Origin of the sequence: Nonomuraea sp. NPDC026600, assembly GCF_040638335.1 — a bacterium.
Classification (GTDB): domain Bacteria; phylum Actinomycetota; class Actinomycetes; order Streptosporangiales; family Streptosporangiaceae; genus Nonomuraea.
In genome coordinates this window covers 169,757-225,068 of record NZ_JBEZYD010000007.1, presented here as the reverse complement: position 1 = coordinate 225,068, position 55,312 = coordinate 169,757, and the positions used below count along the sequence as shown (strand labels likewise).

General features: G+C 71.9%; 57 protein-coding genes (1 of these 57 only partly in view). 36 read left to right on the top strand and 21 right to left on the bottom strand.

The window, feature by feature from the left end:
• Positions 1-116: 116 nt before the first annotated feature.
• Genes AB0F17_RS19330 through AB0F17_RS19315 form a run of 4 tightly spaced genes read right to left on the bottom strand, consistent with a single transcriptional unit; the run spans position 117 to position 2,800 of the window.
• Positions 117-599, bottom strand: a complete 483-nt coding sequence (locus tag AB0F17_RS19330) for a Clp protease N-terminal domain-containing protein (protein ID WP_358024481.1) — start codon at positions 597-599, stop codon at positions 117-119.
• 2 nt (positions 600-601) lie between these two features.
• Complete coding sequence (locus AB0F17_RS19325; protein ID WP_358024478.1) at positions 602-832, bottom strand: hypothetical protein; 231 nt, start codon at positions 830-832, stop codon at positions 602-604.
• A gap of 39 nt (positions 833-871) precedes the next feature.
• Positions 872-1,999, bottom strand: coding sequence for a winged helix DNA-binding domain-containing protein (locus tag AB0F17_RS19320; protein ID WP_358024475.1), 1,128 nt, complete (start codon positions 1,997-1,999; stop codon positions 872-874).
• Between the two features lie 42 nt (positions 2,000-2,041).
• Complete coding sequence (locus tag AB0F17_RS19315) at positions 2,042-2,800, bottom strand: TetR/AcrR family transcriptional regulator (protein ID WP_358024472.1); 759 nt, start codon at positions 2,798-2,800, stop codon at positions 2,042-2,044.
• A gap of 72 nt (positions 2,801-2,872) precedes the next feature.
• Here AB0F17_RS19315 and AB0F17_RS19310 point away from each other — a divergent pair, with 72 nt between their 5' ends.
• From AB0F17_RS19310 to AB0F17_RS19290, 5 genes are all read left to right on the top strand, one after another.
• A complete protein-coding gene (locus AB0F17_RS19310; protein WP_358024469.1) occupies positions 2,873-4,357 on the top strand; it encodes an FAD-dependent monooxygenase in 1,485 nt (494 codons plus the stop codon).
• A gap of 58 nt (positions 4,358-4,415) precedes the next feature.
• The gene (locus AB0F17_RS19305) at positions 4,416-5,330 is read left to right on the top strand and encodes a LysR family transcriptional regulator (protein WP_358024466.1); all 915 of its coding nucleotides are present in this window, start codon (positions 4,416-4,418) and stop codon (positions 5,328-5,330) included.
• A 113-nt stretch (positions 5,331-5,443) separates the two neighbouring features.
• Positions 5,444-6,559, top strand: coding sequence for an alpha/beta fold hydrolase (locus AB0F17_RS19300; protein WP_358024463.1), 1,116 nt, complete (start codon positions 5,444-5,446; stop codon positions 6,557-6,559).
• 121 nt (positions 6,560-6,680) lie between these two features.
• Positions 6,681-7,265: a helix-turn-helix domain-containing protein gene (locus AB0F17_RS19295; RefSeq protein WP_358024460.1), complete on the top strand. Its 585-nt coding sequence runs from the start codon at positions 6,681-6,683 to the stop codon at positions 7,263-7,265.
• Between the two features lies 1 nt (position 7,266).
• Positions 7,267-7,998 (top strand): SRPBCC domain-containing protein, encoded by a 732-nt coding sequence (locus AB0F17_RS19290; RefSeq protein ID WP_358024457.1) that lies wholly within the window; start codon positions 7,267-7,269, stop codon positions 7,996-7,998.
• A 311-nt stretch (positions 7,999-8,309) separates the two neighbouring features.
• Here the strand turns inward: AB0F17_RS19290 and AB0F17_RS19285 are convergent, their stop codons facing one another.
• Complete coding sequence (locus AB0F17_RS19285) at positions 8,310-9,791, bottom strand: FAD-dependent monooxygenase (protein ID WP_358024454.1); 1,482 nt, start codon at positions 9,789-9,791, stop codon at positions 8,310-8,312.
• Between the two features lie 87 nt (positions 9,792-9,878).
• Between AB0F17_RS19285 and AB0F17_RS19280 the strand changes: the two genes are divergently transcribed.
• Positions 9,879-10,526, top strand: coding sequence for a TetR family transcriptional regulator (locus AB0F17_RS19280; protein ID WP_358024451.1), 648 nt, complete (start codon positions 9,879-9,881; stop codon positions 10,524-10,526).
• Positions 10,527-10,530: 4 nt separating this feature from the next.
• Here AB0F17_RS19280 and AB0F17_RS19275 read toward each other — a convergent pair whose 3' ends face one another.
• Positions 10,531-11,700 (bottom strand): ROK family transcriptional regulator, encoded by a 1,170-nt coding sequence (locus tag AB0F17_RS19275; RefSeq protein ID WP_358024448.1) that lies wholly within the window; start codon positions 11,698-11,700, stop codon positions 10,531-10,533.
• A gap of 44 nt (positions 11,701-11,744) precedes the next feature.
• Here AB0F17_RS19275 and AB0F17_RS19270 point away from each other — a divergent pair, with 44 nt between their 5' ends.
• Positions 11,745-12,911 (top strand): MFS transporter, encoded by a 1,167-nt coding sequence (locus AB0F17_RS19270; RefSeq protein WP_358024445.1) that lies wholly within the window; start codon positions 11,745-11,747, stop codon positions 12,909-12,911.
• Positions 12,912-13,211: 300 nt separating this feature from the next.
• Here the strand turns inward: AB0F17_RS19270 and AB0F17_RS19265 are convergent, their stop codons facing one another.
• Genes AB0F17_RS19265 through AB0F17_RS19255 form a run of 3 tightly spaced genes read right to left on the bottom strand, consistent with a single transcriptional unit; the run spans position 13,212 to position 14,575 of the window.
• Entirely contained in the window at positions 13,212-14,021 is an 810-nt protein-coding gene (locus AB0F17_RS19265) for a TetR/AcrR family transcriptional regulator (RefSeq protein WP_358024960.1), read from the bottom strand.
• A gap of 57 nt (positions 14,022-14,078) precedes the next feature.
• Positions 14,079-14,294 carry a hypothetical protein gene (locus AB0F17_RS19260; protein WP_358024442.1) on the bottom strand — a complete coding sequence of 72 codons (216 nt, stop codon included), beginning with the start codon at positions 14,292-14,294 and terminating at the stop codon, positions 14,079-14,081.
• A 20-nt stretch (positions 14,295-14,314) separates the two neighbouring features.
• Entirely contained in the window at positions 14,315-14,575 is a 261-nt protein-coding gene (locus AB0F17_RS19255) for a hypothetical protein (RefSeq protein ID WP_358024440.1), read from the bottom strand.
• 405 nt (positions 14,576-14,980) lie between these two features.
• On the opposite strand from AB0F17_RS19255, the gene AB0F17_RS19250 reads away from it, so the two are divergent.
• Complete coding sequence (locus tag AB0F17_RS19250) at positions 14,981-15,682, top strand: ANTAR domain-containing protein (RefSeq protein WP_358024438.1); 702 nt, start codon at positions 14,981-14,983, stop codon at positions 15,680-15,682.
• A 40-nt stretch (positions 15,683-15,722) separates the two neighbouring features.
• Positions 15,723-16,244, top strand: coding sequence for a MarR family transcriptional regulator (locus AB0F17_RS19245; protein WP_358024436.1), 522 nt, complete (start codon positions 15,723-15,725; stop codon positions 16,242-16,244).
• Between the two features lie 100 nt (positions 16,245-16,344).
• On the opposite strand, the gene AB0F17_RS19240 is transcribed toward AB0F17_RS19245, so the two are convergent.
• Entirely contained in the window at positions 16,345-16,959 is a 615-nt protein-coding gene (locus tag AB0F17_RS19240; protein WP_358024433.1) for a TetR/AcrR family transcriptional regulator, read from the bottom strand.
• A 57-nt stretch (positions 16,960-17,016) separates the two neighbouring features.
• On the opposite strand from AB0F17_RS19240, the gene AB0F17_RS19235 reads away from it, so the two are divergent.
• From AB0F17_RS19235 to AB0F17_RS19185, 11 genes are all read left to right on the top strand, one after another.
• Positions 17,017-17,640 (top strand): DUF4386 family protein, encoded by a 624-nt coding sequence (locus AB0F17_RS19235; RefSeq protein WP_358024430.1) that lies wholly within the window; start codon positions 17,017-17,019, stop codon positions 17,638-17,640.
• Positions 17,641-17,734: 94 nt separating this feature from the next.
• The gene (locus tag AB0F17_RS19230) at positions 17,735-19,054 is read left to right on the top strand and encodes an NtaA/DmoA family FMN-dependent monooxygenase (protein ID WP_358024427.1); all 1,320 of its coding nucleotides are present in this window, start codon (positions 17,735-17,737) and stop codon (positions 19,052-19,054) included.
• Positions 19,051-20,313 carry an LLM class flavin-dependent oxidoreductase gene (locus AB0F17_RS19225; protein WP_358024424.1) on the top strand — a complete coding sequence of 421 codons (1,263 nt, stop codon included), beginning with the start codon at positions 19,051-19,053 and terminating at the stop codon, positions 20,311-20,313. The genes AB0F17_RS19230 and AB0F17_RS19225 overlap by 4 nt, the downstream gene beginning before the upstream one ends.
• On the top strand, positions 20,310-21,344 hold the full coding sequence (locus tag AB0F17_RS19220) for an LLM class flavin-dependent oxidoreductase (RefSeq protein ID WP_358024422.1): 1,035 nt from the start codon (positions 20,310-20,312) through the stop codon (positions 21,342-21,344). The genes AB0F17_RS19225 and AB0F17_RS19220 overlap by 4 nt, the downstream gene beginning before the upstream one ends.
• Entirely contained in the window at positions 21,341-22,504 is a 1,164-nt protein-coding gene (locus AB0F17_RS19215; protein WP_358024420.1) for an MsnO8 family LLM class oxidoreductase, read from the top strand. Before AB0F17_RS19220 ends, AB0F17_RS19215 begins: the two co-directional genes overlap by 4 nt.
• The gene (locus AB0F17_RS19210) at positions 22,501-24,093 is read left to right on the top strand and encodes an ABC transporter substrate-binding protein (protein WP_358024417.1); all 1,593 of its coding nucleotides are present in this window, start codon (positions 22,501-22,503) and stop codon (positions 24,091-24,093) included. Before AB0F17_RS19215 ends, AB0F17_RS19210 begins: the two co-directional genes overlap by 4 nt.
• Complete coding sequence (locus tag AB0F17_RS19205; RefSeq protein WP_358024414.1) at positions 24,090-24,995, top strand: ABC transporter permease; 906 nt, start codon at positions 24,090-24,092, stop codon at positions 24,993-24,995. The genes AB0F17_RS19210 and AB0F17_RS19205 overlap by 4 nt, the downstream gene beginning before the upstream one ends.
• Positions 24,996-24,997: 2 nt before the next feature.
• Entirely contained in the window at positions 24,998-25,798 is an 801-nt protein-coding gene (locus tag AB0F17_RS19200) for an ABC transporter permease (RefSeq protein ID WP_358024411.1), read from the top strand.
• Positions 25,795-27,459: an ABC transporter ATP-binding protein gene (locus AB0F17_RS19195; protein WP_358024408.1), complete on the top strand. Its 1,665-nt coding sequence runs from the start codon at positions 25,795-25,797 to the stop codon at positions 27,457-27,459. Before AB0F17_RS19200 ends, AB0F17_RS19195 begins: the two co-directional genes overlap by 4 nt.
• A 299-nt stretch (positions 27,460-27,758) precedes the next feature.
• Positions 27,759-29,066, top strand: coding sequence for a sensor histidine kinase (locus tag AB0F17_RS19190; protein ID WP_358024405.1), 1,308 nt, complete (start codon positions 27,759-27,761; stop codon positions 29,064-29,066).
• Positions 29,054-29,689, top strand: a complete 636-nt coding sequence (locus AB0F17_RS19185) for a response regulator transcription factor (RefSeq protein WP_358024402.1) — start codon at positions 29,054-29,056, stop codon at positions 29,687-29,689. The genes AB0F17_RS19190 and AB0F17_RS19185 overlap by 13 nt, the downstream gene beginning before the upstream one ends.
• Before the next feature lie 2 nt (positions 29,690-29,691).
• Here the strand turns inward: AB0F17_RS19185 and AB0F17_RS19180 are convergent, their stop codons facing one another.
• Positions 29,692-30,057, bottom strand: coding sequence for a VOC family protein (locus AB0F17_RS19180; protein ID WP_358024399.1), 366 nt, complete (start codon positions 30,055-30,057; stop codon positions 29,692-29,694).
• A 68-nt stretch (positions 30,058-30,125) separates the two neighbouring features.
• Here AB0F17_RS19180 and AB0F17_RS19175 point away from each other — a divergent pair, with 68 nt between their 5' ends.
• Complete coding sequence (locus AB0F17_RS19175; RefSeq protein ID WP_358024958.1) at positions 30,126-31,328, top strand: DUF6596 domain-containing protein; 1,203 nt, start codon at positions 30,126-30,128, stop codon at positions 31,326-31,328.
• Between the two features lie 6 nt (positions 31,329-31,334).
• Here the strand turns inward: AB0F17_RS19175 and AB0F17_RS19170 are convergent, their stop codons facing one another.
• Genes AB0F17_RS19170 through AB0F17_RS19160 form a run of 3 tightly spaced genes read right to left on the bottom strand, consistent with a single transcriptional unit; the run spans position 31,335 to position 34,164 of the window.
• A complete protein-coding gene (locus tag AB0F17_RS19170) occupies positions 31,335-31,979 on the bottom strand; it encodes a response regulator transcription factor (protein WP_358024396.1) in 645 nt (214 codons plus the stop codon).
• Positions 31,980-32,016: 37 nt separating this feature from the next.
• Positions 32,017-33,129, bottom strand: a complete 1,113-nt coding sequence (locus AB0F17_RS19165; RefSeq protein ID WP_358024393.1) for a sensor histidine kinase — start codon at positions 33,127-33,129, stop codon at positions 32,017-32,019.
• A gap of 48 nt (positions 33,130-33,177) precedes the next feature.
• Positions 33,178-34,164, bottom strand: a complete 987-nt coding sequence (locus tag AB0F17_RS19160) for an aldo/keto reductase (RefSeq protein ID WP_358024390.1) — start codon at positions 34,162-34,164, stop codon at positions 33,178-33,180.
• Positions 34,165-34,233: 69 nt separating this feature from the next.
• On the opposite strand from AB0F17_RS19160, the gene AB0F17_RS19155 reads away from it, so the two are divergent.
• Positions 34,234-35,058 (top strand): helix-turn-helix transcriptional regulator, encoded by an 825-nt coding sequence (locus AB0F17_RS19155; protein WP_358024387.1) that lies wholly within the window; start codon positions 34,234-34,236, stop codon positions 35,056-35,058.
• A 13-nt stretch (positions 35,059-35,071) separates the two neighbouring features.
• Here the strand turns inward: AB0F17_RS19155 and AB0F17_RS19150 are convergent, their stop codons facing one another.
• Both AB0F17_RS19150 and AB0F17_RS19145 read right to left on the bottom strand, forming a co-directional pair.
• The gene (locus AB0F17_RS19150) at positions 35,072-35,581 is read right to left on the bottom strand and encodes a cupin domain-containing protein (RefSeq protein WP_358024384.1); all 510 of its coding nucleotides are present in this window, start codon (positions 35,579-35,581) and stop codon (positions 35,072-35,074) included.
• Positions 35,578-36,462: an NmrA/HSCARG family protein gene (locus tag AB0F17_RS19145; RefSeq protein WP_358024381.1), complete on the bottom strand. Its 885-nt coding sequence runs from the start codon at positions 36,460-36,462 to the stop codon at positions 35,578-35,580. Before AB0F17_RS19145 ends, AB0F17_RS19150 begins: the two co-directional genes overlap by 4 nt.
• Before the next feature lie 111 nt (positions 36,463-36,573).
• On the opposite strand from AB0F17_RS19145, the gene AB0F17_RS19140 reads away from it, so the two are divergent.
• From AB0F17_RS19140 to AB0F17_RS19130, 3 genes are all read left to right on the top strand, one after another.
• On the top strand, positions 36,574-37,437 hold the full coding sequence (locus AB0F17_RS19140) for a helix-turn-helix transcriptional regulator (RefSeq protein ID WP_358024378.1): 864 nt from the start codon (positions 36,574-36,576) through the stop codon (positions 37,435-37,437).
• A gap of 5 nt (positions 37,438-37,442) precedes the next feature.
• Complete coding sequence (locus AB0F17_RS19135) at positions 37,443-38,168, top strand: amino acid racemase (protein ID WP_358024374.1); 726 nt, start codon at positions 37,443-37,445, stop codon at positions 38,166-38,168.
• A gap of 72 nt (positions 38,169-38,240) precedes the next feature.
• Positions 38,241-38,762 carry a hypothetical protein gene (locus AB0F17_RS19130; protein WP_358024372.1) on the top strand — a complete coding sequence of 174 codons (522 nt, stop codon included), beginning with the start codon at positions 38,241-38,243 and terminating at the stop codon, positions 38,760-38,762.
• On the opposite strand, the gene AB0F17_RS19125 is transcribed toward AB0F17_RS19130, so the two are convergent.
• Complete coding sequence (locus AB0F17_RS19125) at positions 38,759-39,196, bottom strand: 1,4-alpha-glucan branching protein (protein ID WP_358024369.1); 438 nt, start codon at positions 39,194-39,196, stop codon at positions 38,759-38,761. The two genes, AB0F17_RS19130 and AB0F17_RS19125, sit on opposite strands and share 4 nt — an antisense overlap.
• Positions 39,197-39,653: 457 nt before the next feature.
• Between AB0F17_RS19125 and AB0F17_RS19120 the strand changes: the two genes are divergently transcribed.
• The 5 genes from AB0F17_RS19120 (at position 39,654) to AB0F17_RS19100 (ending at position 44,366) form a co-directional block, all read left to right on the top strand.
• Positions 39,654-40,262: a biotin transporter BioY gene (locus tag AB0F17_RS19120; RefSeq protein WP_358024366.1), complete on the top strand. Its 609-nt coding sequence runs from the start codon at positions 39,654-39,656 to the stop codon at positions 40,260-40,262.
• 7 nt (positions 40,263-40,269) lie between these two features.
• Positions 40,270-41,832 carry a class I adenylate-forming enzyme family protein gene (locus tag AB0F17_RS19115; RefSeq protein ID WP_358024363.1) on the top strand — a complete coding sequence of 521 codons (1,563 nt, stop codon included), beginning with the start codon at positions 40,270-40,272 and terminating at the stop codon, positions 41,830-41,832.
• The gene (locus AB0F17_RS19110) at positions 41,832-42,992 is read left to right on the top strand and encodes a thiolase family protein (protein WP_358024360.1); all 1,161 of its coding nucleotides are present in this window, start codon (positions 41,832-41,834) and stop codon (positions 42,990-42,992) included. The genes AB0F17_RS19115 and AB0F17_RS19110 overlap by 1 nt, the downstream gene beginning before the upstream one ends.
• Before the next feature lie 97 nt (positions 42,993-43,089).
• Positions 43,090-43,764, top strand: coding sequence for an ABC transporter ATP-binding protein (locus AB0F17_RS19105; protein ID WP_358024357.1), 675 nt, complete (start codon positions 43,090-43,092; stop codon positions 43,762-43,764).
• On the top strand, positions 43,761-44,366 hold the full coding sequence (locus AB0F17_RS19100) for an energy-coupling factor transporter transmembrane protein EcfT (protein ID WP_358024353.1): 606 nt from the start codon (positions 43,761-43,763) through the stop codon (positions 44,364-44,366). Before AB0F17_RS19105 ends, AB0F17_RS19100 begins: the two co-directional genes overlap by 4 nt.
• Positions 44,367-44,434: 68 nt before the next feature.
• Here AB0F17_RS19100 and AB0F17_RS19095 read toward each other — a convergent pair whose 3' ends face one another.
• On the bottom strand, positions 44,435-45,550 hold the full coding sequence (locus AB0F17_RS19095) for an MFS transporter (RefSeq protein WP_358024350.1): 1,116 nt from the start codon (positions 45,548-45,550) through the stop codon (positions 44,435-44,437).
• Between the two features lie 46 nt (positions 45,551-45,596).
• Positions 45,597-46,331, bottom strand: a complete 735-nt coding sequence (locus tag AB0F17_RS19090) for a GntR family transcriptional regulator (RefSeq protein ID WP_358024348.1) — start codon at positions 46,329-46,331, stop codon at positions 45,597-45,599.
• A 115-nt stretch (positions 46,332-46,446) separates the two neighbouring features.
• Here AB0F17_RS19090 and AB0F17_RS19085 point away from each other — a divergent pair, with 115 nt between their 5' ends.
• Positions 46,447-46,974, top strand: a complete 528-nt coding sequence (locus AB0F17_RS19085) for an MFS transporter (RefSeq protein WP_358024345.1) — start codon at positions 46,447-46,449, stop codon at positions 46,972-46,974.
• Positions 46,975-47,061: 87 nt separating this feature from the next.
• On the top strand, positions 47,062-48,930 hold the full coding sequence (locus AB0F17_RS19080; protein WP_358024342.1) for a cytochrome c oxidase assembly protein: 1,869 nt from the start codon (positions 47,062-47,064) through the stop codon (positions 48,928-48,930).
• A 15-nt stretch (positions 48,931-48,945) separates the two neighbouring features.
• On the opposite strand, the gene AB0F17_RS19075 is transcribed toward AB0F17_RS19080, so the two are convergent.
• Positions 48,946-51,249, bottom strand: coding sequence for a glycoside hydrolase family 3 N-terminal domain-containing protein (locus tag AB0F17_RS19075; RefSeq protein ID WP_358024339.1), 2,304 nt, complete (start codon positions 51,247-51,249; stop codon positions 48,946-48,948).
• 216 nt (positions 51,250-51,465) lie between these two features.
• Between AB0F17_RS19075 and AB0F17_RS19070 the strand changes: the two genes are divergently transcribed.
• A complete protein-coding gene (locus AB0F17_RS19070; protein ID WP_358024336.1) occupies positions 51,466-52,476 on the top strand; it encodes a substrate-binding domain-containing protein in 1,011 nt (336 codons plus the stop codon).
• 23 nt (positions 52,477-52,499) lie between these two features.
• On the top strand, positions 52,500-53,252 hold the full coding sequence (locus AB0F17_RS19065) for a cupin (RefSeq protein ID WP_358024333.1): 753 nt from the start codon (positions 52,500-52,502) through the stop codon (positions 53,250-53,252).
• A 320-nt stretch (positions 53,253-53,572) separates the two neighbouring features.
• On the opposite strand, the gene AB0F17_RS19060 is transcribed toward AB0F17_RS19065, so the two are convergent.
• A complete protein-coding gene (locus AB0F17_RS19060) occupies positions 53,573-53,917 on the bottom strand; it encodes a hypothetical protein (RefSeq protein ID WP_358024330.1) in 345 nt (114 codons plus the stop codon).
• Between the two features lie 324 nt (positions 53,918-54,241).
• Here AB0F17_RS19060 and AB0F17_RS19055 point away from each other — a divergent pair, with 324 nt between their 5' ends.
• A complete protein-coding gene (locus AB0F17_RS19055; RefSeq protein ID WP_358024327.1) occupies positions 54,242-55,018 on the top strand; it encodes a hypothetical protein in 777 nt (258 codons plus the stop codon).
• Between the two features lie 286 nt (positions 55,019-55,304).
• Positions 55,305-55,312, top strand: partial view of a hypothetical protein gene (locus tag AB0F17_RS19050; RefSeq protein ID WP_358024324.1) — the 5' portion only. 322 nt of this gene lie beyond the right edge of the window; the window shows 8 of its 330 coding nt (coding positions 1-8); its start codon is at positions 55,305-55,307; its stop codon lies beyond the right edge, outside the window.

The window sequence follows — 55,312 nt, the reverse complement described above, 5'->3', positions numbered from 1 at the left end:
CTGGCGCGGCGGTGATGTCGTCGGCGCGGCCTCGGGCCCAAGCGCGGTCCGGTGCCGCCGCCCTGGGCGACGCGGTCACGCGCTCTCCAGCGGGGCCGGCCAGCGGTGGCCGTGCGTCACTCGCCGTCGTCCGGGAGCGTATCCAGGATGCGTACCACCAGGTCCGCCTGGTCGACGCCGGCCAGGGCGAGCGCGCGCGGCACGGTGCCGACCTGAGCCCGCACGATCCCGAGCAGCAGGTGCGCCGGCCGCAGATCCTTCTTGCGGGGGACGGACGCGAAGCCCCGTTCGAGGGCGAGCTTGGCCGATGCCCCCATCTGGGTGGGCCGTTCGGCGGCACTGCTCGGCCGCGGCAGGGCGAAGGTGGCGAGAGACACTCCCGCCGCGCCCAGGCTGTGCTCGAACTCCTTGTCCAGCGCGTCGCGGATCGCCTGGTGATCGAGCCCGACCGAGGCCAGGACCTGATGGGTGCCGGTCTCCTGCTCGGCGGCGATCGCCAGCAGGAGGTGGTGCGCCTCGACGCTCGCCGAGCCGTCCTGCTGGGCTTCGTGTCCGCCCTGGTCGATGATCGTGTTGATGTAGTGGTCGATGGCGGCCATCGTCAGCGCCTCCTCAGCGTGACGCCGGCGGCGATGAGCCGCTTGGCGTGCTTCTTGTGAACGGCCTGGCGCGTCACGCCGAGCGCCTCGGCGACCTGCGGCCAGCTCCAGCCCGCGCGCATCGCCTGCTCGACGGCGTCGTCCTCCAACTGGTCGGCCAGGCGCCGCAACGCCGCCACGGCCGCCAGCCGATCGGCGGGTTCTTGGGAAACGGGGATCTCAGCAGCGGGCACGCTAGCAACCTTAGTTGACTAATCCCGCAGGGGTCAACGTCAGGCGTGGCCGCCCACGGTGATCGGGCCGAGTGTCAGGCGCGGCTCGCCCTCCAGGATCTGTCCGGCGAGGGCCACCTGCTCGTCGAGTTCGCGTAGCTGGGCGGGGGTGAGCTCGCGCAACGTCTCCACCGTGACGGCCAGCCGGCGGCCGGACCGCCGCTGGTGCCAGACCCCCGCCACCTGACCGTCCACGAGCAGCACCGGGAAGTTGCCCGCCTGGCCGCCGGCCAGTGCCCGCGCGGCGGCCGCGCCCGGATACAGCAGTTCGCGCGGCCGCCCGGCCACCACATAGGCATCGAAGTACGGCAGCAGCCGCACGCCCCTCGGCGGCTCGTCCGGCGCCTCGGTGTCGCCGGCCGCGACCCAGGCCGGGCTGCCGTCGAACAGCACCTGCTCCGTCTCGGCCGCCGCGAAGGCCGCGCTCGCCCACTTCACCGGCGCGCCGATCCACTTGGCGAACTGCTCAGGCGTAGCGGGACCGTACGCCCGCAGATAGGCGTCCACCAGCTCGGCGCATCCGTCAGCCGGGCGGAAACCCGCTGGTGGGGCGGTGTAGGTGACCTTGCGCCCCCTCGCCGGGCCGAACACGAACGCGCCCCGATGCGCCGCCGTCGCCATGGCCTGCCGCCAGCGCGGCCACATCGTCTGGAAGGCCGGCATGACGAGGTCTCCCGCCCACGGTCCCGTGGTGGCGACGACCGCGTCGCTCAGCTCGTCGATCGTCAGGGCGGCTCCGGTCAGCACCTCGCGGATCGCCTCCACGACCTGGTCGGTCTGGGCGGGGGTCAGGCGTATGCCCGGGGCGTGCGCGGCGTACGAGGACGGCACCGACGACAGGGCGCCGATCCACATCGGCAGGTCGCGGGCGGGCAGCAGGTGGACGGTACCGCGCGGGCCGTGCGTCTTGACCAGGCTGCGCTCACCCCACAGCGCCTCGCGCACGCCGGTACGGGTGAGGCCGTCGAGGCGGAGGCCGACCGACAGCTCGGCCGCCGACATCACCTGAGCGTGGGCGCCGCACATGGCGGCGACGACGTCCGCCGGGGTGGCGTCCTTGGCGGGGGCGGTCAGGCCGTGCCGCTCCAAACGCCTGGCGCTGACCTGGGACCACGACATTTCCATCATGAGACTTACCGTAGGCGGCAATGCGGAAGGATTCGTTCCGCATTAGACGTGGTGGGCGCGGACGATGAGATCGGCGGCGTCGGCGGCGATGGCGTGCCGCCGTTCGGGTGGCAGGGGCAGCATGCCGTACGCCGTGTCGACGCGCGCCTCGCTGACCACCAGGTGCGAGAACTGGCGGGCCGCCCTGTCCGGGTCCGGCACCCGCAGCCTGCCGTCGCTGTCGCACGCGCGCAGATAGTCCGCCACGCCGCCGCCCAGCGACGAGGAGCTCGCCCGCCAGGTGCGCTGGAGCTCCGGATGGTGGCCCACCTCCGCGATGGTCAGCCGGTGCAGCGCCGCCACCCGCGGAGACAGCGCGATGTCCAGCGTCCACTCGCCGAGCGCGGTCAGGTCCTCGCGTGGATCACCCGTGAAAACGACGCCCGCCCTCGCCATCCCCCCGCGCCCCACCGGACCGCCCCCCGCCGACGCGTCACGGCCGGTCTGACCGCCGCCCGCCGCCGTGCCCCGACCCGCCGGACCGCCGCCCGCCGACGTGCCGCGGCCCGCCGGGCCTCCTGTCGCCGGCGCGTTCCGGCCCGGCGCGCCTGCGACTGCCGATCTGGCCTCCTGGATCGCGGCGAGGAAGAGCTGTTCCTTGTCGCCGAAGTGGCCGTAGACGGTCTGTTTGCCGACTCCCGCCTGCGCGGCGATCGCGTCGACGCTCGCGCGGGCGTAGCCCAGGTCGGTGAAGACCTGGATGGCGGCGTCGAGGATGGCCCGGCGCTTGGCCGGTGAGCGTCGCGGGCCGTGGTCGGCCATGGTCTGTACCCACTCTCTCCGAATAGGGTCTAGTGTACGAGACTAGACCGTCTAGTCTAGTTTGGAGGGCGTATGAACGCCGATGTCGTGGTGGTCGGGGCCGGACCTGTGGGTCTGCTGCTCGCCGCCGAATTGCGGCTGGCCGGGGCCACGCCGCTGGTCCTGGACCGGCTCGCCGAGCCGACGAGCGAGCCGAAGGCGCGCGGGATCGGGCCGCTGGCCGCGGAGGCGCTGCGCCGCCGCGGGCTGGGGGAGGCCGTGGCGAAGTTCCACGAACAGGGGCTCGCCGACAAAGCACGCGACCACGGAAGCGAGAAGGGGCACTTCGCCCAGATCAACAAGATCGACCCCGACCTTCAGGAGGAACCCGAGCGGACCGGCGCGCTGATCTGGCAGCCGGACCTGGAACGGATCCTCGCCGAGCACCTGGCCTCGCTCGGCGTCCCGATCCGGCGCGAACACGAGGTGACGGCCCTGACCCAGGACGACTCCGGCGTCACCGTGACCGTGCGAACCCCGGCGGGGGAGCGGCACATCTCCGCCGCGTACGTCGTCGGCTGCGACGGCGGCCGATCGACGGTGCGGAAGCTGGCCCGGTTCGACTTTCCCGGCACCGCCCCCACGAGTGTCGTCCGGCGGCTGAGGGGCGACATCTCCGGGACGGAGCGGCTGCCCGAGTCCGGCTGGCAGCCGACGGGGATGCTGATGTGCGCTCCCGGCATGGTGGCGACGGTCGAGTTCGACGGCTTCCCCGAGGACCGCGACGCGCCGCTGACCGGGCAGGAGATGCGGGACAGCCTGCTCAGGGTGACGGGCGTCGAGGTCGAAGTGGCGGCGGTTCACGACACGCTGAGCTTCACCGACGTCGCCCGCCAGGCGGCCACCTACCGGCTCGGCCGGGTCCTGCTCGCGGGCGACGCCGCTCACGTCCACTCTCCCAACGGCGGCCAGGGGCTGAACCTGGGGCTGATGGACGCGGTCAACCTGGGCTGGAAGCTCGCGGCCACGGTCGCCGGGCGCGCGCCGGACGGCCTGCTCGACACCTACACCGCCGAACGCCACCCCGTGGGCGCCGCCGTCCTGCACAACACCCGCGCCCAGTCGGCGCTGCTGCGGCCCGGCGCGCACGCGGCCGCCATGCGCGACATCGTGTCGGACCTGCTCGACCTGCCGGAGGTCAACCGCTACTTCGGGCGGCTGCTGAACGGGCTCGGCACCCGCTACGATCTCCCCTACCCCGCCACCCACCCCCTGGCCGGCCGCCCCTGCCCCGACCTGCGGCTCACGCTGCCGTCCGGCGCCACGCGGACCCTCGCGGACCTCGCCGCGTCCGGCCGGCCGCTGCTCGTCCACGCCCCCTCACAGCCCGAGGTGGCGGAGGCGGCGGCGGCCTGGCGGGGCTCGCTGGAGGTCGCCGAGGCGACCGTCGAGGACCATGACGGCCTGTCGGCCGCCTTCGTCCGCCCCGACGGCACGGTCGCCTGGGCATCCGCCCCGGGCTCGGCCGACACCACCACCCTGACGGCGGCCCTCCACGCGTGGCTGCCACCCGCCTGACGCCCAAAGGGCGCACGGCGTCCCGCACGAGCCGTGGGCGCGCTGGGACAATCGAGCGATGATCAGCTCTCGTCAGCTCGAATATTTCCAGGCCGTGGCCCGGGAGCTCCATTTCACCCGGGCCGCGGAGACGTTGCGCATCGCGCAGCCGGCGTTGTCCCAGCAGATACGTAAGCTCGAACGCCAACTCGGCCTGACCCTGTTCGAGCGGAACCGGCACCGCGTACGGATCACCCCGGCCGGTCACGCGCTGCTGGAGCACGCCGACCGCGTCCTGTCGGACCTGGCGGCGGTGGAGGAGGAGATGCTCGGCTGGGCCGAGGGGACCCGCGGCCGGATCCGGCTGGGCACCGCCCGAGGGCTGGCCACCCAGGTCGCGCGGGTGCTGGCGGCCTTCTCCGCCGCCTACCCGGCGGTCACGGTGGAGCTGAAGGAGCAGACCACCCAGGACATGCTCGACGACCTGGACGCGGGCCGGCTCGACGCCGCGACCCTGGCCACCCGGCCCGGCTCCGGTGACACGCGGTTGGCCTGGCATCCGCTCGGCGCCGAGCCGCTGGTGCTCATCACCGGCGAAGGTACGCCCTTCGCCGGGCGGGAACGCCTGCCGGTGGCGGAGCTGGACGGGGCCGACCTGGTGCTGTACCCGCCGGGGTCGACGGTGCGCGAGATCGTCCTGTCCGCGCTGGTGGCGGCGGGCGCCAAGGCGAGGGTCAGGTTCGAGACCCGCGACTATCGCACGGCCCGCGCGCTGGCGAGTGTCGGGCTCGCCGCCGCCGTCCTGCCGCGTTCGGTGGCCGAGGAGCCCGGGATGCCGGTGGTCATCGTCCGGCTCGACCCCGAACCGTCCTGGACGCCGTCCCTGGCCTGGTCGACGGCCCGCGCTCCGGCCGCGGCGCTGGCGGCGTTCATCGCCTTCGTGGCCGAGCACCCCGAGCTAGCCGCGCTCGGTGGTGATATATCCGATATATAACCACGAGGCGGAACATGTCTTGGACATATCACTGCAGCTCCCGCAGGCTTTGATCACAAGAAGCTACGGAGAAGGGGTGTGGCATGAGGGGTCGCAGGGAGTTCCAAGGTTTGATGGGGGCCGATCCTGAGGAGACGCTGCGTGAGGTACGGCTGATGTCGCCGCACATGTACGACGCCCTGGTCGAGGGGGCGTTCGGCGGGACGCTCGCCCGCCCCGAGCTGGGCCGTGCCGCCAGGGAGACGGCGACCGTCGCGATCCTGGCCGCCATCGGCGGGGCGGAGGCGCAGCTCGCCACACACGCGCGCGCCGCCTTGCACAACGGCATCGCGCCCGAGGAACTGCGGGCCCTGGCCCAGCACGTGTCCCTGTACTCGGGCTTCCCCCGGGCGCTGAACGCCCTCACCGTCATCGACGAGGTCTTGGCCGAAGCCGGAATCCCGCGCCCGGCCGTGTTGCACAAGGTGCGGCTGGCCGATCATGACACGGTGGTCGCCCAGCGCGGCGAGAGCGGGCCGCCCGTGGTCCTGCTCCACGGGCTCGGCCTGGACCGGCGGATGTGGGAGCCCGTCATGACCCGGCTGTCGGCGGGACGCCGCGTGTACGCGTACGACATCAGGGGCCATGGGGCCGCGGCCGGGTCGCCGTCCCCGTTCACGATGGCCGACACGGTCCGGGATCTCGTCGGCGTGCTCGACGCCCTCGGGCTCGACCGCGCGCACGTCGTCGGCTTGTCCTACGGCGGCGGGATCGCGCAGGCCGCCGCGATCGCCGATCCGGAGCGGTTCGCCTCGTTGTCGCTGCTGGCCACCACGGACTTCCCGTTCGGGGCGTTCGAGGACAGAGCGCGGTCGGCCGAAGCCGACGGCATGCGGGCTCAGATCGTGCCGTCGCTCACCCGCTGGTTCACCCCCGCCGCGCTCGCCACCGACGAGTGGGGAGTCCGGTACGCCCGGGAGTGCGTGCTGCGCGGCGACCCGGCCGACTGGGCCGCCGCGTGGCGCTCCTTCAAGGGGCTGGACGTGCAGGGCGGGCTCGCGGGGTTCGAGGCGCCCGTCCTGGTGCTCGCGGGGGAGCTCGACGCCTCCACGACGCCGGAGATCATGGCCGCCCTCGCCGGGCGCATCCCAAGCGCCATCTACCAGGAACTGCCCGGAACCCCCCACATGCAGACTCTGGAGCGGCCGGAACTGGTCGCCGACGCTCTGGACACTTTCCTGCCGGCGTGAACCGGAGCAGGACGTCGGCGCACGACCCCGGATGCCTGGCCGCCGACGAGCCGACTGGGGTCGATACCCGAGCAGCTCGCATTTCTTGACAACAACTTTTTTCGGTGCGATCGTTTTATCCATGTACGAAGTGGCGGTGATCGAAGACCCGGCGGCGGCCGAGGCGTCGCTCGACCCGATGCGGTCGAAGCTGCTGGCCGAGCTGGTCGAGCCAGGCTCGGCCACGTCGCTGGCGGCCAGGGTCGGCCTGGCCCGGCAGAAGGTCAACTACCATCTGCGCACGCTGGAGCGGCACGGGCTGGTCGAGCTCGTGGAGGAGCGCAAGAAGGGCAACGTCACCGAGCGGGTGATGCAGGCCACGGCCGCGTCCTTCGTGATCTCCCCGATCGCGCTGGCCGCGGTGCAGCCCGACCCGGGCAAGTCACCCGACCGGCTGTCGGCCCGCTGGCTGCTCGCCGTCGCCGCCCAGCTCGTCCGCGACGTCGGGGCGCTGATCACCGGCGCCACCGAGGCCCGCAAGCGGGTGGCGACGTTCGCGATCGACGGCGAGGTGCGGTTCGCCTCGGCGGCCGACCGCGCGGCCTTCGCCGAGGAGCTGGCCGACGCCGTGACCGCGCTGGTGAGCAAGTACCACGACGAGAGGGCGGAGGGCGGTCGCGACCACCGGCTGGTCGTCGCGCTGCACCCCTCGCTGAAGGAGCGCTGAGGTGGGACAGTCCTTCGAGCTCCCCCAGGAGGCCACGGTCGGGGCGAGTCCCGAGGAGGTGTGGGCGGCCATCGCGACCGGGCCGGGCATCGACTCGTGGTTCATGGGCCGCAACGAGGTGGCCGACGGCGTGGTACGCACCGCCTTCGGCCAGTACACCCCCGAATCCACCGTGACCACCTCGGAGCCGCCCGCCCGGTTCGCGCACACCAGCCCGACGGCCGAGGACGGCCGGTTCGTCGCCTTCGAGTTCCTCGTCGAGGGCCGCGACCAGGGCAGCACCACGCTGCGCATGGTCGCCAGCGGCTTCCTGCCCGGTGACGACTGGGAGACCGAGTTCGAGGCCATGTCCATGGGCCTGGAGATGTTCTTCGCCACGCTGGTCGCCTACCTGACGCACTTCGGCGGCCGGACCGCGACGCCCGTCACGGAGTTCGGGCCGCACGTCGCCGACTGGCCGCGCGCCTGGGCGGTCCTTTACGGCGAGCTCGGCATCCCGGACCATCCCAAACCGGGCGATCCCGTACGGTTCACGCCCGCCGGGCTCGCCCCGATCGAAGGCGTCGTCTACTTCGCCAACGCCCAGACGCTCGGCGTGCGGACCCCGGACGCGATCTACCGCTTCCTCCAGGGCATCGGCGGCTCGATGGTCGCCGCGCACCACCTCTTCACCGGCACCGGCGACCAGGGACCGGTCTGGCACACCTGGCTGGACCGCCTCTTCTCGGCGTGATGACCACGGACAACTGCCCGGTGCTCGGTCGAGGGTGCTGCCGGGGCAGAGCCACAACACCGCGGGAGTTCTTCGCGGCCAGGTGATCGGCCGGGACGGCCGGCAGGGGTCCAGCCGTCCCGGCCGCGCGGCGCTCCATCCGTTCCGGTCGCCGGGCTTCCGGCGACCGGAGTGGATGCCGCTGCCGGCACCGCGTACACCGCCACGATCAGGCTCGGCGCGAACCGCCGCCAACGGGTCATGCCACTGTTCCTTCCTGTGCCGGTGTACGGCCCGCCAGGTATTCGCCCGGCAACCGCCGCCGGATTTCCCTAATGTGCGGCTATGTGTTCGGCGATCGCGGCCGCCAGGGTCCGCTCGCAGGTGGCGGCGTCGTCTGCGGCCCAGCACACGTAGCCGTCGGGGCGCAGGAGCAGGGCCGCCGCGCCCAGGTCGGCCGCGCACTTGGCCCGTACGAGATCCACCCGGGCGGGCAGCCCGAGCTCGGCCGGGACGATCCCGGCCAGGTCGAGCAGGACGGCGTGCCCCGCCCCGAACAGCGCCGACAGCCGGACCGGCTCCGTGCCGACGAGCAGGTCGGCGTCCGGCACCCGCTGCCCGGCCAGCGGATGCTCGCCGCCGAGGTCGTAGCCCAGCGACAGGCCGGACATCAGGCCCGCCATGTGGCGGTTGGCGTCCGGCAGCCGCAGCAGATCGGTGAAGATGTCGCGCAGCGCGACCACGTCCTGGCTCGGCCGCGGTATGGCCAGCACCCGCTGCGCGGATGTGTGGTGCAGGACGCCGGCGGCCACCGGATGCCGTTCGGCCTGGTAGCCGTCCAGGAGACCGTCGGGCGCCCGGTCCTGGAGGGTCGCGGCCAGCCGCCAGCCGAGATTGATCGCGTCCTGCACGCCGATGTTCAGGCCCTGGCCGCCGAACGGCGGGTGGATGTGCGCGGCGTCGCCCGCGAACAGCACACGGCCCGCCCGGTAGTCCGCCAGTTGCCGGGTCGCGTCGGTGAAGCGCGAGGAGTTGTCCACCGCGCGCAGCACGGTCTCCTCGCCGTAGACGGCCCGCAGCGCGGTGGCGATCTCCTCCTCCGTGACCGGCGCGTCGCGGTCGCCACCCTGGTCCTCGCTGCCGAAGGTGAACCGGTAGCGCTCGCCGCCGATCGGCACCAGCATGGCCCAGTAGCCGCCGCCCTCGCGGGTCAGCTCGCTCATGTGGCCCAGCCCCTGGGGGACCGACGCCGACGTGGCGGACAGCCGGACGTCGGCCAGCACCGCCACGAACGTCCCGTCCCTGCCGGGGAACGGCAGCCCGAGCAGCTTGCGAACGGTGCTGCGGCCACCGTCGCACCCGACCAGGTAATCGGCCCGGAACCTCTGCCCGCCGGCGCTCACCGTCACCCCGCCGTCGTCCTGCTCGACCGCCGTGACCGCGGTGTCGCGCAGGACCCGCGCGCCCCGGGCGGTCGCGGCCTCCTCCAGGACCTCCTCGATCTCCCACTGCGGGACCGCGATCGGGTACGGATGCCGCGTACGCCACGGCTCGCAGTCCAGCGGCACCGGCAGGGCCGCGAAATGGCCGCCCACCGGAGGTCGTTTCATGGCCCGGCTCCGCAGCGGCTCCAGCAGCCCGCGCAGCTCCAGGAGCTCGGCCGTACGGGGCTGGATCGTGCCGCCCTTCGTCTGCTCGATGCGCTCGGGCAGCCGCTCCAGCACCAGCGTGCCGACCCCGGCCAGCGCCAGCTCGTACGCCAGCGTCAGGCCGGTCGGCCCGGCCCCCGCGATGATCACCTCGGTATCCCTCACGGCCCCTCCTCTTTTCGATCGCCTGAGTGCGAATGTATACCCAGTGCAGAAAAAGTCCAAGTGCAGTTTTCTGATAAAGTGGCGAGCGTGAGCAGTGAGCCCGGCCTGCGCGAGCGCAAGAAGCAGCGGACGCACACGGCGATCTCCGAGGCGGCGATCGAGCTGTTCCTGCGGCATGGGTTCGACCAGGTGTCCGTGGCCCAGGTCGCGGAGGCGGCCGAGGTGTCCAGGCGCACGTTGTTCGCCTATTTCCCGGCCAAGGAAGACCTCGTGGTGCACCGGTTCGCCGATCACGAGGCGGAGGCCGGCCGGGTGGTCCGGGACCGGCCGGCGGGCACGGCGCCGCTGGAGGCGCTGCGGGTGCACTACCTCGACGGGCTGGCCGGGCGTGACCCGATCACCGGTCTCAACGACCTGCCACCGATCGTGGCGCTCTACCGGATGGTCCTGGAGACCCCGGCGCTGGTGGCCCGGATGTACCGGTTCCAGGCGGGGGCCGAGCGGGCGCTCACCGATGCGCTGCGCGAGACGGCGGCCGTCGGTGAGTTCGCCGCGCGGCTGGCGGCGGTCCAGATCGTGGCGGTCCACTGGACGCTGACGCTGGACAACGCCAGGCGGCTGGCGGCCGGTGAGACAGCGGACGAGCGCTACGCGGGCGCGGTGAGTGAGGCCGAGCAGGCGTACGCCCTGCTGGCCAACGGCGTGGGCCGGTTGGGCGCACCGGGCGGGGCCTGAGCCGTCAGCCGCTGGGTGTGCCGAAGATGTCGTCGCGGGCCATCGACAGGGCGGTGTCGACGGCGCCCATGAGGACCGGGTTGCCCACGACCGTGGTGACGCGTACCTCCGTGAGAACGGGGGCGAGGGCGGCGAGGCGGTCGGCGACCTGGCGGGCCAGCTCCTCGCCGCCCGCGCGGCCGGTGCGCCCGGCGAGGATCACCAGGCCGGGGTCCACCACCGCCACCATGGGGAACGCCGCCGCCGCGACGCGCTCGGCCAACTCGCCCATGACCGGCCCAGCCGCCTGCGGCCGGCCGGTCTCGGGCCCGCCAGTCTGGGGCCTGTCCGTCTTGGGTCTGCCAGTTTCGGGCTCGCCCGTCCTCAGGCCGTCTACGACGTCGCCGGCGAGCAGGTCGCACAGCAGGCCGCCGCGCGTGTCGAGGAAGCCGATCTCGCCCGCGCCGCCCGAGAACCCGCGGCGCAGCCTGCCGCCCAGCACCACGGCCGCCCCCACCCCGTCGTCCAGCCAGAGCAGCGCGAAGTCGTCCCGGCCCGCCGCCGCACCCGCGTGGTGCTCGGCGATGGCGGCCAGGTTCACCTCGTTCTCCAGGAGGACCGGCGCCGCGATGCGGGCCCGCATCGCCTCCATCAGGCCAGGTCGCCGGCCGGGCGCGTCGTTCGCCGGTGACAGGTCCCGGGTGCGCGGATCCACCCATCCGGGCACGTCGTTCGCCGGTGACAGGTCTCCGGTGCGCGGATCCACCAATCCGGGTGCGCCGACCACGACCGCGTGCAGGGCCAGCGGCCCGGCCGCCTCCGCCAGCGCGTCGGCGATGATCACGTCGAGGTCGCCGTCCAGCTCGCGCACGGCCGAGCCCGCGATCCGCCCGGTGATGTCGGCCACGGTCACGTTGACGACGGAGCGCCGCACGTCGACGCCCGCCACGTGGGCCCGGCCCGCCACGATCCCGTAGAGCCGGGCGTTCGGCCCGCGCCGATCGCCGCCCGCCTCGCCGGTGACCTGGATCAGATCACCGGCCTGCAGCCGCTCGATCAGGTCGGACACCGTGGGGCGCGACAGCCCGGTCAGCTCGCGGACCTGCGGAGCGGTCAGGGGGCCGCGGTCGAGCAGCAAGTCGAGGACCAGGCGGTCGTTGATCGCCCGGGCCGTGCTGGGAGTCGCGGTCCGCATTCCGCCTCTATTCATCAGGAACCCTGCCTGTTAATTTATCAGTCGTGAGAGATGCCCATCATCGTGCGATTGCCGCCGTCTTCGCGGTCCACGGCGCCGTGGGCGGCAGCCTGGCGACCCGGATGCCCTGGGTGCAGGACCATCTCGGGCTCGATCCCCGTGTGCTCGGACTGGCGTTGCTCTGCCCGTCGGCCGGGGCGTTCGCCGGGATACTGGCGTCCGGGCGGCTGGCCCACCGCTATGGCGGGCGCGCGGTGACCCGGCTGCTGCTGGCGTCGTGGTGCGCGGCGCTGGCGCTGCCCGCGCTCGCGCCCGGCCTGCCGTGGCTGTGCGTCGGGCTGCTGCTGTTCGGGGCGGCGGCGGGCGCCACGGACATCGTGATGAACGCCCAAGGCGTGGTCGTCGAACGGCGGCTCGGGCGCTCCATCATGTCGAGCCTGCACGGCATGTGGAGCGTGGGGAACCTGGCCGGAGCCGGGATCGGCGCCCTGGCCGCCCAGGTCGAGCTGGATGCCCGGATCCATCTGGCCGGGATGGCGATGGTGCTGCTGGTCGTGGGCGGTCTGCTGAGCCGCGGGTTGCCGGAGTCGAGATCCGAGCCGGGTTCGGCGAAGCCGCGCCGCTTCGCCGTGCCGTCGCGGGCGATCCTCGCGATCGGGCTGGTCGGGCTCTGCGCGACCTTCAGCGAGCTGTCCGGCGCGCAGTGGGCGGCCGTCTACACAGTGAGGGTCACGGGCGCGAGCGAGGGCGTGGGCGCGGCCACGTACGCGATCTTCGCGGCGTTCATGGTGGTCACCAGGCTGAGCGGGGACCTGATCGTGCGGCGGCTCGGGCCGGTGGTGACGGTCAGAGCCGGTTCGGTGCTGGCCACGCTGGGCGGGGTCGTGCTGGTCGCGGGCCGTACGCCGGGGCTGAGCATCGCGGGGTTCGCGCTGCTCGGGGTGGGGGTCGCGGTGATCGTGCCGCTGGTCTTCGCCGCGGCGGGTCACGCGGGGCGCACGCCGGGCGAGGGGGTGGCGGGGGTCGCGACGATCACCTATCTGGCCGGCCTCGTGGCGCCCGCCGTCACCGGGTGGGTGGCCGGGGTCACGTCGTTCCCCGTGGCGTTCGGGCTGATCACGTGCGCCACGCTCGCGATGGGCTGCATCGCGGGCGTGCTCCGTCCCCGGCCCGCCCCTTCACCGGACCGCGAGTACGAAGTCGTGGCGTAACCAAAAGCAACATGCAGCCGCTTGCCCTCGGCCCCCAGCAGGGGCTCGAAGGATGATGGGGTGGACACTCTCGCTCCTCGTGATCGTGATGGAAGATCACTCCAACGCGAGGAGCCCGGTACGCGTCAGGCGACCTCTCGCGTCGAAGTGTGAGCCGAGACCTCGCCGAGGACCTTGGTGGCCATGTGCCACACCTCCTGATGCGTCGCGGGAAACCGTCCCGGCCGACGCTGTCACAGACGGGGAGGCCGCTCAACGCATTCTCCGCCGGTACGGCAGGGGTGGGTGGCGACCCGGGGGTCAGCCCGCGCGGTCGACGGCCGCCTCGATCCCGTCGAGCACGACGGTGAGCCCGGCGGCGAAGGCCGGTCTCGCCTTGTCCTCCAGATAGGTCGTGGCCTGGCCGGACCGCGGAGCCTGGGGAGGTGGGGCCGGGTCGTCGGTCTCGATCCAGACGACCATCGGGAAGCGTTCGGCGAAGCCGGGGGCGACCTCTTCGAGCAGCGCCGATCGGGCGTACCACCACTCCTCGTCGGACACCCCGGTCACCGCCGGCGCCTGGCGTGACTCCGCGACCGTCCTGGCCGCGCCCCGGATGAAGTCGGTCAGCAGCGAGACGATGCCCCGGAGCCGGTCGCCGCGCAGCCCGGTGGCGCGGAGCAGGCCCACCAGCGTCTCCAGCATCACGAACTCGTTGGGACCCAGCACCGGCCGGGCCTGCGACACCTGCAACACCCATGGGTGACGGATGTAGAACGCCCAGACGTCCCCGGCCCACGACGTCACGGCCGCCCGCCAGCCGCCTTCCAGGTCGTAGCCGGTGGGCAGCTCGGCCAGGGCGTGGTCGTACATCAGGTCGATCAGTTCGCTCTTGCTGGGCACGTACGTGTAGAGGGCCATCGCCGTGCGGCCGAGGCGTTCGCCCACCGCGCGCATGGACAGGGCCGCCATGCCCTGCTCGTCGGCGACCGCGACCGCGGCGTCCACGATCATGTCCACGCTCAGCCCCGGTTTGGGGCCGGGGCCGGTACGGGGCTCCTCCGGCGCCGTCGCGCGCCACAGCAGGCCCATCGAGCGGCGCGCGTCTCCCTGGCCGGCGAAGACCACCACCTGACGACTCCTCACGGACGCGGGTAATTCCTTACGCCATAAGGCTATCAGCGGTGATCACCGGAGCGCGGAACGGTGCGCGGGTGGCCGCTGGGGCAGGCTGATCAGGCGCAGGCCGGCTGACACCAGTGTCCAGCCGAGCGCCGTCACACCGGCCGCCCACCGGGGCGGGAGCTCGCGCCGGCGGTCTCGGCGCAGGCGCCACCTGGTCACCTCGGCTCGTAATTCGGCGGCTCTGTGTCGTTCGGTGTAGAGGTAGATGTCGGGGTGCATGTGCCGACCTCCTGGAAGTCTCAAGCGCGGAAGGGGAATCCGAAGAACTGCAGGGCGACGTGCTCACGGCCCTCGGTGTCGCCTGCCTCCTGGGCGGCCCGGCCGTGCGCCCACCACCGCTCGGCGACCGCGTTGATCTCCTGGCCGAGCAGTCGCAGCTCCTCAGCGGTGAGCGAGGCCATGTATTCGGAGTTGACCGCGGCGCTGCGCCACTCCGCCGGCCAGGCGAGCTGCTCGTCGAGGTAGCGCTCGTACAGCTCGCTCTGCACCCGGTAGGCCACGCGGGTCAGGGCGGTGCGAGCGGCGACGATCTCCGGGGGGTCGTCCGGGCCCTGGGTCTTGACGCTGAGGTGCTGGGAGACGACCTGCCACCAGCGCTCCCTGCCGTCGCCGCTCTGCGGCTCGGCCTCCTCGATGAGGCCGAGCGCGGCCAGCTTGCGCAGGTGATAGCTGATCAGGGAGACGGCCTCGTCGACCTGGTCGGCCAGTTGGGAGGCGGGTTGCCGGCCGGTGGACGGGATCTCACCCGGAGGAGGGGTGCGGACCTCGGTGTTCTCGGCCGAGAGGAAGGTTTCCCCCGCAGGGTGGCGGCACGAAGGATAGGCAACACTAAGCTTTGAAGCCGAATGCCGCTCCAGACCCTGGTGGCCCCTTGTTCCACGTCTTCAGACGAGGAGAGGACCGGGATGGACGACCGACGAGCCCGCCGCATCTTCCTCGAGCTCGCGGACACGCTGCGCCCCGGCTTCGATCTCCAGGACCACCTGCGCGCGCTGGCCCGCCACGGCGCGGAACTGCTCCAGGTCACCGCCGCCGGAGTGCTTCTGCTCGACCGGCCCGGAGCCGGGCTGGCGGCCGCCTCGGACGACGCGGCCCACGAGCTCCAGCTCCTGCAGCTCCGCCATGCGGAAGGGCCGGGGCTGGACTGCCACCACGGCGCCTGGCCGGTGTTCTGCCCCGACCTGACCGGTGAGAGCGGAGGCTGGCCCCGATGGGCGCCCGCCGCCCGCGCCGCCGGGTACGCCGCGGTCCACACGCTGCCGATCCGCCTGCGCGACCAGCGGCTCGGTTCGATGAGCCTGTTCCGCACCACCACGGGAGACCTGGACCCCGCGCTCGCCGAGCTCGGCCAGGCGATGACGGAGGTGGCCGCCGTCGGCCTCCTCCAGCAGCGGACCGTACGCCGGCAGGAGCTCGAGGCCGAGCAGCTCCAGAACGCCCTGGACGGCCGCGTCCTCATCGAGCAGGCGAAGGGCATGCTGGCCGCGCGCCTGGGCGTCGGCATCGAGGACGCCTTCGGCGTGCTGCGCGAGCACGCCCGCGCCCGCAACCGCAAGCTTCTGGACGTCGCCCAGGAGGTGACCGACGGGGTCCTGTGGATCGGTTAGTACGGGAGGTGACTATCGCGGGCCGAATAGTATCGACGGCATGAACGGCGAGCCGGAGGAACAGGCCCCTGACCAGTCGCGGGACGCCATCGACGTGATCGTGGAGCAGTGGCGCCGCGAGCGGCCCGACCTGGATCTGTCGGCCATGGCGGTGTTCGGCCGGATCGCCATGGTGTCGCGGGTCGTGGAGGCGGCGGTCGAGCAGGTGTTCGCGCGGCATGGGCTGCGTCAGGGTGAGTTCGACGTGTTGTCCGCGCTGCGCAGGGGCGGGTCTCCTTACACGCTGATTCCGTCGGAGCTGTCGGCGACGCTGATGATGTCGCGGGCCGGTATGACCAACCGCCTCGACCGGCTGGAGGCGGCTGGGCTGGTCGAGCGGAGTCTCGACCCGGCCGACCGCCGCAGCTTCCGCATCGCGCTCACCGAGGAGGGGCGGCGGGTCATCGACGCCGCGCTCACCGAGCACGCCGCCAACCTGACCCGGCTGGCCGCCGGCCTGTCGCCGGACGACACGGCCGTGCTCGCGCGCGTCCTGCGCGGCCTGCTGACCACACCCGCCTGAAGCAGCTCGCGCGGCCGTGGTCGGCGCCCATCGCCTCAACGGCACGGAACCGCCGCTCAACGGCCTGTTCTGACCCGGCGTTTCCAGACGGCCCGGCAGGTCACAGGCTTGACAGGAGCCGCTCCAGCCCCCACCGGAACTGCTCCGTCGAGATGTAGGCGGCGATGGCGTCGGCCGCCGCGTGCGTGCGCGGGAAGAGCGCCGGGTCGACGGTGAAGGCGGCCCGGCGGGCGGCGATCCGCTCGTCCTCCGGCGGCACGGGGCCGGCGGCGTCCAGCTCCGCGGCCTCCAGCGCGACGGCGCCGAGCACGTACACCATGACCGTGTAGCTCGCGCGCGGGTCGGGCAGGGCGATGAGCAGGCTCTCGCCCACCCGCGCCGCGACCGGCCCGCTGAAGGCGGCGCCGAGGATCGACGGCATCGCCGCGGGGTGGCGCATGAGCACCTGGCGCAGGTTCAGCGCGAAGGCCGTGATCCGCTCGTGCGGCTCGCGGTCCCCGTCCTCCAGCAGGCCGACGTCGGCCTCGCCGAGCAGCCGGTCGGCCAGCGCGACCACGATCGCGGCTCGGTCGGGGAAGTAGGTGTAGAGCGCGCCGGGCGTCAGGCCCACCCGCGCGGCCAGCGCGCGCATGGTGAGCCCGCCGGCGTCCATCAACTCCAGGGCGGCGTCCAGCACGGCCTCGGGATTCAGCGAGCGTTGCGGTCCCCTCTTCACAAGGGAACTCTAAACGGTGTTTAATGCTAAACATCGTTCAGAGTTAGGAGTCGTGCCATGAGATGGATCCTGATCACCGGAGTGCTGGCCGCCAACGCCGCCTTCATCGGCCTGGGTGTCGCCTTCGGCTACCCCGACGTCCTCGCGGAACCGCCCGCGCGGATCCTCGCCGCGTTCTCCGCCGACCAGACGGCGATCTCCGCCTGGTTCCTGCTGCTCGCGCTGGGCGCGGGCGCGCTCGTCCCGGCCGCGGTGTTACTCGGCAGGCGACTGCCCGACGGCCCCGCCGCCGCCCTGTCCGTGCACGCCGGGGTGCTGGCGGGGGTGGTGCAGGTGCTGGGGCTGCTGCGCTGGCCCTTCGCCGTCCCCGCGCTGGCGGACGCCGCCGATCCCCGGGCGGCCGAGACCGTCTTCGCCGCGCTCCACGGCTACCTGGGCACCGGTGTGGGGGAGACGCTCGGGTATCTGCTCACCGCCGCGTGGACCCTGCTGGTGCTGGTCGCGCTGCCCCGCGTGCCGCTCTGGTTCGGGGCGCTCGGCGCTTTCTCCGCGCTGGCCGTGGCGGCCGGGGTGCTGGGTGCCGACCTGGTGAACTTCGCGGGGTACGTCGCCTGGAGCGTATGGGCGGTGTGCCTGGCCGTACGGGAAGGAGGGCGTAACTCCGTGGAGGTCTTGACATAAAAACCCTTATTTCCTACTGTTTGTGTAGGCATTTAGAAGGAGGCGCGATGTCTGATTTCGCCGATACACCGGCCCACACGAACCCCTTCGACCAGTGACGCGCAAGCAGATCCACCTCGCGGCCCACTTCCCCGGCGTGAACAACACCACCGTCTGGGCAGACCCCCGCTCCGGCAGTCAGATCGACTTCGCCTCGTTCGTCAACCTGGCCAGGACGGCCGAGCGAGGCAGGTTCGACTTCTTCTTCCTGGCCGAGGGGCTGCGGTTACGCGAGCTCAAGGGCCGCATCCACGACCTCGACGTGGTCGGCCGGCCCGAGGCGCTCACCGTGCTGAGCGCGCTCGCCGCCGTCACCGAGCACCTCGGCCTGGCGGGCACCGTCAACGCCACCTTCAACGAGCCGTACGAACTGGCCAGGCGCCTGTCCACGCTGGACCACCTCAGCGACGGCCGGGCGGCCTGGAACGTGGTGACCACCTCCGACGCCTTCACCGGCGAGAACTTCCGGCGCGGCGGCTACCTCGACCGCGCCGACCGTTACACGCGCGCCGCCGAGTTCGTCCGCCTCTCGCGGGAGCTCTGGGACTCCTGGCAGCCGGACGCGTACCTCGCCGACAAGGACCGAGCCCAGTTCGTACGCCCCGGCGCCATCGGGACCGTCCACCACGAGGGCCCGCATTTCACCGTCGAGGGCCAATTCACCCTGCCGCGCGGCCCCCAGGGGCATCCCGTCATCATCCAGGCGGGGGACTCCGACGAGGGCAGGGAGTTCGCCGCCGCCACGGCCGACGTCATCTTCAGCCGCCACGGCACGCTGGAGGACGGCCAGGCCTTCTACGCCGACGTCAAAGGCCGCCTGGCCCGCTACCGGCGCGAGCCGGACCAGTTGAAGATCATGCCCGCCGCCACGTACGCGCTGGGCGACACCGAGGAGGAGGCCGCCGAGAACGCGGCCGCCATCCGTCGCCAGCAGGTCGGCCCGCAGACCGCGACCGCCTTCATCGAGCAGGTGTGGGGTCGTGACATGTCGGCCTACGACCCCGACGGGCCGCTGCCGGAGGTCGAGCCCGACCTGTCGGAAGGCGTCTCGCAGGGGCGGGTGCCGATCGGCGACCGGGCGGCGGTGGCCGCCAAATGGCGGGCGCTGGCCGAGGAGAAGAAGCTGTCGATCCGCGAGCTGGTGATCGAGGTGACCGGGCGGCAGACCTTCGTCGGGACTCCGGCGGGCGTGGCCCGGCAGATCGACGAGCACGTGCAGGCGGACGCGGCCGACGGGTTCATCCTGGTGCCGCATCTGACGCCCGGCGGGCTCGACGAGTTCGTGGACCGCGTGGTGCCGCTGCTGCAGGAACGCGGCGCCTTCCGTACCGACTACACCGGCACCACCCTGCGCGAGCACCTGGAGCTGTCATGACACTGCACCTCGCCGTCGCGCTGGACGGCGCCGGCTGGCATCCGGCCGCCTGGCGCGAGCCGTCCGCGCGGCCTGAAGCCGTCTTCTCGGCCCGCTACTGGGCGGCGCTCGTGGCCGAGGCCGAGCGGGGGCTGCTCGACTTCGTCACGATCGAGGACTCGCTCAGCCTCCAGTCCACGCTGCCGGACGGGCCCGACACGCGGGCGGACCAGGTGCGCGGGCGGTTCGACGCGGTGTTGCTGGCCGCCCGGCTCGCACCGCTCACCACGCGGATCGGGCTGGTGCCGACGGCCACGACCACGCACACCGAGCCGTTCCACGTGGCGATCGGCATCGCCGCGCTCGACCACATCAGCGGCGGGCGGGCCGGGTGGCGACCGCAGGTCTCCGCCAGAAGCACCGAGGCGGCACATTTCGGCCGCCGCCAGTTTCCACGTCTGGACGGCACAGCCCTTCGGGACGGCGCGGGTTCTGCGGATGGCGCGGCGCTTCGGGACGGCGCGGGTCCTCTGGAGGGCGCGGGTCCTCCTGGTGGTGAGGGACCTCGGGGCTGGCCCTTCCAGATCGACGACGAACACGCCCGGGCGCTCTTCGAGGAGGCCGCCGACGCGGTCGAGGTCGTCCGGCGGCTCTGGGACAGCTGGGAGGACGACGCGGAGATCCGCGACCTGTCCACCGGGCGGTTCATCGACCGGGACAAGCTTCACTACGTCGACTTCGCCGGGCGGTTCTTCTCGGTGAAGGGGCCGTCGATCACGCCCCGGTCGCCGCAGGGCCAGCCGGTGGTCACGGCGCTCGCCCACGCCCGCCTTCCCTACGAGTTCGCCGCGGGTGGCGCCGACGTCGTGTACGTCACGCCGCACTCCGCCGACCAGGCGCGCGCCATCGTCGAGGAGGTCAGGGAGCTGTCGGCGGAGCTGACCGTCTTCGCCGACCTGGTGGTGTTCCTGGGCGACGACGCGGCCGAGCGGAAGGCCCGCCTCGACGGGCTCGACGGGGCCGAACTGCACTCCGATGCCGCGATCTTCACCGGTACGCCGGAAGAGCTGGCCGAGCTGCTGCTCCAGTGGCGGCGGGCCGGGATCCAGGGGTTCCGGCTGCGCCCCGGCGCGCTGCCGTACGACCTGGAGGCGATCACCAGAGGGCTGACGGCGGAGCTGCGCGGGCGCGGGGCGTTCAGGCGCTCGTACGAGGCCACGACGCTGCGCGGGCTGCTCGGCCTGCCGCGCCCGGCCAGCCGCTATGCGGAGGTGTCATGAAATTTCTGGCTATCACGTTGATCGTCCATAACGACGAGAGGTCGCACACCGAGCGGTTCCGCGAGGTCGTCGAGAACGCGGTCCTGGCCGAGGAGCTGGGCTTCGACGGGTTCGGGGTGGGGGAGCGGCACGAGCGGCCGTTCATCTCCTCCTCGCCGCCGGTGGTGCTGAGCCACATCGCGGCCAAGACGTCCAGGATCCGGCTGTTCACCGCGGTCACCACACTGAGCCTGCTCGATCCCGTACGGGCCTATGAGGACTACGCCACGCTCGACCACCTCTCGGACGGCCGGCTGGAGCTGATCATCGGCAAGGGGAACGGCGCCGCGCAGGCGCAGCTCTTCCACGTCACCGCCGAGGACCAGTGGGACCGCAACCGCGAGGGGTACGAGCTGTTCCGCCGCCTGTGGCGGGAGGACAAGGTCACCTGGGAGGGCAGCTTCCGTCCCTCGCTGACCGAGGCCGAGACCTGGCCCCGGCCGCTCCAGCGGCCGATCAGGGTGTGGCACGGCAGCGCCACCAGCAAGGAGTCCGTGGATCTGGCCGCGCGCTACGGCGACCCGCTGTTCTCCGCGAACGTCACCAACCCCATCGAGCCGTACGCCGAGCTGATCGACTACTACCGGGAGCAGTGGGCCCATTACGGGCACGACCCGGGCGAGGCGCTGATCGGGGCCGGGACGGCCGGCTACTACGCGGCCCGCTCCTCCCAGGAGGCCATCGAGACCTACCGGCCGATCTTCGACGCCCGGCTGGCGCTGTTCGCCAAGCTCGGGCTCAAGCCGGTGTTCACCACGCTGGAGGACGCCATCGAACGCAGTTCGATCCTGGTCGGCAGCCCGCAGCAGATCATCGACAAGGTGTCGCGCTATCACAAGCGGTTCGGGCACGAGGTCATGCACCTGCACGCCGACGCCGACGGGCTCACGCCCAAGCAACACCGGGACGCGCTGGAGCTGTTCCAGGCGGAGATCGCGCCCGTACTACGCCGGGAGATCCCCAGCAGGCCGTTTCCCGAGAGGACGCCATGACGCTTTCCATCCTTGACCTCGCCCCCATATCCTCCGGCGGCACCGCGCGTGCCGCGCTGCTCAACACGCTCGACCTGGCCCGGCGGGCCGAGGCGTCCGGCTACCGCCGCTACTGGCTGGCCGAGCACCACTTCGCCCCCGGCGTGGCCAGCTCGGCCCCGGCCGTGCTCATCGGCCTGGTGGCGGCGGCCACCGGCCGGATCAGGGTCGGGTCCGGAGCCGTGCAGCTCGGGCACCAGACGCCGCTGTCGGTGGTCGAGCAGTTCGGGCTGATCGACGCGCTGTACCCGGGCCGGATAGACCTCGGCATCGGCCGCTCCGGCCAACGCCGCGCCGAACTCGCCGCAAAGGCGCCCCCAACGGAGCCCACCTTCGGCGCGCCGGCGTCCGCGTCCCCCGTGTCCGGTGAGGTCGCGCCACCGGCAGTTGACGGGGAGGCGGGACGGGTCGTCGATGGGTTGCTCATACCGCCGCCGTTCGACTGGTCCAGGCTCGCCGCGCATCCCCACCTGGCCTTTCAGGCCTCGCTGCTCCAGCAGCCCGGCGCCCGGACGCCCGACTTCGCCGAGCAGATCGACGAGGTCATCGCGTTCCTGACCGGCGAACACGAGGCGCACGCCGTCCCCGGCGAGGGGGCGGAGGTGGAGCTGTGGATCCTGGGCAGCAGCGGTGGCCAGAGCGCCCAGGTGGCGGGCGAACGCGGCCTGCCGTTCGCGGCGAACTACCACGTTAGCCCGTCCTCTGTGCTCGAAGCCGTCGAGGCCTACCGCCAGGCGTTCAAGCCGTCGAAGGCGCTGGCCGAGCCCTACGTGATCGTGTCGGCCGACGTCGTGGTGGCGGCGGACGACGCGACCGCGCGGGAGCTGGCCAAGCCGTACGGACTGTGGGTACGCAGCATCAGGACCGGCGAGGGCGCCAGGACGTACCCGACGCCTGAGGAAGCCGACGCGCACGTCTGGAGCGCCGAGGACCTGGCGCTGGTGAAGGACCGGATCGACACGCGGTTCGTCGGCACGCCCGACGCCGTCGCCGAGCGGCTGCGCGTGCTGCGGAGGGTGACGGACGCCGACGAACTGCTGGTCACCACCGTCACGCACGACCACGCCGACCGCGTACGGTCCTACGAGCTGCTGGCCGGCGCCTGGGACGGCCGCTCATGAAGCGGATCCTCGCCGTCCTCGTGCTCACCCTGGCCGCCTGCGGCTCCCAGCCGTCCGCCCAGCAAGCCCAGGCCGCCACCCTGACCTGGGCGATCGAGACCCAGCCCATCACCCTGAACCCGCAGCAGTGGGCGCAGAACAAGGTCAGGCTGCTCGTGTTCAACCAGTTCGACGCGCTGCTCTCCCGTGGCCGCGACGGCGCCTTCGAGCCGTGGCTGGCGAAGTCGTGGAAGGTGTCGGACGACGGGCTGACCTACACCTTCGAGCTGCGCGACGACGTGACCTTCCACGACGGCACGAAGTTCGACGCCGCGGCGGTCAAGGCCAACCTGGAGCAGTTCCTGGTGCCGGGCTACAACGCGGCCGTGGCGGCCATCCAGCTCGCGGCCTTCGACAAGGCCGAGGTGGTCTCGCCCACCACGGTGAAGGTCACGCTCAAGAAGCCCGACGGGCTGTTCCTCGACTTCCTGGCCTCGCCGTACGGCGGGCAGGTCTCACCCAAGTCGCTGAAGAGCGCCAAGAACCTCAAGTTCGGCGGCCTCGACCTGGTCGGCACCGGGCCGTTCATCCTCGACCGGTACGTGCAGGGCCAGGAGCTCCACTACCACCGCAACCCCGCCTACAAGTGGGCGCCGCCGAACGCCGGGCACCAGGGACCCGCGTACCTCTCGGAGATCACCTACCGCTTCCTGCCCGAGGCCGCGGTCCGCGTCGGCGCGCTCACCTCCGGCCAGGTGCAGATCATCGAGGGCGTCCCCGCGACCGAAGTGAACCTGATCAAGAAGGACCACACCTTCCAGACCGCGCTCAACTCCGGCACCTCCTTCAACTACTACTTCAACACCTCCCACGCCCCCTTCGACGACCAGCGCGTACGGCAGGCCTTCCGCGAGGCCGTGAACGTCGACGCCGTCCTCGCCTCCGTCTACCAGGGCACCGCCACCAGGGCGTGGAGCGTCGTCGGCAAGGCGAGCCCGTTCTACGACCCGTCGCTCGAGCACACGTTCGGCGGTGACACGGCCAAGGCCAACGCGCTGCTCGACGAGGCCGGCTGGACGAAGCGCGACAGCGAGGGCTTCAGGGTCAAGGACGGCCAACGGCTCACCGTACGCAGCGTCTCCTCGGCGCCGTTCGTCAGGGACCGCCGCGACATCCTCGCCCAGGCCATCCAGGCCCAGGTCAAGCAGAGCGCGGGCATCGACTTCCAGGTGAAGATCGTCGACCAGGGCACGGCGCAGAAGGCCCTGGACGAGAACCAGTACGAGATCTTCGAGAACTCCCGCGGCGACTCCGACGTCGGCGCCGCGCTCAACCTCATCCTGCCGAGCAAGGGAGCCATCAACCGCAGCCACTTCTCCGACCCGCGGGTGGACAAGTGGCTGGCCCAGGCGTCCGCCACCGCCGACCAGGCACAACGCAAGGAGATCTACACCGAGGTGCAGCGGGCCGTGGTGACGGAGAAGGCCATCGTGTTCCCGATCTATGTGCCCGCCGACCAGCTGGCCGCCCAGAAGAGCGTGCGCGGCCTCGGCTTCGACCCCGGCTCGGGAACGCCGCGCAACGCCTACGACGTCCAGGCCGGCACATGATCAAACGCTTGGGCACCGGGCTGGCCGTGCTCTGGGCCGCCGCCACCTCGTCGTACGTCGCGCTGCTGCTCGCGCCGGGCGACACCATCGACATCCTGATCGGCAACGGCGTCGACACGCCGGAGATCCGGGCCAAGATCGTCGCCGAATGGGGGCTCGACCGTCCCGAGGTGGTCCAATACCTGTCCTATCTGTGGCGGCTGCTGCACGGCGATCTCGGCCGCTCCTACCAGCTCCAGCGCGGCGTCGGCGAGATCCTCGCCACCCAGGTGGGTCCGACGCTCCAGCTCACGCTCGCCGCCGCGGCGACCGGGGTGACGCTCGCTGCGATCATCGCGCTCGCCACCGCGGGGCGGGGCCGCTGGCTGCGCGGCACGGCCTCGGCCGCCGAGCTGGTGTCGGTCTCGGTGCCGCCGTTCCTCATCGGGATCGTGCTGCTGTCGGTGTTCTCGTTCACGTTCGGCTGGTTCCCGGTCTCCGGCGCGTCGGGGCCGCAGGCGCTCGTGCTGCCCGCGCTCGCCCTGGGCCTGCCGATCGCGGGCGTACTCGGGCAGGTGCTGCGCGGTGGGCTGGAACGCGCGCTGGAGCAGCCGTTCGCGGTCACGGCCAGGGCGCGCGGGCTCACCGAGCGGGCCCTGGTCGCCAGGCACGCGCTGCGGCACGCGCTGATCCCGGCCGTGACGCTGGCCGGGTGGTTCACCGGCACGCTGCTCGGCGGGACGGTGATCACCGAGGCGCTGTTCGGCCGGCCGGGGCTCGGACAGGTGGCGATGCAGGCGGTCACGGGCCGGGACATGCCGGTCGTGATGGCCGTGGTGCTGCTGTCGGCGGTCGTGTACGTGGCCATCAGCACGCTGCTCGACCTGGCCTACCGCGCCATCGACCCCAGGATCGGGGGCTGACCGTGCCGGCTCGGATCCTCGTACCCGCCGCGTTCCTGACCCTGCTGGCGCTGGCCGTCGCCGTACCCGGCCTGCTCACCGGCGTGGACCCGCTGTCGGCCGACCCGCTGGGCGCGCTGACCCCGCCCGGCGGCGCGCACTGGTTCGGCAGCGACCACCTCGGCAGGGACGTGCTGTCCAGAGTGGTGTACGGCGCCCGGCACTCGCTCAGCATCGGCGTCTCGGCCACCGCCATGGCCGTGACCTCGGGCATCCTGCTCGGCCTGGCCGCCGGGCTGTCGCCGAAGTGGCTGGACGAGGCGCTGGCGCGGTCGTTCGACGTGCTGTCGACGCTGCCGGAGCTGCTGCTGGCGCTGCTCGTCATCGCGATCACCGGCCCCGGCACCGTGAACGTGATCTTCGCGATCGCCGTCGCGCAGATCCCCAACTACGCGCGGGTGATCCGGGCCCAGACCTTCGTGGTCCGCCACGCCGGGTACGTCGAGCAGGCCGTGACCTTCGGCCGTTCCCGGGCGGTCATCACCGCCCAGCACGTACTGCCCAACGTGCTGGGCCCGATCCCGGTGCTGGCCACCATCGGGCTCGGCCAGGCCGTCATCGGCGCGTCGGGGCTCAGCTTCCTCGGCATGGGGCCTCAGCCTCCGGCCGCGGAATGGGGCGCCATGCTCGCCGAGGCCCGCAATTACCTGCGGGTCGCCTGGTGGGAGGCGCTGTTCCCGGGCGTCGCGATCACCTTGACCGTCGTCTGCCTGACCGTGATCGGGCGGCGCCTGCAACACCGCTTCGAGGGAAGGACGCCGTGACCACGTTCCGAGAAGAGCAAGCCGGAACCGGCCTCAGCGAACGTGAAGCCGGGCGCGTTCGCGCGGCTGCCTTGGATGCCGTCGCCTCTGACGTCGCGCTGGTCTCCGTGGTGGATCTGAGGGTGAGCTTCGGCGGGACCGAGGTCGTGCGCGGCGTCTCGCTGTCGGTCGCGGCGGGGGAGTGCGTGGCGATCGTCGGCGAGTCCGGCTCCGGCAAGAGCGTCACCGCCCGGTCGCTGCTCGGCCTGGCCGGGCCGGGCTCCCGGGTCGAAGCCCGGTCGTTCGACCTGTCCGGCAGGGACGTCCGCGGCTTCCGCCCGGCCGACTGGCGGCGGTTGCGCGGCCGGTTCGCCGGGCTGGTGCTGCAGGACGCGCTGGTCTCGCTCGATCCGCTGCGTACCGTGGCCGCCGAGATCGGCGAGGTGCTGGCCGTACACCAGGTCGTTCCCCGTGCGCGGCGGCCGGAACGGGTGCTGGAACTGCTCGACGCGGTCGGCGTCCCTGACCCGGCCGCCCGCGCCCGCCAGCACCCGCACCAACTGTCCGGCGGGCTGCGGCAGCGGGTGCTGATCGCCTCGGCCATCGCCGCCGAGCCCAAGCTGATCATCGCGGACGAACCCACCACGGCGCTCGACGTCACCGTGCAGGCCCAGATCCTGCGGCTGCTCGCCGAGCGCAAGGCCGCGGGGACGGCGCTGCTGCTGATCAGCCACGATCTCGCCGTGGTCGCCTCGATCGCCGACCGCATCCTGGTCATGAAGGACGGCCGTGTCGTCGAGGAGGGGCCCGCCCGGAGCGTGCTTACGGCGCCCGCGCACGACTACACGCGCTCGCTGCTCGCCGCCGTCCCCTCCGCCGCCTCCAGAGGCACCCGCCTGTCGGACGGGACGCCGCTCCCACGCCACGCGCCGAACCCGTCCGCGCAGGTCCTCGCCGCCACTGCCCTGTCCATGTCGTACGGCCCGCGCCGCGTCGTGGACGACGTCTCCTTCGCCCTGCACGAGGGCGAGACGCTCGGCATCGTCGGCGAGTCCGGATCGGGCAAGACCACGGTCGCCAGGCTCGTCCTCGGTCTGCTCGAACCCGAGGCCGGACAGGTGAGCCTGTACCAGCGGCAGTGGAGCGGACTGCCCGAACGCGAGCGCCGGCCGATGCGGCAGCGCGTCCAGCTCATCTCGCAGAACCCGCTCGACTCCTTCGACCCCCGCCACACCGTCGGCCGCCTGGTCGCCGAGCCGCTCGCCCTGCCTCGCCGGGAGCGCCGGGCGCGGGCACTGGACCTGCTGGAGCGCGTCGGCCTGCCCGCCGCGTACGCCGCCCGCCACCCCAGAGAGCTGTCCGGCGGCCAGCGCCAGCGGGTCGCCATCGCCAGAGCCCTCGCCCCTCGCCCCGGCGTGCTCGTCTGTGACGAGCCCGTCTCGGCGCTCGACGTCTCGATCCAGGCCCAGGTGCTCGACCTGCTCGCCGAGATCCAGGCCGAGTACGGCACCGCCATGCTGTTCATCTCCCACGACCTGGGCGTCGTCCACCATGTCAGCGACCGGGTGCTCGTCATGAAGGACGGCCGGGTGGTGGAGGAAGGCGAGGTCGAGCAGGTGTTCCAGCAGCCCCGCCATCCGTACACCCGCGCCCTGGTGGACGCGGTCCCCCGCCTCGGCTAGCCGCGCTTTCCGCACGCACCGCTTCGTCACCGCCCCGCGATCGATCGGCGCTCCCGCTGCTCAGAGGGTCCCGAGCGATCGGCGCTCCGGCTGCTCAGAGGGTCCCGAGCGATCATCGCTCACCCCTCAGAAGGACCCCAGCCGAAGTACGGCGGGGAGGTCGGAAACAGGGGTCAGCGGTGATGACGTGCGGAAGACGGGACCACCCGGAGGCCGGAAACCTGCGGACGGTGGGAGCGTGCGGAAGGTGGAGCGTGCTGTAGTGCGGAGCACGTCCATGATTGAGGACACTTTGGGGCATGCGAGAGCTATTGCGGGGGACTCGATACCTCCTGGGCGGCCTGCCGTCCGCCGTTGCCACGTTGTTCGCGCCACCGCTCCTGGCGGTGGTGGCGCTGTCGTCCGGCATCGCCGGGCTCGGGCTCTTCGCCTTCCCCCGGGCGACGGTCGTGCTGCGACGCTGGGCCGAATGGCACCGCCGCCGCGCCGCCGCGTACCTCGGCGTCACAGTGACCCCGCGAGACCTGGTGCTGGGCAAGGGGCTGCGCGCCCAGTGGCGGCAGGTGCTCGACGATCCCGAGGTCAGGCGCGACGCCCGCTGGACGCTGCGCCAGATCGTCACCGGTATCCCGGCCGGGCTGGCCGGGCTGGCCCTCGTCGGCACCCCGGTGTTCACGGTGGTGGCGGCTCCGCTGTGGTGGCTCTTCCCCGCCGACGAGCCGCTGCGGTTGCTGGCCGGGATCCCGGTGACCGGGTGGGGGAGCGCGCTGGGGCTGGCCGCCGTGTCGGTCGCGGGCTTCGGGGCGCTGTCCTGGTGGGCGGTGCCGCGGCTGGCGGGCTTCCACGCGCGCGGGTGCGTGGCCGCGCTGGAGCCCACGGCCGAGGAACTGCTGACAGAACGCGTCGGTGAGCTGACCGAGAGCCGGGCCGGCGTACTCGACGCCCACGGCGCCGAGCTGCGCCGCATCGAGCGGGATCTGCACGACGGTACGCAGGCCAGGCTGGTGGCGATCGCCATGCGGCTGGGAGTGGCCAGGGAGTCGCTGCCCGACGACGCCGGAGCCCTCGCCAAGCTGCTCCAGGAGGCGCACGAAGGAGCCGAGGAGGCCATGACCGAGCTGCGCGAGGTGATCAGGACGATGTACCCGCCGATCCTGGCCGACCGCGGACTCGAAGGGGCGCTGGCCGCACTGACGGCGCGGGCGGGCGTCCCGGCCGAGGTCGAGCTCCAGGACCTGAGCGCCGGGGGAGCGTCGCGGCGCGGCGGAACCTCGCACGGGCCGCATGGCGGCGAGGAGGCGCGGGGCGGTGAGCTGGGTAAGCTGCCCGCCTCCGTGGAGGCCGCCGCCTACTTCATCGTGGCCGAGACGCTCACCAACGCCGCCAAGCACAGCGGCGCCACCCGGGTCCTGGTCCGGTTGACCCGCGACGGCGGCCGGCTGCTGGTCGAGGTGACCGACGACGGGATCGGCGGCGTGAACGAGGCGCTCGGCACCGGCGTCGTCGGCATCCGCCGCCGGGTGGCCGCGCTCGACGGCACCGTGCTCGTCTCCAGCCCGGCCGGCGGCCCCACCGCCATCACCGTGGAGCTGCCGTGCGCGTCGTGATCGCCGAGGACAACGTCCTGCTCTCCGCCGGCCTGGAACTACTGCTGGGCAGCAAGGGGATCGAGGTCGCCGCCATCGTCACCGACGAGCCGGGCCTGGTGGCGGCCGTGGACGAGCACCGGCCCGACGCCGTCATCGCCGACGTGCGGCTGCCTCCGTCGTTCCGCGACGAGGGCATCCGCGCCGCGCTGGAGATCCGGCGCGCGCACCCCGGCCTGCCGGTGCTGGTCCTGTCGCAGTACGTGGAGAAGGTGTACGCCAGGGAGCTGCTCTCCGACGGCCGTGGCGGCGTCGGCTACCTGCTGAAGGACCGGGTGAGCCGGGTCAGCGAGTTCGTCGGCGACCTGCGCCGGGTCGCCGACGGCGGCACCGTCATGGACCCGGAGGTCATCGTCCAGCTCATGGCAGGGAGCACGATCGACGCCCTCACCAACCGCGAACGCGAAGTGCTCACCCTCATGGCCCAGGGGCTCGGCAACACCGAGATCGGCAAGCGGCTGTTCGTCACCGACAACGCCGTGCACAAGCACATCGGCAACATCTTCGCCAAGCTCGGCCTGCCTCCGGCCGACGGCGGACACCGCCGGGTCCTGGCCGTACTCGCCTATCTGAACAGTTCGTGAGGTCAGCCGAGCTGGATCACCGACAGCCAGTTGCCCGCCGGGTCCTTGAACCAGGCGATCAGCGGGCCGCTCACGCGGTTGACGCCCTTGTCGTCCGTGCCTTCCAGCCGCTCGAAAACGACCCCGCGCGCCACCAGCTCGTCCACCGCCTCGTCGATGTCGCTGACGGGGAAGTTCAATATGGTGAACGTCGCCGGCGTGTGGTCCTGCTTCGGGTAGACGATCGTGTCGCGGTCGCCCGCGATGTGCAGGGTGAGGATCCCGTGGTCCTCGGAGACGCGCAGGCCGAGCGTCTCGCCGTAGAACCGCTTGGCGGCCGGGATGTCGTTGGTGGAGAAGCCGCTGAAGGCTCTGGTGTTCTCGAACATGATGGTTTCCTTCCGTCATCGGGGACATAGAAGCCGGATGGCCGGATTCGACACGTTTTCAAGGGGGAATCTTGGAAGGGCTGCTGCGAGAGCTGGCGCCGCAGGTCCTCGGCGCGGTCGTGCGGCGCTACGGCGACTTCGACCTGTGCGAGGACGCCGTGCAGGAGGCACTGCTGGCGGCCGCCGTCCAGTGGCCCGGCGAGGGGGTGCCCGACAACCCCAAGGGCTGGTTGATCACCGTCGCCGCCCGCCGGCGGATCGAGCTGTGGCGCAGCGAGTCCGCGCGACGGCGCAGGGAGGAGAACGCCGCCGCGCTGGCGCCGCCGGAGCCGGATCCGGCGCCCGCCGTGGACGACACGCTCACGCTGCTGCTGCTCTGCTGCCATCCCGTGCTCACCCCGGTCTCCCAGGTGGCGCTGACGCTGCGGGCCGTCGGCGGGCTGACCACCGCGGAGATCGCCCGCGCGCTGCTGGTGCCCGAGCCGACCGTGGCGCAGCGCATCAGCCGCGCCAAGCAGCGGATCAAGGGCAGCGGCGCCGAGTTCACGCTGCCTCCGGAGGCTGAGCAGGCCGAGCGGATGGGCGCGGTGCTGCACGTGCTGTACCTGATCTTCAACGAGGGCTACACCGCCAGCTCGGGCGGCACGCTGCACCGCGTCGAACTGTCCAGCGAGGCCATCCGCCTGACCAGGCAGCTGCACGACCGCCTGCCCGGCGACGGTGAGGTGGCGGGGCTGCTCGCCCTCATGCTGCTCACCGACGCCCGCCGCCCCGCGCGCACCCGGCCCGACGGCGGGCTGGTGCCGCTGGCCGAGCAGGACCGCGGCCGATGGGACGCCGCGGCCATCGCCGAAGGCGCCCAGCTGATCACCAAGACGCTGGCCACCGCGCCGATCGGCCCCTACCAGGTGCAGGCCGCGATCGCGGCCGTGCACGACGAGGCGCCGCGGGCCGAGGACACCGACTGGCGGCAGATCCTCGCCCTGTACGACCTGCTCGACGGCATCGCGCCGGGCCCGATGGTCACGCTCAACCGGATCGTCGCCGTCGCCATGGTCCACGGGCCGGAGGCCGGGCTGGAGCGGCTGGCGAAGGCGGAGACCGATCCGGCGCTCGCCGGGCATCACCGGGTGCTGGCCGTACGCGCGCATCTGCTCGACCTCGCGGGCGACCGGGAGGCGGCGCGCACCCAGTACGAGCTGGCCGCCCGCCGCACGCTCAGCCTCCCCGAGCAGCGCTATCTGGAGTCGCGCGCCGCCCGGCTCGCCTGAGGGCGCTCAGCCGTCGAGGTGGCGCAGGATCGCCAGCACCCGTCTGCTGTAGGTGGGGGTCACGGGCAGGCCGAGCTTGTCGAAGATGGCGTTGACGTGCTTCTCCACCGTGCTGAGGGAGATGTGGAGGTTCGTGGAGATCGCGGCGTTGGTATAGCCCTGGGCGAGTTGCCGCAGCACCTGCGACTCGCGTTCGCTGAGCGTACGCAGCGGGTCCACGTGGGTGGTGCGGGCGAGGAGCTGCTTGACCACTTCCGGGTCGATGACGGTCCCGCCCTCGCGGATCCGCTCCAGCGACCCCAGGAAGTCCGCCACCTCCGACACCCGGTCCTTCAGCAGATAGCCCATGCCCTCGGTGACCCCGGAGAGCAGTTTGGCCGCGTACGTCTTCTCCACGTACTGCGACAGGACCAGCACGCCCACCGAGGGCCAGCGTTCGCGGATCTCCAGCGCCGCGCGGAGCCCCTCGTTGGAGTGGGTGGGCGGCATCCGGACGTCCACCACCGCGATCTCCGGCTGGTGTTCGGCCACCGCCGCGAGCAGGGACTCCGCGTCGCCGGTCGCGGCCACGACCTCGTGCCCGGCATCCTCCAGCAGCCTGATCAGGCCCTCACGCAGCAGCACGGCATCGTCGGCGAGAATCAGCCGCACGTCCCCTCCTCCGGCGGCGTCACACGGCGGGTCCCGGTCAGCCGCACTGTCCCTCCTTCGGGAGGGTCGCGCAGATCCGGGTGCCGCCGCCGGGCGTGCTGTCGACCTCGAACCGGCCGTCGAGCGCCATCACCCGCCTGGCCAGCCCCGACAGCCCGCCGCCCGCCGGGTCGGCGCCGCCCCGGCCGTCGTCGGAGACCACCAGGCGTACCGCCCGTTCGTCCTCGCTCAGGACGACCAGGATGTCACTCGCCCGCGCGTGCTTGACCGCGTTGGTGATCGCCTCCCTGGCCACGAAGTAGAGTGCGGTCTCCACCTCGGAGACGGGCCGCCCGGCCAGCCCGTATTCGACGGTCACCGGCACGCACGACCGTTCGGCGACACCGGCCAGCGCCGTGCGCAGGCCCAGCTCGTCGAGTGCCGTCGGGTAGATCCGCCACGCCACGCTACGCAGTTCGTCGAGGAGCTGCCGCGACTCGGCGTACGCCTGGTCCACCAGCTCGGCGGCCCCGGCGGGGCTGTGCCGGGCCCGCCCGAGCAGCATGGCCAGCGCCACGCCGCGCTGCTGCACGCCGTCGTGCAGGTCGCGCTCGATCCTGCGCCGCTCGTCGTCGACCACCCGCACGATGCCGTAACGGGTGACGGTCAGCTCGGCGATGCGCCGCCGCATCAGCTCCTGCGGCCCGGGACCGAGGAAGCGTACGGCCAGCCGCCGCTCGGTCGCCACCAGCAGGCGGCACCAGAACGCGCCCAGCGCCAGCATCAGCACCCCGCAGGCCAGGCCGACCGCCCAGCTGTGCATCGACAGCCTGATGCCCGGCAGGTCCAGCGCCACCGGGGCGTAATCGCCGGAGAACACCACCCATATGCTGCCGCCCAGGAACAGCAGGGCGAGGAACAGCAGCGCCACCGCGAGGTAACCCCCGAACACCCCGACCAGCGCACGCAGCGCGAGATAGCCGTGACCGGAGGCGGACCCGTCGGTCTCCTGCCCGAACCAGGCGGCCAGCCGGGCCCGCTCCAGCGTCACCATCCGCGGCGCCCACCTGCTCCGGTACGGCCAGGCGAAGGCCAGCAGGGCGAGGGCCGCGGCTCCGGTGACCAGCCCGGCCAGCACTCCGGTGAGCTGCCTGAAAACAATGCCTGCCACGGTCGCGAAGTCTAGGCGCCGTGGCGGCGCGGCACATCGTTCACATGGTCATACCGAGGTCCGGACCGTCCGGTGGGCGGCGAACGACTGGCGGTCTCCCGACCAGGCCGACCGGGGTACGGCCGCCTCCAGCCGGTCGAGGTCGGCGGGAGACAGGACGATCTCGGCACTGCCGGCGTTCTCCGTCAGACGTGCGGCGCGCCGGGTCCCGGGGATCGGGACGACGTCGTCGCCCTGGGCCAGCAGCCAGGCGAGCGCGAGCTGAGCCGGAGTCACCTCGCGCTCGGCGGCCAGCCGCCGCACCTCGGTGGCCAGCGCCCGGTTGCGCTCCAGGCTCTCGTCCTGGAATCGCGGATCGCCGAGACGGAAGTCGCCGGCTCCGAGGGTGTCCGTGCTGACGGCGCCGGCCAGGAAGCCGCGGCCGAGCGGACTGTAGGGGACCAGCCCGATGCCCAGCCGGCGGGCGGTGGGCAGCACATCGTCCTCGATGTCACGCCACCACAGCGACCATTCGTACTGCGCCGCGCTGATCGGATGGGTGGCGGCCGCCCGCTCGAGCTCGCCGGGGCTCGCCTCCGACAGCCCGAGGTGGCGGACCTTGCCTTCGGCGACCAGCTCCGCCATGGCGCCGACGGTCTCCTCGATCGGCACCTGCGGGTCGACGCGGTGCTGGTAGTACAGGTCGATGTGGCCGACGCCCAGCCGGGCCAGTGACGCCTCGCAGTAGGCGCGGACGTTCTCGGGCCGGCCGTCGACCCGTCGTCCGCCGTCGTCGCCGCGGATGATGCCGAACTTGGTGGCCAGGACCACCTCGTCCCGGCGCCCGGCCAGCGCCCGGCCGAGCAGCTGCTCGTTGTGGCCACGGCCGTAGCTCATGGCGGTGTCCCAGAAGGTGACGCCGATGTCGATGGCCCGGTGCAGGGTGGCGATCGACTCGGCATCGTCGGCCGGCCCGTAGCCCTGCGACATGCCCATGCAGCCGAGGCCGACTGCCGAGACGGTGAGACCTTCCGGCCCGAGGGTTCGTACGTTCATGGCGTTCACCGTAGAGCCGGTTTATTCTGGTATCCACAGGGTGTTGTTTCTAGTAATGGAAGTACCAGGATGTCGCAATCCGCGATCCGGGCCAGAGAGCTGGGAGACCTGCTCCGTTCCCGCCGCGAGCGCCTTCAGCCCGCCGACGTCGGCCTGCCCACGGGGACCCGGCGGCGGACCCGCGGACTGCGCCGGGAGGAAGTGGCCCAGCTCGCGGCCGTATCCTCGACGTACTACACCTACCTGGAGCAGGGCCGCGAGGTGCGCCCGTCGCGCCAGGTGCTCGACGCGCTCGCGGTGGCGCTGCGCCTCGACGCCGCCGAGCGCGGCCATGTCCATGAGCTCATCCACGGTGCCCCGCCCGCCGAGACGCCCGCCGTCGCCGAATCGCTCTCACCTGTCGTCGTCTCACTCGTCGACCGGCTCGACCCGTGCCCGACCTACGTCACCGGCCGGTGCTTCGACGTACTGGCCGCCAACCGGGCCGCGCGGGCGTTGTGGACCGACTGGCCGGCTCGCCCGCCGGAGGCTCGCAACATGCTCTGGTGGATGTTCACCGATCCCGGCGCCCGGCAGGTCATGGTCGACTGGCCGGGCGAGGCCTCCGCGCTGCTCGGCCGCTTCCGCACGGCCGCGGCCCGGCACCCCGGCGACCTCGCCTTCAGCTCGCTGCTCGACCGCCTGCACGCGGCGAGCCCCGAGGTGCGGGAGTGGTGGCCGCAGCACAAGGTCGTACCTCTGGCCTCCGGCACCAAGCGGCTGCGCCATCCGGCCCTCGGGGAGCTCGAGTTGCACCACGTCGTCCTCCAGCTCGCCGACGAACCCGAGCACAAGCTCGTCACCTTCACCCCCACCGACCGGGACCAGGCGCGGATCTCCGAGCTGCTGCGGTAGGACCGGGCTGCGGCTATCGGCGGTTCGCGAGGGGCGTGAGCTGGTGGATGTCGTGGCGGGTCCGTAGCGCCGCGATCGCCTCCTGATCGGGTGGCCCGCCGGCGGTTATCAGGTCGGCGAGTTCGCGCAGGTAGTGCTCGTGGCCGGACGGGGAGACGAGGAAGAGCATCCGCGCGGGCTCGGGGCCGGGGTTGAAGAAGGCGTGCGGGCAGCCGGCGGGCACGAACATGACGCTCCCCGGACCGCCTTTGAACACCGGCGTGCCGGCGTCCGACTCCCAGGTCCGCCAGTCGCCGTCGGTCTTCTCGCGGGGATGGAAGGCGAGCAGTTCGAGCTCCCCCTGGAGGACGTAGAACACCTCCTCGACGTTGTGGTGCAGGTGCGCCCCGACGTCGAATCCCGGTGCGACGTCGGCCTCGAACACGGACCAGCTCGCCGACCGCTCCGCACCCACCTTGAGCGTGATGCCGGCGGTCTGGATCCGGGATCCGGCGCCGGGCGGGAGCAGCAGTCCGTCGGTCATGGCTTCCACCCGGTCGTGTCCAGCCAGTTCTCCAGCGTCAAAAGGCCCGGGTGGGCGGCCCGCAGCGCCGGGAAGTCGGGTTCGTCGTCGTCGCGTTCGCCGAGCCAGGCGAACATCTTGGCCACCTGGTCGTCGAAGGCCCGTATCTGTTCGATGGGCACCTGATGGAAGCGGGCGGGCAGGCCACAGGCCCGGCCGAAGGCCTCGGCGATCGCCTGAGCGGACAGGCAGTCTCCGGCGATCTCGAGTGTCCGGCCGATGAACGCGCCGGGCTGGTCGAACGCGACCGCGACGAACGCCCCGATGTCCCGCATCGCGATCAGCCGTACCCGCGTCTCCGGCCGTACGGCGAGGTTGACCACCAGCTCGTCGCCGTTCACGACCGGGCGGGTGAGGGAGGTGAAGTTCTCCATGAACATGACGGGCCGCAGGACGGTGGCCGGCAGCCCGAGCAGGTCGATGCGTTCCTCGATGCGGGCCTTGCTGTCGTAGTAAGGGATGTCGCTCACCAGGCCCGCGCCGCTGATCGAGCTGTAGACCAGGTGCCCGATGCCGGACTCCTTGGCGATCTCGGCCACCGCCGTGCCGCGCCGTTCCTCGGCCGCCACCCCTTCAGGGGTCACCTTGGGGCCGGTGAGCATGGTCAGCACCAGGAAGACGCCGTACGCGCCGTCCATCGCCGCCCGGAGCGACGCCGGGTCGTCCAGGTCGCCGGTGACGAGAGTGGCCCCCGCCGTCCGCAGCGATTCGGCGCCCGGCGAGCCGGCATCCCGTACCAGAGCGCGAACCTCCCACCCACGATCGAGTAACTGGCGCGCGGCCGCGCCCCCTTGCTGGCCGGTGGCCCCGATCACCAGCACCGGCCCCTTTTGCTGTGCCATGTCCCCTCCTTCGCCCCGCAGTGACAAAGATCAGGCTAGCTACGAAGAGGCGGTCGATCCTGGTACAGATCCTGCTAGCCTGCCGGTCGGTTCACCGTCCAGGGGAGCGCTGTGGGAAGCGGCCACGACAGCGGACAGCCGGCGCGGCGCGCCGAGCTGGGTGCGTTCCTGCGCGCGCGGCGGGCCCGGCTGCGGCCGGCCGACGTGGGGTTGCCGGAAGACGGCATACCGGGGCGCCGCCGGACCGCCGGCCTCCGGCGCGAGGAGGTCGCCGAGCTGTCCGGCGTCGGCGTCACCTGGTACACCTGGCTCGAGCAGGGCCGGAACATCTCCGCGTCGGCTCAGGTGATCGACGCGCTGGCCCGCGCGCTGCTGCTCGGCCCGGACCACCACCGCCACCTCCGCGACCTCGCCGGCCTCGCCGCCCCGGACCGGCGAACCCCCACCGATGATGTACGCCCGCGACTGCGTCGCCTGGTCGACGCCTCGGCGCCGAACATCGCCTCGATCTATGACGGCCATTTCGACTACCTGGCATGGAACCGGCCGTACGCGCTGATCCGCCACGATCCGGATAGCTTTCCGCCTGACCGGCGCAACCTGGTGTGGATGATGTTCACCGATGAGGAGAACCGGGCCCGCATGACCCGATGGGAGCCGGCGGCGCGGGCCGTTCTCAGCCAGTTCCGGGCCATGGCCGGGCAGCGACCGGACGACCCGCGGTTCGCGGACATCGTGGCCGGGCTGACCGCGGAGAGCCCGGAGTTCCGGGAGTGGTGGACCGAGTACCCCGTCCGCACCTTCAGACCCGCGACGATCGAACTCGATCATCCCGAGGCCGGGCGGGTCGAGCTGGAGATGTTCCAGCTCCGCCTGGTCGAGCGCCCCGACCTGGTGATGGTCGTCCAGGTGCCGGTGAGCGACGCGGTCCGCCGGCGGATCAGCGCCATGCTCCTCCCGGCACCGGAGGAGTGATCATCATGCGGCATCTCGGCATCCTCGCCCACAGCACCGAAGGCGCGGCCCTGTGCTTCCTGGCCTACTGCCAGGAGGGTTTCCGCCGGGTGGGCCGGCACGAGCATCCGGACGTGACCCTCGACTACATCGCCTTCGGCTACAGCATGCCCGCCTGGGACGCGGGTGACTACGACTCGATCAGGGCCACACTGGCCGTCAGCGTCGAGCGCCTCGCCCGCGCCGGGGCCGACTTCTTCGCCTGCCCGGACAACACCGCCCACCTGGCGCTCGAACGGCCCGGCGCGGATCTCGCCCTGCCTGGCCTGCACATCGCCGAGGTGGTCGCCGACCAGGCGGTACGCGACGGGCGTACGAAGGTCGCTGTGCTCGGTACGTCGTACACGATGGACAGCGGGCTTTACCCGGAGGCGCTCGCCGCACGCGGGATCGCGGCCGAGGTGCCGGAGGCGGACGACCGGCGGATCATCAACGAGATCATCTTTGCTGAGCTGGTGAACGGCGTGTTCACCGAGGAGTCGCGGCAGGAGTACGTCCGTGTCATCGCGCGGTTGGCGGACAGAGGATGCGACGCCGTGGCGCTCGTCTGCACCGAGATCCCGCTCCTGGTGACACCCGAGGTGTCGCCGCTGCCGACGCTCGACTCCACCCGCCTCATGGCCGTGGCCGCGTACGAGGTCGCCGCCGGTCACCGGCCCCTGCCCACCTGGCGCGGAGGCGCTTGCCCGTAACCCCGTGAATCCTCCACAACCAATCCAGACTCTCACTAAGGTGATCAAGTCAAATATTGAGGAGGAAACACCATGATGCAGGCGACCGCCCTACGGATCGGCCGTTCAGCGCTGGTGGCGGCGCTGGCGGGAGGTGTCGTGCCGGTCGCCGTCGCGCCCGCCGCGCTCGCCGCCCAGAAGGCGACGCTGGGACCGTACGGGTACGGGAACCTGAAGCTCGGCATGACCGCCACGAAGGCCAAGGCGACCGGGAGAATCGTCCACAAATCAGTCGGGGACACCGCCAGGTGCACGGGCTGGGACCTCAAGGAGAACCCGTACGGCGAATACCGGGTGGGGATGTACATCTCCAAGAAGCACGGCGTGGCCATGATCGTCGCGCCCCCCGGCCTCAAGACGCCTCAGGGCATCAGCCTCGGCTCCACCAGGACGCAACTGAAGGCCGCCTACCCCCATCTGCGGCGCGGTCCGGGTGGGTACCCCGTCGCCGACGTGCCGGGCAAGAAGGCGTACTACATGTTCTACGTGTCGAACAACAACAAGGTCGCCGGGCTGAGCCTGGTTCTGGCCAAGCAGGATTGCATCAGGTACTAGGCACGAGGGCTGTAGGAGCGGGTGACCTCCCGGTCGGGGGTGTCGCTGGTGTTTTGGTCCTGTGCCTGGACCCGGCCCTCGATCAGGGCCGGCAACTGGGCGAGCAGCACCGGGTCGTGGCAGCCGTCGTAGGCCCAGCGCCGCCCCAGCACCTCGTGCTCCATGGTGCCGACGAGGGCGTGCTCCGCCCCGTCGAGCGGGGCACCGCGATAGGTGAGCGGCACCAGGTAGGCGGTCGTCGGAGTGCCGGAGGCGTCGGTGACCACCATGAACTCGATCCCCACCTCACCCTGCGGGTCGTCCAGCCGGAAGCCGCCGGCCTTGGCCAACTCTGGTTCGCCCGCGCCGCCGGAGTACCACGGCCGGGAGGGTAGCCAGGAGGTGAGCAGTTCCAGCTTGGTCGGCTTGGTGGAGGTGTGGTGGATGACGGCCATGCCGAGAATTCTCTCAGCTGCTGTCGCCGCCTGGCGCGGAGGTCCAAGGGTGACGGCCACTTCGTGTGGCGGTCCCATTGGACGATCTTCTTGAGCCCCTGCGCGGTCAACAGCAGTCCGCCCAGCACACCGATGGTCGTGCCGACCTGCAGCAGGGTGGCGTCGGCTGTCTCGGGCCGCGCTGTGCGGCTCAGCGCGTTCCTTGGCCGGAAGGGTGTCGAATTCCGCCCGGGACAGGGGAGCGGTCGCCCGTTCATCGCGTCTCCACCGGAACCACGTCATGGACAGATGGTCTGCTCAGCCGCCCATGTTTGGCGAGAGCAAGCCCCTACTCGGATGCCGCCTCTCCGGGTGCGACATCTATCGTGGGCGATTGTTGTGGCATCCCTCCATGCGTGTTCTGCGACGTTGTGGTGTGAGATCGGATCCGCGCACCTACAAGAGTGGAGGAGGCGACATGCCGAAGTTCAAACCGGGGAACGGTTTCCCCACCGGCGACATCGCCCGGATCGCCGTCTTCGCGGCGTTGATCGCCGCGCTCGGCCTGCCGGGCACCCTGAACGCCTTCGGCAACGTGGTCCCGATCACGCTGCAGACGTTCGGCGTCATGCTGGCGGGCACGATCCTGGGGTCGTGGCGGGCCGCCGTGGCCGTCGCCGTCCTGCTCGTGCTGGTGGCCGCGGGCCTGCCGCTGCTGGCCGGCGGGCGTGGGGGGCTGGGCGTGTTCGTGGGGCCGTCGGCCGGCTTCCTGCTCGGCTGGGTACCCGGCGCGGCCGTGACCGGCTGGATCGTCGAACGCGGCGGTCATCACCCGAGCGTCGTACGGCTGGTGGTGGCCTGTGTGGTCGGCGGCATGGGGGTGATCTACCTGGTCGGCCTCCCGGTGCAGGCGCTGGTCAGCGGGATCTCGCTGGGCAAGGCGGCGCAGTTCAGCCTCACGTTCCTGCCCGGTGACCTGATCAAGGCGGTGCTGGCGTCGATTGTGACGAGGGGGACTCAACGGGCATACCCTGACGCCGTCCCGGCCGTACATCGCGAACGGCTCCGCGCCGGCAAGGAGGGCTGACCCGGTCATGCCGGTCGCCGTACAGGTATTGCGACACGCTTCCGACCACCCGCACCGCCTCGCGGTGTGCGGTCCGGCGGGCGAACTGAGTTACGCACAGCTCGCCCGACGGATCCGCGGCACGGCGACGCACCTGGCCGCGCTGGGGATGGGCCGCGGCGCACTGGTCGCGATCAGCCTGGCCGACCCGGCGGACCAGCTCACCGCCGCACTGGCGACGGACCTGGCGGGGGGTACGCCGCTGCTGTGCGACCCGGCGTGGGACGAGCGCGTACGGGCCGCGATCCCAGCGGACCTCCACCTCAACGGTCTTGACTACCTCGACCACCTCGATGGCCGCCCTCTCGGTGAGATGAACGCCGCTCTCGGGGCGGACGGCCTTGTGCCACCCGCCGAGAGAGGTGCGCGGCCATCCGCCGCGGCGGGCACACCTGCGGCGGCGTGGCCGCGGCCGGAGGCCGGGGATCGGGCCTGGGCGTGTTTCAGCTCCGGGAGCACCGGCCGGCCGCGGGCCGTGGTCCGCACCCGCGCGTCCTGGACCGCGTCGTTCCCGCAGGTGAACGAGCTCGCCGGGATCGGGCCCGGCGACGTCGTCCTGGTGCCCGGGCCCCTGAGCTCGTCCCTGTACGGCTTCGCGACCGTGCACGCGCTGGCCGTCGGCGCCACAGCCCTGGTGCCGGGCCGCTGGTCACCCCGGTCCCTGGGGGACCAGCTCGACCGGGCGACCGTGGCGCACCTGGTGCCGCACCTCCTGCCGGCCGTACTGGACGCCCTGCCGGAGGGCGCCCCGCTGCGGACCGTCGTGATCGGCGGGGCGGCGTTGCCCGCGGGGCTGCGGGAGCGGGCGGCGGATGCCGGTGTACGGGTGGTGTCCTACTACGGCGCCACCGAGTTGTCCTTCGTGGCCGTCGACGTCGACGGCGCGGGGCTGCGCCCTTTTCCCGGCACCGAACTCCAGGTCAGAACGCCACCGGGCCAGTCGCTCGGCGAGGTATGGGTCCGGTCGCCCTGGCTGGCCGAGGGCTATCTGGCGGGAGCATCGGGGCCGCTGCGGGTGGACGGCGACGGGTGGATGAGCGTCGGCGACGTGGCGGAGCCGTACCTGCCGGGTGAGGTCCTGCGGCTGCGCGGCCGGGGAGACGGCGCGATCCAGACCGGCGGGGCCACGGTCGTACCGGAGGACGTCGAGGAGGTGCTCAGGACCGTCCGCGGAGTGGGCGACGTCGTGGTGGTCGGCTCGCCGCACCCGGACCTGGGCGCGGTGGTCACGGCCATCGTGGAAGTGGGCACCGGGACGCCGCCCTCGCGGGCCACGCTCGAGGCCGTGGCACGCGGCGGCCTGGCCGCGGCGCAACGGCCCCGCCGCTGGTACGCGGTGGGCGCCCTGCCCCGCACCTCGGCAGGCAAGCCGGCCCGCGGCCTCCTCACCGCCCGCCTGGCGGACGGTGACGTCGCCCGCTTGGCAGATGGTGACATCGCCCCTCGGGCGGACGGTGACATCGCCCGCTCAGCAGACGGCGACGCCGCCCGCCCGGCAGGCGGCGACCCGTACCTCTGGCGGCTCCCCTGATGCGGCGGTTCCCATCAGAGGCCCTGCCGGTCATCGTCGCCGCACGCCGTACGGCGATCGGGACCGCCGGGCACGCCTTCAAGGAGGTGACGGTCGACAGGCTGGCCGCGCCGGTCATCGAGGCGGTGGCCCGTGACGTCGCCTGCCTCGGCGTGCCCATCGACGACGTGGTGCTCGGCAACTGCATGGGTCCCGGCGGGAACCTGGCGCGGGTCTCGGCGTTGGGCGCCGGGCTGGGCGAGGCGGTTCCCGGTGTCACGGTGGATCGGCAGTGCGGCAGCGGGCTGGCGGCGATCCTGATGGCCGGCCAGGCCGTGGCCAGTGAGGACATGGAGCTGGTCATCGCCGGTGGGGCCGAGAGCGCCTCCACCGCGCCGTTGCGGGCGCACCGGGGAAGCCCCGACGTGCCGTACGAGCGGGCACCCTTCACCCCGGCAGGCCACCCGGACCCGGACATGGGGGCCGCCGCCGAGGCGCTCGCCGCGGCGCGCGGCGTGGATCGGGAACGCCAGGACGACTACGCGGGCGCGAGCAACGCCAAGGCGGTGGCCGCGCGGGAGGCGGGGCGGTTCGCGGCGGAGATCGTCGAGATCGGCGGCCGGACGGAGGACCAGCGTCCCCGGCTGATGCGGCCGGCGTCGCTGTCGCGGTTGCCCGCGGCGTTCGTCCCGGGTGGGTCGGTGACGGCCGGGAACTCGTCGCCGATCAGTGACGGGGCGGCGGTGGTCGCCCTCACCTCGGAACGGCTGCGGGCCAGAGCCGGGCTGCCCGGACTCCGGCTGCGGGGCGGAGCGGTCGTCGGCTGCGATCCCGCCCTGCCCGGCTGGGGTCCGGTGCCCGCGGTACGGCGGCTGCTCGGCCGTACCGGAGTGAGCATGGAACAGATCGCGGCGGTGGAGATCGTGGAGGCGTTCGCGGCCCAGACGCTGGCCGTCACCGACGCGCTCGGGCTCGACCCGCTCGGCGCCGACAGGGAGCGGGTCTGCGCGGACGGCGGCGCGCTGGCGCTCGGCCATCCGTGGGGGGCGACCGGAGCCGTTGTGGTCACGCGGCTGTTCACCCGGCTCGTGCGGTCGGGCGCGCCGCCGGGAACGCTGGGGCTGGCGATGGCAGCGGTCGGTGGCGGCCTCGGAGTCGCTGCCCTGTTCGAGGTGGTATGAGCGGTGCGCGGGAACGGAGTGGGATCCGTGATGGAGACGGCCGGCATCCGTGGGTGGATTCAGTGAGCGAGCCGGTTGAGATGTATGGGTGGTGTGCGTGATCGAGCTGGACGACGTGCGGGTCCGGCTGGGGCAGCGTGAGGTGCTGTGCGGTGTCACGGTCGCGCTGCCCGAGCGGCGGGTGGGCGTGATCGGGGCCAACGGCTCGGGCAAGAGCACCCTGGCCCGGCTGCTGAACGGCCTGGTCCTGCCGACCTCCGGCACCGTCACCGTCCTCGGTGACGACACCCGCCGCCACGCGGCCAGGATCAGGCGGCGTGTGGGGTTCCTGTTCACCGATCCCGACGCGCAGATCGTGATGCCGACCGTGGCCGAGGACGTCGCGTTCTCCCTGCGCCGGCGGAAGCTGCCGCGCGAGGAGGTCGAGCGCAGAGTCGCCGACGTGCTGAAGAGGTACGGCCTGGCGGGCCACGCCGACCACCCCGCCCACCAGTTGTCCGGCGGCCAGAAACAGCTGCTCGCCCTCTGCTCCGTCCTGGTGCTCGAACCCGAGATCCTCATCATGGACGAACCCACGACCCTGCTGGACCTGCGTCATTCCCGGCTGGTCGCGGACGTGCTGCGCGAGCTGCCGCAGCAGGTGGTCGTGGTCAGCCATGATCTCGCCCTGCTGGAGGACTTCGACCGCCTGCTGGTGCTGGACGAGGGACGGATCGTGGCCGACGCCGCGCCGCGGGCGGCCATCGGCCACTACCGGAAGCTCATGTCGTGAACGGGCTCACCGGCGCCTACGTCCCAGGGAACTCGCCGCTGCATCGCCTCCCCGCGGGGGCCAAGCTCGCGGGTCTGGCCGCCTTGTGCACGGTGCTCGTCCTCCTGCGCGCACCGGTGGCGATGGCGGTCGCCGCGTTGGTGGTGGGAGTGCTGTACGCCGTCGCGCGGGTGGGTGCGGCGGCGGCCTGGGCGCAGGTGCGGCCGGTCCGCTGGTTCGCTGTCGCGCTGTTCGCCATGCAGGTGGTGTTCGCGGACCTGCCGTCGGCGATCACGTCGGTGTCGCGGGTCGTCCTGGCCGTTGCCCTGGCCGGGCTGGTCACCCTGACGACGCGGACGGTCGCCATGATGGCGTTTCTGGAACGCTGTTTGTCGCCCGCGCGGTTCGTGGGGCTGGACCCGTTCCGGCTGTCGTTGCTGCTCTCTCTTACGATCCGCAGCGTGCCGGTCATGGCCGACCTGGCCACCCGGGTGCGGGAAGCTCAGCGCGCCAGGGGAGTGGAGTGGAGCGTGCGTGCCTTCGCCGTACCGCTGGTGGTGAGCGCGTTGCGGCACGCCGACGCACTCGGCGAGGCCCTCAGCGCCCGCGGCCTGGACGACTGACGGGGCTCACATATCGACCGATGGTGGCTGACGGCGTCACGCGTAGATCGGTAGGCGGTTGGCGGTGATCACGTGTCGACGGGCAGGCGGCGGGCGGCCACGCCTGCCCAGCCGAGGCCGAGTGCGGTGATCAGGAGTACTCCTGCGGCCCCCGCCCCCGCCGCCACCAGTCCGGCCGCGCCCGGGATGAGGATCTGGCCGGTACGGTTGCCCGCCAGCCGCAGCGACATCGCCCGCCCCCGGAGACCGGCGGGCGCCGACTCCGCGAGCCACGACATGGTCATCGGCTGCCCCACTCCCAGCCCGAACCCCATGACCAGCAGCACGCAGGCCAGCAGCCACAACGGCATGGGCAGCGGCGTGACCACCATGGCCAGGGCCGCCGCCACGGTGCTGAACACCAGGAGGCGCCGCCTGCCGAAGGCGCGCGAGAGGCGGCCCAGGAAGAACCGCGACCCCATCGACGCCACGCCACGGATCGCCAGCAGGGCCCCCACCACGCCCGAGGCGAGCCCTTGTTCGGTGCCCAGCGCCGGCAGGTAGACGAGCGTGATGTCGACCGCGGCCAGCACCACGCAGCTCGTCACGATCGCGTGCGCGAGACCCGGCAGCCGCAGCAGCGAGCGAACCCCGGTGCCGTCGCCACCGACCTGCGTGGCGGCCCGCGGGCTGCCGGTCAGAAACAACGACAGCACGACGAGTACGGCGGCGAGCCCGCAGGTCCACAGATAGATCCGGCCGGTGTCGGGAATGGCCAGCGCGCCGCCGAACACGGTGATCAGGACCGGACCCGCGGCCTGGCCCAGCGAGGCGGCGAACGTGTAGTGCCCGAAGGCCGTGTCGTACCGGCCGGGCACGGTCACGTTGGCCACCAGCGCCTGCTGGGCGATGACGCAGCCGAGATGTCCCGTGCCGAGCAGCACGCCGCCCGCGATCAACCCGGGAATCGTGTGGCCGAACGCCAGGAACGCGGCGCAGGCGGCCGTGAGCAGCACCGCCCCCGCCACGGCCATGCGCCGCTCGCCGTACCGGTCGGCGGCCTGACCGGCGGGAATGGCCAGGACGAGCGGCGCGATGGCGAAGCTGGCGCCCAGCAGGCCCAGCCACGCCGCCGGGACGTGCAGCTCGATCGCCCCGTACGACATGGTCGGCCGCAGCACGAACGTGACCACCTGCGTCCCCATGGAGTGCCCCAGCAACAGAGCCGTCCGATGGCGCCGATGCCAGCCGTCAGACATCGATCCCGTCCACTTCAGATCCAGCCCGTTCAGATCCAGCGTGGTCGAAATCAGCGCGGTCGGAGTCGGCTCGCGCGCGCAGCCGCCGGGCGGCCTGCGCGCCCAGGCTGGTGTCGATGTGCTCGCGCATGACGGCCGCCGCGCCGTCGGCGTCTCCGGCGATCACGTACTCCAGCAGGGCCTCGTGCTCGGCCGCCTTGCGGCCGCGGTCGACCTCCAGGGCCAGGCGGCGATAGCGGTCGGACTTGTCCCAGAGGCCGTCGAGCGTGCCGATGAGCAGGTCGTTGTGCGAGGCGCCGTACAGGGCGGCATGGAAGCGGCGATGGGCGACGAGCTGCTCGTACGCGGGATCGCCGGGCAGCGGGCTGAGCCCCTCGGCGGCCGCGCGCATGCCCGCGATGTCGGCCCTGGTCCTGCGCTCGGCGGCCAGGGCGATGGACAAGGGGTCGAGGGAGCGCCGCATCTCCAGCAGGTCGCGCGCCTCCTCCGCGGACAGCGGTGCCACCCGGGCGTCGCGGTGGGCGTCCAGCGCCACCAGGCCCTCGCTCTTCAGCCGGCGCAGCGCCTCGCGGAGCGGCGTGGTGCTGATGCCGATGTCACGCGCCAGCCTGACCTGCGCGATCACGGAGCCGGGCGGCAGGACTCCGGACAGGATCAGCTCCTTGACCCGCAGGTACGCGTGGTCGGCCTTGGTGGTGAAGAGCTCGGCCGGCGTCCCGTTCGTCACGGCTATAACGTACCGCACCACGATAAAGCGTGAAATTTCGGATTAAAGGGCCATAGGTTATAACGGGTCTCCCGACAGCCTCCTGGTGTGGGAGCATTTGGACACCATGCGAGCCATGCTGCCGTTGCGATTAGCGCGGTCGGCCCTCTTCGCGGCCGTCTGCGTGGCGCTGGCCGCCCTGGCCCATTGGTTCGCGGGCGGCACACTGCCGGATCCCGGCCAACTCGCGCTCGGAGCCGGGGTCGTGACGGCCGGCACGGCCGTGGCGGCCGGCCGGGAGCGCGAACCGGTCCTGATCGCCCTCCTGCTCGGCTCGGCGCAACTCCTCCTGCACGGCCTGTTCGCCTGGCACACCGCCCCCGCCTCCATGCCGCCCGGTCATGGGCTGGCCTCCGACGTCGAGATGGAGCTCTGCCATCTCACCGCCATGCTGCTGACCGGATGGTGGGTGGCCAAGGGGGAGACCGCGCTGTGGTCGGTGCTGCGGCGCCTGGCCGTACGCGTGGTCCTGTTCCTGGCGCCGTGCCCCGTACGCCCGCCCGCTCCGCCGACGCCCGCTTATGTCGCGCCCGGCATTCCGTACGAAAGCGTCCTACGTCACGCGGTCGTCCGGCGTGGACCCCCGCTCCCGGCTGCTCTCTGAACCCCCCCATCCCGCAGCCACGTGGAGAACACCATGACGTCAACCCCCGCATGCCGTCGACCTCTGCCCGCCCGCACCTGAGCAGCCGTGTCCATTTCCCGAGGCGGGCCGTCGACGGCCCGCCGTTACGCCGTTGTCGCCGTGGCCGCCGGAGTCCTGGTGCTGATCGCGGCCCTGCTGTTCGGCGGAAGCCTGCCGCAGCAGGCGATCCCGGGCCTGCCCAAGGCGGGACCGATCACCGACTGGGGCCTGCCCCTGGCCCGGTTCGTCTATGACCTGTGCGCCTTCGCCACCGTGGGAACGCTGGTCGCCGCCGTCCTCCTGGCCCCGCGCGGCACGCCGGAGGCCGCCGCCTGCCTGCGCGCCGCCGGCCGGTGGGCGCTGGGCTGGGCCGCCGCCGCGGCCCTGATGTACCTGCTGACGATCTCGGAGGTCACCGGCCTGCCGCTCGCCGACCTGCTGGAGGACCCGTCGATCCTGACGTTCGGCACCACCGTTCCGCAGACCCAGGCGCTGTTCATCGTGGCCGCGGCGGCGGGGGTGGTGGCGATCGGCACGAGCTTCGGGCTTTCGCGCTGGTGGAACGGCTTCCTGCTGGCGATCGCCGCCTTCGCGGTGCTGCCGCCCGCCTACGTCGGCCACGCGGCCTCGGCGGGCGACCACGACATCGCGATCTCCGCCCTGATGGCGCACCTGGTGACGGTGGCGGTGTGGGTGGGCGGCCTGGCCGCCGTGCTGGTCCACTTCCGGCGGTCGGACCGGCTGGCGGAGGTGGTGCCCAGGTTCAGCACGCTGGCGCTGGCCTGCTTCGCCGCGGTGGCCGTGTCCGGCGTGGCCAGTGCCTGGGTGCGGCTCGACACCGTCGCCCAGCTCTGGCAGACCCGTTACGGCCTGCTCATCCTGGCCAAGACGGCCGCGCTGGTGGCCCTGGGCGCCTTCGGCCGGCACCATCGCCGCCGCACGGTCGCGGGCCTGGCCGAACGTCCGGTGCGGCACACGTTCGTCCGGCTGGCCACCGGTGAGGCGATCGTCATGGCGGCGGCCGTCGGGCTGGCCGTGGGTCTTTCGCGCACCCCGCCGCCGCCCTCGGAGGGCGGCGGCGGTCACGACCACCTCCTGCTGGAGTACGAGCTGCCGCCCTTCTCGATCGGCAACCTGGTCACCGAGGTCCGGCTGGACCCGCTGATCCTGCTCCTGCTGGCCATCCTCGCGATCGGCTACCTCATCGGGCTGCGCCGCCTGGCCCGCGACGGGGTGCCGTGGCCGCCCGGCCGTACCGCCGCGTGGCTGGCCGGGCTCGCGGTGCTGGCGTTCGCCCTACTCAGCGGCGTGGGCGGCTACGCTCGCGCGATGCTGTCCGCGCAGGCGCTGCAGTACGGCCTGGTCGCCCTCGTGGCGCCGCTGCTGCTGGCGCTCGGCGCGCCGCTGACGCTCGCCGCCCAGACCACCACCGACCGCTCGCAGTACGGTGAGGTGGCCCGTTCGATCCTGGACAGCGGCTTCGCCGCGCGCCTCACCCATCCCGTGACCGTCGCGGCGCTCCAGGTCGTGCCCGTGGCGCTGCTGTACGGGACCGGCTGGCTGGGGCAGTCGTTGTACAGCTACGCGGCGCACCTGCTCACCCTGGCCCTGCTGTTCTGCACCGGGATGGTGTGTTTCTGGGTGCTGACCGGGGTGGATCCGCTGCCGCGCCCGGTCACCTGGGTGATGCGGGCGCGGCTGCTCGCGGTGGTCGCCGTCGTGCCGCTCACGCTCGGGCTGGCCCTGCTGTTCGGGCCGGGGGTGGGCCTGGACTGGTTCATGCTGGTGTCGCCGCCGGGGGTGTCGGACCTGTCCGCCGATCAGTGGGCCGCCGGGCTGACGGTGCTGATCGCCGCGATCCTGGTGCTCGGGGCGTCGGCGGTACGTCTGGCGTCATGGCGGCGGGTCGTTCAGCGGAGGAGGACGCTCGTCTGAACGACCACGGTCCTGTCAGTCGACCGTGGCCGGTTTCCGTACGTCGACCGTGGTCAACCGCCGTTCGGCGCCGGTGATCTCGTACACCGGCCCGGTCAGCGTCACGGGCCACTCGGCGACGACCTCGGTGACGGAGCGGCGGACGGTCACCGTCACCTCGCCGGGTTCGACGACGCGCCGGCCGTCGCGCCCGGTGAAGGCCAGCAGCCGCGTCGGCACCTCGAAGCCGACCGATGCGCGCTCGCCGGGGTCGAGCTCGACGCGCGCGTACCCGACGAGCTGGGCGACGGGCCGGGTGACCGAGGCGACCTCGTCCGACGCGTACACCTGCACGATCTCCGCGCCCGCCCGGTCACCGGCGTTGCGGACGACGACCGAGCAGCGGATCGACCCGTCCGCCGCCGGGGCGGTCCCGGCCACGGTCACGTCTTCGTAGGCGAAGCTCGTGTAGCTCAACCCGTGGCCGAAACCCAGCTCCGGAGCGGGGTCGATGTTGCTCACCGAGCCGGCCCCGCCAAGCCGGGGATGCAGATAGCTGTACGGCTGGCCGGCGACCGAGCCGGGCATGCTCATCGGCAGCCGGCCCGACGGGTTCACGGCGCCGCTGAGCACCCGCGCGATGGCCCCCGCGCCCTCCTCACCGGGGAAGAACGCCTGTACCACGGCGGCGGCCTCGCGGAGGATGCCCGGCACGGCGTAGGCGCGGCCGGTCAACAGGACCGCCACGACCGGCGTGCCCGTGGCGATGACCGCGTCGGCGAGCTCCTGCTGAACCCCGGGCAGGTCGAGGGTGTCCACGTCGCAGCCCTCGCCGGAGGTGCCCCGGCCGAACAGGCCCGAGCGGTCGCCGAGCACGAGGATCACCACATCGGAGGCGGTCGCCAGGCGGGCCGCGTCGGCGATGCCCGTGCGGTCGCCGTCATCGACGCCTGTGCCGCGGGCGACCTGGAGCACCGCGTCCGGAAACTCCGTACGCAGGGCGTCGAGCAGCGTGGGCGACGCGATGCCGGGCTCGACGTCGGGAAAGTGCGGCAGGACGTGGTTGACGAAGGAATAGCAGCCGAACAACGCGGTGACGCTGTCCGCGTTCGGGCCTATGACGGCGACGCGCCTGCCCGCGCCGTCACCGAGGGGAAGCAGGCCGTTGTTGGTCAGCAGCACGAGGGACTCCTCCGCCAGCCGCCGCGCCAGCGCCCGGGATTCGGCGCCGTCCAGGTCGACGGGCCCCGAAGGAGCCGGCTCGTAGTCGTCGTCGAGCAGCCCGAGCTCCGCCTTCTGCAGCAGTACGCGGCGCAGTGCCCGGTCGATCAGCGATTCGGCGATCCGCCCGCTCGACACGGCCTGCTTCAACGGCTCCAGATAGGTCACCCCGGTGGGGAGCTCGACATCGATTCCGGCCGTGAGCGCCTGCACGGCCGCGTCCTCGGCGTCGGACGCGACGGCGTGCAACGTGTGCAGGAAGGCGACCGCGAAGTAGTCCGCGACGACGGTGCCTTCGAAACCCCACTCGTCGCGCAGAATCCTGGTGAGGTAGTGGGCGTCCGCGGCGACCGGGATCCCGTCGATCTCCGCGTAGGAGTTCATCACCGAGCCCGCCCCCGCGTCCCGGACCGCCACCTCGAAGGGGAACAGCAGCACGTCGGACACCTCACGCGGCCCCGCGTGGACCGGGGCCAGGTTCCGGCCGGCGCGGGAGTTGGAATAGCCGACGAAATGCTTCAACGTGGCGATGACGCCCGCGGACTGGAGTCCCCGCACGTACGCCGCCCCGATCGTCGCGACCTCGTACGGATCCTCGGAGACGCACTCCTCGACCCGGCCCCACCGCTGGTCGCGGATCACATCGAGCACGGGAGCGAGCCCCTGGTGAATGCCGAGCGCGGCCATGCTCGACCCGATCTGCCGGCCCATCCGCTCGACCAGTTCGGGGTCGAACGACGCGCCCCACGCCGGCGGGACCGGATAGGTCGTGGCCCGCCACGCCGCCAGACCGGTGAGGCATTCCTCGTGCGCCAGCGCCGGCACGCCGAGGCGGGTGTGGTCGAGCAGCCACCGCTGCCGCGCGGCCAGCAGGGTGCTCGCCCACTCCGGATCGACGGGCCGGGTCCCGTAGTGGCGGGTGATCTGCCCGAGGCCGTGGCAGGCGAACTCCTCGAAGGCGACGTCCTCTCCCTGCATCGCATCCTGCAGCGGCGCGACGACCCCCTCTTCGCGGTTGACGTTCAGCCACACGCCCACGAGCTGCGCGAGCTTCTCGTCGAGCGACATGCCGGCCAGCAGGTCACCGACGCGTCGCGCTCGGCGCTCATCGATCGTCATGCACGCACCCTCACTGTTGATAGTGCCGAGGTATTGCAGCAGAAAATTTTCGGCTGAGTTTCGGATAAATTACCGTGACATTGCCGTGCGGTTACGCTAGGCTCCGGCCTGTATCCGTGTCAACAGGTGTCAACCACGCCTCAACGGCCCAGGTCGGCCAGTGGCCACGAGCCGATAGATTTTCCGAAAGTTTCACGACGCCAAACGGGAGGTCCTGTGCCCCGACCCACCCTCTCCGACGTCGCGGTGGCGGCCGGAGTGTCGGTGCCGACGGTCTCGAAGGTGCTGAGCGGCAAGAAGCACGTCTCCGCCGCCACCCGCGACAAGGTCCTCGAAGCGGTCCGGGCCTCCGGATACGAAGCGCTCCGCCCGCTCAGCACACCCCGGGTCGGCCTCATCGACCTGCTCATCGACGGGCTCGGCTCGCCCTGGGCGGAGGTCCTCGTCAAGGGCGCGGAGCAGGCGGCCGCGCGCTGGGGGTTCTCGCTCGTCGTGACCTCGTCCGCGCGGCCCGACTTCGACCTGCGGCGCTGGATCGGGATCGTGCGGAAGCGGAGCACCGACGGCATCGTCTTCGTGCTCTCGCGCGCCAACCAGGAGGAGATCACGGCGGTCGAGGAACTGCTGCGGGTCCCGCTGGTGCTCCTCGACCCGGTCGGCAAGCGTGACCCTCGCCTCTCGACCGTCGGAGCCACGAACTGGTCGGGCGGGGTCATGGCGACGACCCATCTCCTCGAGCTGGGTCACGAGCGGATCGGCTTCATCGGCGGGCCGCTCGACACGCAGTGCAGCCTCGACCGCCACGAGGGCTACCTCGCCGCGCACCGCACCTTCGGCGTCGAGCCGAGGCCGGGCCTCACGCGTTTCGGCGACTTCCTCGTCTCCGGCGGCAAGACGTTCGGCGCCGAGCTGCTCGACCACCCCGACGGCCCCACGGCCATCTTCGCGGGCTCCGACCTGCAGGCCGCCGGCGTCTACCAGGCCGCGGCCGAGCGCGGCATCCGGATCCCCGACGAGGTGTCCGTCGTCGGCTTCGACGACTCTCCTGTGTGCGAGATGATGTCCCCGCCGCTCACCACGATCCGCCAGCCGCTCGACGACATGGCCAACGAGGCGGTCCGGTTGATCACCGAAGAGCTGACCCACCGCAAAGGCTCGGCCGGCACACGGATCGAACTCGCCACATCCCTCATCGTCAGAGGCAGCACCGCGCGCCCCACGCACTGACGCACGTCATACGGAGGAAAGCAATGACGGCACCCGCCTTTCCCGGAGGCACGTCGGTCACCCGGCTGTCGGTCTACTCCGGTACGTGCCAGGACGGCCTCGAAGGCGGCACCCCGCACCTGCACACCGCCTCCACGGAGGCGTATGTGGTCATCGGCGGTAGTGGCGCGTTGCAGACGCTGGATGTGCATGGTTTCCGTGAGACGTCTTTGAGTGCGGGTTCGACGGTGTGGTTCACGCCCGGCACGATCAACCGGGGCGGTCTGGAGGTGGTCGTGGTCATGCAGAACGCCGGTCTGCCGGAGGCCGGTGACGCGGTCATGACGTTCCCGCCGGAGATCGTGGCCGACGCGGGCCGCTACCGGGAGACGGCCACGCTGCCGGTCGGCGAGGGGGTGGAGGACGCCGTGGGGCGCCGTCGTGAGCTGGCGGTGGAGGGGTTCCTGCGGCTGGCCAAGAGCCTGGATGAGGGTGATCCGGGACCTTTGCAGGCGTTCTATGACAGCGCGGTCGCGCTGGTGCGCCCCGCCGTCGCGGGCTGGCGCCGTACCTGGGAGGACACCGTCGCCCGGGAGGCCCAGCACACCGCCGAGGTGCTCGACGCGCTGGAGCGCGGCGACGGGACGCACCTCCAGGGCGCCGCCCTCCTCGAAGCGCCCCCGGAAGCCCGCTGGGGCATGTGCGGCCGACTCCGCACCCACGACGTCGCTCATCCACTGGTCCACTCGGGCCCCGAAGGCATCGAAGCGCCTGAAGCGAGCGGGCCGAGCTCTTAGCCCCTGGCCCGGCCGCGGCGGTTGATCAGCTTCCGGTCGGAGCGCAGCCGCCGTCGGGCTACCGGCCGCAGAGGCGGTTGGCTGGCTCTCTATTGGGGAGACCACCAGATCGTCCCAGTGAACGGGCCAGCGCCGCACCCCGCCCGGAAGGTCAGCCCAGTCACCGTCTGGTGCGACCAGTGCCAGCGTGCCGCCACGCAGGATATCCGCCACCGTCCCACGCTGTCCGATCAGCAACTCGCTGACGGCCCGAGTACGAACAGGACTGTGCAGCATGTCCACGATCTCGATCCGGCAGCCCAGCTTCTCGCGAGGCTCCTTCATTCGGTGACCGCTTCCACCGCCTCCGGAGAGGGAAGATCGTGGATCGTTTCCGAGAGGGGATGCTGCCTCCGGAGATCCGCATAGCGGAAGGCGATCCGCCGCGCAGCCCGCGATGGCTCGACGGCGGGATGGCGAGCGTACAGCACCCGCTTGCGCCGGTCGTCCCAGCCCGCCCGCCACCAGTACCACTCGCCGTCGCACCAGACCACGAGCCCGATCCAAACGGATACCAGACTCAGGCCGTAGCCGTCGTGCACGTCTGTGGAGACACCCTGAGCAGCGAGGGCATCGGCCAGGACGTCGGCGGCATGCTTCTCCGGCCGCGACGAAGGGATGCTCATAGCGCCTGCTCCGCTGTTTCCTGCTCCCTCAACTGCTCGGCGAGCTGGGCGACGTCGTCGGCATCGATCGTTTGGCAGAGGCCGTGATCCACCTCGTGCTGTGATAGGCGTCGGCCGTTCCGAGTTGCCCAGAGGCGTCCTGCGGAACTGCGCCAAATGCACCAACCAGGAAAAGCCTCCTGGAGGTCTTCGAGAATTACCGGTGTGGACATGTGATCAGCATGCTTACCGAAGAGTGACGAACCTACCGCGTTATTTAGACGTCCAGGACGTTATGGCGTTACGCTCAAAACGTCCCTGACGCCCTCCATCCCGAGGTGTACCGTGGCCAACGTCGCTCTACGCAGCGCCCTGCAGAACGCCCAGGTCACGAACCAGAACTTGGCCGACCGGTGTGGTGTGGACGTCAAGACGGTGGAACGCTGGTTGCAGGACGAGGCTCGTGTCCCGCACCTACGGCACCAGTGGGCCGCCGCAGAGGCACTAGGAGTTGAGACAGCCGTGCTATGGCCCGACGCAATTCGCAATACGGTGAAAATGGGGCCGGACAAAGAAGTCTTGTCCGTTTATCCGTATCGCTCCGCATGCCCGAAAGCAATCTGGCGCAACCTCATCAACGCGGCGCGCAACGAGATCGTGTTCGCCGGCTACACGAACTACTTCCTGTGGCTGGAACACCCGAACCTGGCGAAGGTCCTCAAGCGGAAGGCCCACCAGGGCTGCAAGATCCGGTTTCTCGTCGGCGACCCGGAGAGTGACGTCACACGCAACCGTGAGGAAGTGGAGAACGTCCCGTTGACCGTCTCCACGCGCATCCGGATCACGCTGTCGGAGATCGAGCAACTCCGGGACGTCCCCGGCATCGAGGCCCGGTACGGCGACGAGCACATCGCCATGAGCGTGTTCCGGTTCGACGCGGAGATGCTCGTCACGCCCCATCTGGCCAAGCTCGTCGGTCACGACTCGCCGATGCTGCATTTGCGGCGGTACCAGGACGATGGCCTGTTCGATCGATTCGCTTACCATGCCTCCGAGCTGTGGGGCAACGGTCGTGACGTGTGGCAACAGCCCCAGCCCACGGGCCACATTCTGGGTGACTAGCTAAGAGCGTCCGCCAGTAGGTCATGGATACTGAGGTGACAGCATTACGACATGGTTTCGGTGATCATGAGCACCTGACGCTCTGTGATTGCCTTAAGGGTTCGTGTCTGTTGTGCCTGAGTCCACGAGTGGATCGCAACTGGAGGCGTCGGCCTTCTGATACGGGTCTTGTTTGCTACCTCTGTCCATTTTGACAGGGAGGGAGGAAGTCCCGTTCCCCGCGCTCACACAGGGCCGCCGGTATGGAAAGTGGCGTGGCGGCCGCTCATCACCCCACAATGCCAGGGTGGTGGA

Bases quoted from the DNA above. Each gene is read 5' to 3' on its own strand.
- AB0F17_RS19330 (WP_358024481.1), bottom strand. From the start codon at position 599: ATGGCCGCCATCGACCACTACATCAACACGATCATCGACCAGGGCGGA.
- AB0F17_RS19320 (WP_358024475.1), bottom strand. From the start codon at position 1,999: ATGATGGAAATGTCGTGGTCCCAGGTCAGCGCCAGGCGTTTGGAGCGG.
- AB0F17_RS19315 (WP_358024472.1), bottom strand. From the start codon at position 2,800: ATGGCCGACCACGGCCCGCGACGCTCACCGGCCAAGCGCCGGGCCATC.
- AB0F17_RS19310 (WP_358024469.1), top strand. From the start codon at position 2,873: ATGAACGCCGATGTCGTGGTGGTCGGGGCCGGACCTGTGGGTCTGCTG.
- AB0F17_RS19305 (WP_358024466.1), top strand. From the start codon at position 4,416: ATGATCAGCTCTCGTCAGCTCGAATATTTCCAGGCCGTGGCCCGGGAG.
- AB0F17_RS19300 (WP_358024463.1), top strand. From the start codon at position 5,444: ATGGGGGCCGATCCTGAGGAGACGCTGCGTGAGGTACGGCTGATGTCG.
- AB0F17_RS19295 (WP_358024460.1), top strand. From the start codon at position 6,681: ATGTACGAAGTGGCGGTGATCGAAGACCCGGCGGCGGCCGAGGCGTCG.
- AB0F17_RS19275 (WP_358024448.1), bottom strand. From the start codon at position 11,700: ATGCGGACCGCGACTCCCAGCACGGCCCGGGCGATCAACGACCGCCTG.
- AB0F17_RS19260 (WP_358024442.1), bottom strand. From the start codon at position 14,294: ATGCACCCCGACATCTACCTCTACACCGAACGACACAGAGCCGCCGAA.
- AB0F17_RS19250 (WP_358024438.1), top strand. From the start codon at position 14,981: ATGGACGACCGACGAGCCCGCCGCATCTTCCTCGAGCTCGCGGACACG.
- AB0F17_RS19245 (WP_358024436.1), top strand. From the start codon at position 15,723: ATGAACGGCGAGCCGGAGGAACAGGCCCCTGACCAGTCGCGGGACGCC.
- AB0F17_RS19235 (WP_358024430.1), top strand. From the start codon at position 17,017: ATGAGATGGATCCTGATCACCGGAGTGCTGGCCGCCAACGCCGCCTTC.
- AB0F17_RS19225 (WP_358024424.1), top strand. From the start codon at position 19,051: ATGACACTGCACCTCGCCGTCGCGCTGGACGGCGCCGGCTGGCATCCG.
- AB0F17_RS19220 (WP_358024422.1), top strand. From the start codon at position 20,310: ATGAAATTTCTGGCTATCACGTTGATCGTCCATAACGACGAGAGGTCG.
- AB0F17_RS19215 (WP_358024420.1), top strand. From the start codon at position 21,341: ATGACGCTTTCCATCCTTGACCTCGCCCCCATATCCTCCGGCGGCACC.
- AB0F17_RS19210 (WP_358024417.1), top strand. From the start codon at position 22,501: ATGAAGCGGATCCTCGCCGTCCTCGTGCTCACCCTGGCCGCCTGCGGC.
- AB0F17_RS19205 (WP_358024414.1), top strand. From the start codon at position 24,090: ATGATCAAACGCTTGGGCACCGGGCTGGCCGTGCTCTGGGCCGCCGCC.
- AB0F17_RS19190 (WP_358024405.1), top strand. From the start codon at position 27,759: ATGCGAGAGCTATTGCGGGGGACTCGATACCTCCTGGGCGGCCTGCCG.
- AB0F17_RS19180 (WP_358024399.1), bottom strand. From the start codon at position 30,057: ATGTTCGAGAACACCAGAGCCTTCAGCGGCTTCTCCACCAACGACATC.
- AB0F17_RS19160 (WP_358024390.1), bottom strand. From the start codon at position 34,164: ATGAACGTACGAACCCTCGGGCCGGAAGGTCTCACCGTCTCGGCAGTC.
- AB0F17_RS19155 (WP_358024387.1), top strand. From the start codon at position 34,234: ATGTCGCAATCCGCGATCCGGGCCAGAGAGCTGGGAGACCTGCTCCGT.
- AB0F17_RS19150 (WP_358024384.1), bottom strand. From the start codon at position 35,581: ATGACCGACGGACTGCTGCTCCCGCCCGGCGCCGGATCCCGGATCCAG.
- AB0F17_RS19145 (WP_358024381.1), bottom strand. From the start codon at position 36,462: ATGGCACAGCAAAAGGGGCCGGTGCTGGTGATCGGGGCCACCGGCCAG.
- AB0F17_RS19135 (WP_358024374.1), top strand. From the start codon at position 37,443: ATGCGGCATCTCGGCATCCTCGCCCACAGCACCGAAGGCGCGGCCCTG.
- AB0F17_RS19130 (WP_358024372.1), top strand. From the start codon at position 38,241: ATGATGCAGGCGACCGCCCTACGGATCGGCCGTTCAGCGCTGGTGGCG.
- AB0F17_RS19125 (WP_358024369.1), bottom strand. From the start codon at position 39,196: ATGGCCGTCATCCACCACACCTCCACCAAGCCGACCAAGCTGGAACTG.
- AB0F17_RS19120 (WP_358024366.1), top strand. From the start codon at position 39,654: ATGCCGAAGTTCAAACCGGGGAACGGTTTCCCCACCGGCGACATCGCC.
- AB0F17_RS19115 (WP_358024363.1), top strand. From the start codon at position 40,270: ATGCCGGTCGCCGTACAGGTATTGCGACACGCTTCCGACCACCCGCAC.
- AB0F17_RS19110 (WP_358024360.1), top strand. From the start codon at position 41,832: ATGCGGCGGTTCCCATCAGAGGCCCTGCCGGTCATCGTCGCCGCACGC.
- AB0F17_RS19095 (WP_358024350.1), bottom strand. From the start codon at position 45,550: ATGGGGACGCAGGTGGTCACGTTCGTGCTGCGGCCGACCATGTCGTAC.
- AB0F17_RS19085 (WP_358024345.1), top strand. From the start codon at position 46,447: ATGCTGCCGTTGCGATTAGCGCGGTCGGCCCTCTTCGCGGCCGTCTGC.
- AB0F17_RS19075 (WP_358024339.1), bottom strand. From the start codon at position 51,249: ATGACGATCGATGAGCGCCGAGCGCGACGCGTCGGTGACCTGCTGGCC.
- AB0F17_RS19065 (WP_358024333.1), top strand. From the start codon at position 52,500: ATGACGGCACCCGCCTTTCCCGGAGGCACGTCGGTCACCCGGCTGTCG.
- AB0F17_RS19060 (WP_358024330.1), bottom strand. From the start codon at position 53,917: ATGAGCATCCCTTCGTCGCGGCCGGAGAAGCATGCCGCCGACGTCCTG.